The 57,671-nt window shown below is 48.6% G+C and carries 33 protein-coding genes (1 of these 33 running past the window's edge); 17 read left to right on the top strand and 16 right to left on the bottom strand.

From position 1 onward, the window contains the following. Positions 1-616 carry the 3' portion of a hypothetical protein gene (locus ACSHX2_RS07600; protein ID WP_435692146.1) on the top strand. Its footprint begins 431 nt before the window's first position, so the window shows 616 of its 1,047 coding nt (coding positions 432-1,047); its start codon lies beyond the left edge, outside the window; its stop codon occupies positions 614-616. A gap of 168 nt (positions 617-784) precedes the next feature. Here the strand turns inward: ACSHX2_RS07600 and ACSHX2_RS07595 are convergent, their stop codons facing one another. Next, positions 785-2,422 (bottom strand): esterase/lipase family protein, encoded by a 1,638-nt coding sequence (locus ACSHX2_RS07595; protein ID WP_435692144.1) that lies wholly within the window; start codon positions 2,420-2,422, stop codon positions 785-787. Between the two features lie 2 nt (positions 2,423-2,424). Beyond that, positions 2,425-3,597 carry a carbohydrate porin gene (locus ACSHX2_RS07590; RefSeq protein ID WP_435692142.1) on the bottom strand — a complete coding sequence of 391 codons (1,173 nt, stop codon included), beginning with the start codon at positions 3,595-3,597 and terminating at the stop codon, positions 2,425-2,427. Positions 3,598-3,808: 211 nt separating this feature from the next. Here ACSHX2_RS07590 and ACSHX2_RS07585 point away from each other — a divergent pair, with 211 nt between their 5' ends. Then, complete coding sequence (locus tag ACSHX2_RS07585; protein WP_435692140.1) at positions 3,809-4,912, top strand: HAD family hydrolase; 1,104 nt, start codon at positions 3,809-3,811, stop codon at positions 4,910-4,912. 269 nt (positions 4,913-5,181) lie between these two features. On the opposite strand, the gene ACSHX2_RS07580 is transcribed toward ACSHX2_RS07585, so the two are convergent. Continuing rightward, on the bottom strand, positions 5,182-6,096 hold the full coding sequence (locus ACSHX2_RS07580) for a LysR family transcriptional regulator (RefSeq protein WP_435692138.1): 915 nt from the start codon (positions 6,094-6,096) through the stop codon (positions 5,182-5,184). A gap of 147 nt (positions 6,097-6,243) precedes the next feature. On the opposite strand from ACSHX2_RS07580, the gene ACSHX2_RS07575 reads away from it, so the two are divergent. From ACSHX2_RS07575 to ACSHX2_RS07520, 12 genes are all read left to right on the top strand, one after another. Then, positions 6,244-8,019 (top strand): arylsulfatase, encoded by a 1,776-nt coding sequence (locus ACSHX2_RS07575; protein ID WP_435692136.1) that lies wholly within the window; start codon positions 6,244-6,246, stop codon positions 8,017-8,019. Between the two features lie 101 nt (positions 8,020-8,120). After that, a complete protein-coding gene (locus ACSHX2_RS07570) occupies positions 8,121-9,752 on the top strand; it encodes an arylsulfatase (RefSeq protein WP_435692134.1) in 1,632 nt (543 codons plus the stop codon). Positions 9,753-9,820: 68 nt separating this feature from the next. Further along, the gene (locus ACSHX2_RS07565; RefSeq protein WP_435692132.1) at positions 9,821-11,353 is read left to right on the top strand and encodes an arylsulfatase; all 1,533 of its coding nucleotides are present in this window, start codon (positions 9,821-9,823) and stop codon (positions 11,351-11,353) included. Positions 11,354-11,436: 83 nt separating this feature from the next. Continuing rightward, on the top strand, positions 11,437-12,405 hold the full coding sequence (locus ACSHX2_RS07560) for an AAA family ATPase (RefSeq protein WP_435692130.1): 969 nt from the start codon (positions 11,437-11,439) through the stop codon (positions 12,403-12,405). Between the two features lie 28 nt (positions 12,406-12,433). Continuing rightward, positions 12,434-13,396 carry a DUF58 domain-containing protein gene (locus ACSHX2_RS07555; protein WP_435692128.1) on the top strand — a complete coding sequence of 321 codons (963 nt, stop codon included), beginning with the start codon at positions 12,434-12,436 and terminating at the stop codon, positions 13,394-13,396. Between the two features lie 3 nt (positions 13,397-13,399). Further along, positions 13,400-13,813: a DUF4381 domain-containing protein gene (locus ACSHX2_RS07550; RefSeq protein WP_435692126.1), complete on the top strand. Its 414-nt coding sequence runs from the start codon at positions 13,400-13,402 to the stop codon at positions 13,811-13,813. Further along, the gene (locus ACSHX2_RS07545) at positions 13,807-14,793 is read left to right on the top strand and encodes a VWA domain-containing protein (protein WP_435692124.1); all 987 of its coding nucleotides are present in this window, start codon (positions 13,807-13,809) and stop codon (positions 14,791-14,793) included. The genes ACSHX2_RS07550 and ACSHX2_RS07545 overlap by 7 nt, the downstream gene beginning before the upstream one ends. Further along, positions 14,786-15,694: a vWA domain-containing protein gene (locus ACSHX2_RS07540; protein ID WP_435692123.1), complete on the top strand. Its 909-nt coding sequence runs from the start codon at positions 14,786-14,788 to the stop codon at positions 15,692-15,694. The genes ACSHX2_RS07545 and ACSHX2_RS07540 overlap by 8 nt, the downstream gene beginning before the upstream one ends. Before the next feature lie 32 nt (positions 15,695-15,726). Then, positions 15,727-16,347, top strand: coding sequence for a tetratricopeptide repeat protein (locus ACSHX2_RS07535; RefSeq protein ID WP_435692121.1), 621 nt, complete (start codon positions 15,727-15,729; stop codon positions 16,345-16,347). Beyond that, positions 16,340-17,587 (top strand): BatD family protein, encoded by a 1,248-nt coding sequence (locus ACSHX2_RS07530; protein ID WP_435692119.1) that lies wholly within the window; start codon positions 16,340-16,342, stop codon positions 17,585-17,587. The genes ACSHX2_RS07535 and ACSHX2_RS07530 overlap by 8 nt, the downstream gene beginning before the upstream one ends. Positions 17,588-17,691: 104 nt before the next feature. Continuing rightward, positions 17,692-20,394 carry a redoxin family protein gene (locus ACSHX2_RS07525; RefSeq protein WP_435692117.1) on the top strand — a complete coding sequence of 901 codons (2,703 nt, stop codon included), beginning with the start codon at positions 17,692-17,694 and terminating at the stop codon, positions 20,392-20,394. Positions 20,395-20,470: 76 nt separating this feature from the next. Then, positions 20,471-21,037, top strand: coding sequence for an NADPH-dependent FMN reductase (locus ACSHX2_RS07520; RefSeq protein ID WP_435692115.1), 567 nt, complete (start codon positions 20,471-20,473; stop codon positions 21,035-21,037). Positions 21,038-21,058: 21 nt separating this feature from the next. Here the strand turns inward: ACSHX2_RS07520 and ACSHX2_RS07515 are convergent, their stop codons facing one another. Next, positions 21,059-21,571: a hypothetical protein gene (locus tag ACSHX2_RS07515; RefSeq protein WP_435692113.1), complete on the bottom strand. Its 513-nt coding sequence runs from the start codon at positions 21,569-21,571 to the stop codon at positions 21,059-21,061. Between the two features lie 319 nt (positions 21,572-21,890). Here ACSHX2_RS07515 and ACSHX2_RS07510 point away from each other — a divergent pair, with 319 nt between their 5' ends. Continuing rightward, the gene (locus tag ACSHX2_RS07510) at positions 21,891-22,313 is read left to right on the top strand and encodes a hypothetical protein (RefSeq protein WP_435692111.1); all 423 of its coding nucleotides are present in this window, start codon (positions 21,891-21,893) and stop codon (positions 22,311-22,313) included. Here ACSHX2_RS07510 and ACSHX2_RS07505 read toward each other — a convergent pair. The 4 genes from ACSHX2_RS07505 to ACSHX2_RS07490 form a co-directional block, all read right to left on the bottom strand. Then, positions 22,310-22,906 carry an HNH endonuclease gene (locus ACSHX2_RS07505; protein ID WP_435692109.1) on the bottom strand — a complete coding sequence of 199 codons (597 nt, stop codon included), beginning with the start codon at positions 22,904-22,906 and terminating at the stop codon, positions 22,310-22,312. The genes ACSHX2_RS07510 and ACSHX2_RS07505 overlap by 4 nt on opposite strands. A gap of 124 nt (positions 22,907-23,030) precedes the next feature. After that, positions 23,031-23,765: a LamB/YcsF family protein gene (locus ACSHX2_RS07500; RefSeq protein WP_435692107.1), complete on the bottom strand. Its 735-nt coding sequence runs from the start codon at positions 23,763-23,765 to the stop codon at positions 23,031-23,033. A gap of 23 nt (positions 23,766-23,788) precedes the next feature. After that, on the bottom strand, positions 23,789-24,661 hold the full coding sequence (locus tag ACSHX2_RS07495) for a biotin-dependent carboxyltransferase family protein (protein WP_435692105.1): 873 nt from the start codon (positions 24,659-24,661) through the stop codon (positions 23,789-23,791). Continuing rightward, on the bottom strand, positions 24,658-25,329 hold the full coding sequence (locus ACSHX2_RS07490; RefSeq protein WP_435692103.1) for a 5-oxoprolinase subunit B family protein: 672 nt from the start codon (positions 25,327-25,329) through the stop codon (positions 24,658-24,660). The genes ACSHX2_RS07495 and ACSHX2_RS07490 overlap by 4 nt, the downstream gene beginning before the upstream one ends. Before the next feature lie 111 nt (positions 25,330-25,440). Between ACSHX2_RS07490 and ACSHX2_RS07485 the strand changes: the two genes are divergently transcribed. Next, complete coding sequence (locus ACSHX2_RS07485; RefSeq protein WP_435692101.1) at positions 25,441-25,578, top strand: hypothetical protein; 138 nt, start codon at positions 25,441-25,443, stop codon at positions 25,576-25,578. A 159-nt stretch (positions 25,579-25,737) separates the two neighbouring features. Continuing rightward, positions 25,738-26,952: an FG-GAP repeat domain-containing protein gene (locus ACSHX2_RS07480; RefSeq protein WP_435692099.1), complete on the top strand. Its 1,215-nt coding sequence runs from the start codon at positions 25,738-25,740 to the stop codon at positions 26,950-26,952. Positions 26,953-27,190: 238 nt separating this feature from the next. On the opposite strand, the gene ACSHX2_RS07475 is transcribed toward ACSHX2_RS07480, so the two are convergent. The 8 genes from ACSHX2_RS07475 to ACSHX2_RS07440 form a co-directional block, all read right to left on the bottom strand. After that, positions 27,191-27,841 (bottom strand): hypothetical protein, encoded by a 651-nt coding sequence (locus tag ACSHX2_RS07475; RefSeq protein ID WP_435692098.1) that lies wholly within the window; start codon positions 27,839-27,841, stop codon positions 27,191-27,193. Between the two features lie 155 nt (positions 27,842-27,996). Continuing rightward, complete coding sequence (locus ACSHX2_RS07470) at positions 27,997-33,033, bottom strand: Ig-like domain-containing protein (RefSeq protein WP_435692096.1); 5,037 nt, start codon at positions 33,031-33,033, stop codon at positions 27,997-27,999. Positions 33,034-33,228: 195 nt separating this feature from the next. Further along, positions 33,229-39,747, bottom strand: a complete 6,519-nt coding sequence (locus ACSHX2_RS07465) for an Ig-like domain-containing protein (protein WP_435692094.1) — start codon at positions 39,745-39,747, stop codon at positions 33,229-33,231. A 232-nt stretch (positions 39,748-39,979) separates the two neighbouring features. Continuing rightward, entirely contained in the window at positions 39,980-44,065 is a 4,086-nt protein-coding gene (locus ACSHX2_RS07460) for an Ig-like domain-containing protein (protein ID WP_435692092.1), read from the bottom strand. Positions 44,066-44,312: 247 nt separating this feature from the next. Next, on the bottom strand, positions 44,313-47,924 hold the full coding sequence (locus ACSHX2_RS07455) for a LamG-like jellyroll fold domain-containing protein (protein WP_435692090.1): 3,612 nt from the start codon (positions 47,922-47,924) through the stop codon (positions 44,313-44,315). 390 nt (positions 47,925-48,314) lie between these two features. Next, positions 48,315-51,152, bottom strand: a complete 2,838-nt coding sequence (locus ACSHX2_RS07450; RefSeq protein ID WP_435692088.1) for a hypothetical protein — start codon at positions 51,150-51,152, stop codon at positions 48,315-48,317. Positions 51,153-51,446: 294 nt separating this feature from the next. After that, a complete protein-coding gene (locus tag ACSHX2_RS07445; protein ID WP_435692086.1) occupies positions 51,447-55,223 on the bottom strand; it encodes a hypothetical protein in 3,777 nt (1,258 codons plus the stop codon). A gap of 312 nt (positions 55,224-55,535) precedes the next feature. Then, on the bottom strand, positions 55,536-57,671 hold a 2,136-nt coding region (locus ACSHX2_RS07440), incomplete at its 5' end, for a LamG domain-containing protein (RefSeq protein WP_435692084.1).

Raw genomic sequence — 57,671 nt, 5'->3', positions numbered from 1 at the left:
GAATAATGAGCTCTCCGAAAAGCGTGTCGAACAGGTGTTGCTACTCTCTAAGTCGTTTACTCAAGAAGATCCCAATATTAAGAAATACACGCGTACAGGTCGTGGCGGGTGGGACCGTGCGGGGAACTGGAATAGTAATGAAAGAATCTCTGGAGCGTATAAACAAAACCAGCGTAACTTTGCTATGAATAAGAAGCAGCGTGATGCGGTCAAGAAAGCTCTTGATGAATCTATTGTACGCTACGAGACACTTGCTAATGGCGTAGAAGACCGCCTCAAGGACCCTAATGTTTCGCCCGAATCACGTGAGCTTATGGAGTCTGAGCTTGGTCATTACAAAGAAGTGCTAGCGAACCGCAAACGTCAAAAAGAAGATTACACTTTAGTGTCTCAGCCAAAGACGAAGCAGATCAGTCAGCGTGCAGCCATGGACCTTGATCAATCACTCGATGATGCGATGAACGATTTCCGCGATGATATCTACCACATCACGAAGAAGCATGAAGAGCTCCGTGAGGAACAAACTAGGATTCAGGAGCTGAAGGTGAATCTAGCAGCACGTCAGCAGTGGCTGGTGGATTATGATGCAGGTAAAGTACAACTCCCTAGTGAATAAAAAGAGCGATGGAAAAGCGAACCTCTACTTCTCTCACTGTTGCGTTGATCTGCAGTAGTGCTCCATTCGCATTGGCTCAAGAGGCCGGTTCGACTCCTGGTGGTTTTTCCTAAATAGACTTTAATATTCTAACTTTCAGAGCTCAGCGTTTAGAAGCGTTGAGCTTTTTTATTGTTTTAAATGGAGTCTAAGGATCCGTTGTATTTCCTCGATAGATTGATCATTGTCCTGCGCGTTATGCCATGCTGGGACGACGAGCTCTGACTCAGTATTGTCTAGATGTGAGCTTACGTATTTAACGAGACCGTCTGAGCTGTCTTCTAATTTACCCGAAAACCCACGGTCACCAATGATCGAGTGGTAAGTGACGTGAGACAGTTTTGGCCTTTTAAGATTGAAGAGGAGTACAGGATTGTTGAATTTCAGGCGTTGGACTCCATCCATCCCGTCATCGATTTGGAGTAGGCTACGCCCGAAGCTCGTGAGATCTTCTTTGTAATGGGCTGGGTTTACGGCCAATGCATTGCGAGGAATCTCAATGAATTTTGAAGCGAATCTGCCGATCCAGTTATTAGCGTATTCTGAACCGCGGTGAGGCGTCGCGATAAAGATGACCCGGTTAACACAATCCAGAGGAGGTTTTTCTAACAACTCTTTGATCGATTCTTTACCTAGAGTGTCGTCATCGAGAGAGTCTGCGGTTTGCTTATAGATTTCCTGTCGTGTTCCCTGGAAATCACGTGTGACCGCACTGGATAAAATTCCACCCATGCTGTGACCAATGATGACCATTTGGTCTGCATTTGAGCCAGCACCCTTGGCCTTCAGGTATTCGTTGAGCTCTCTAATTCCTTTTTTTAAACTAGCTGCATTCAGTGAGAGAGGGAAACCTGTAGGATAGAAGAATGTATAAAACTGATATTTTTCTCTAATGAGGGGATCTTCGATGAGGTTGTGTATGGGATTTACCCACAGGTTAGGCGAGGCTGCGAGACCATGTACGAGTATGATAGGTATACGGTCAGGGTCGACAGGCTCATATGTGTGTAAAGCGTCACTCTCTAGTGCCTTACCTGGCCGGAATACACCTTCTAGACCTTCGTAGATAAACTCCTTAGTCATGCTTTCGATGATGCTATTAGGGGCGGTATAGTTATAGGAATCTTCAGAGTTTTTAATCGATTGCCTTAGATGGATATTTAGATTTTTTTGGTTTTTCCATTGAGGGTGTGCGCTTACAGCAAAGACGTAGCCAATATCTGGAATAAATGGGTCTAGTTTGTCAGTCGACGGAGTGTTAGGGAAGTGCGCCGTCATGCTGATACCGTTTTTGTGACCTAGTATGGTAGATTTACGATTCAAGCTGCGGTAGCGGTTAGAATAATCGAGCCGGTCGAGCCGGGAGGCGTCAGTGTAATAGCTGTCGTAGCTATAGCTAATGGTGTAGCTAATGGTGTAGCTCAGATTTTTGTAACCAAGTGGTTGGTTCCATAGATTGTATTGTTCGATTAGTTCAATCGCACAACCGATGGACTGTTCGTACGCCTTTGCTGCCCATGGATCAGTTTCGTTTTCTAGTAATTGAGCTGCATGTAAGTAACAGACGATTGCTTTTTGGGGTTGGGCGTAGAGGTTACTCGCTCTGTAGATGAAGCAGCGTGCAGACTTTTGATTGTTTCCCGAATGCGACGGCGGTTGGCCTAATTTTTCTGTGAGAGTTCTAGCCGTTACTTTATTCATCATTGGCGCACATGAAGTGGAGCAGAGGATGAATAGGGAGATGAGAGAGAGGAATGTTGAGTACATTTTTAGAAATTGATATGTCCGCGTAAACCAGCGACGATATCGTAATCAGCACGAAGCCCGTCACCAACCAACAACTGTAGATCAGGTGTGATTTGGAGATTAAAGGGTGCTTGATAGCGATAGAATACTTCAAGTACCGCTTGAACATGACCTTTTACGGAGGAATGCCCTACGCCAGCTCCAATCCCGACTAGGTCATCTTCTCGCACTATCTGTCCAATACCGATGACTGCCATTCGATCAAGGTCTGTTTGCTGCCCTTGGCTTTCAGCAATGCGGGCAAAGAGCGATCTATCCATTTCGCTATAATGTTGCTCGAAGGTTAAACTAAATCCGAAGTCATTTTTAAGATCTTCTGTCGCATCGGCCCCCCATGCTAGAAGTTGCAGATGGTTGCTACAGTGATCTTCATTTCCCCATTCGTAGCCACATTGGATTCCGCTAAAGAGATCACTAGCATTGAGGTCGAAGTCTACTTGCGCTCCAGATTTACTTGCCTGTACTTGGGTGAGGACTCCTGTGAGACTGAACTTGTCATTAATTTGCCAACGTCCAGTAGCTCCTGCTCCGAATCGAGGGAAAGCTACTGTGGGGTTGGTAGAGAAAACTCGGTTGAGAAAGGATGTTTTCGCGCTTCTTAGTGCATGATTGTCTATGCGGCTTTCGATGGAGAGTTGTCCATAGCGCAGCTCTAGTTTGCCATCATGAAATACCTGTTGAATATAGAAATCGGGTATTTCAAAGCCACTATTGGAAAATCCATCAGTGGTGCCCAAGAAACTCCCAATGGCGGGAGCCAACTCAGCAGCCGATAAGGCTAACAATTTATGGCGGTAACGGAATCTAAATTTGAGGGACAGAGCACCATCTTGCGCAACACCAAGCTTATTAAGCAGAGGGCTCGGGTATTTTTCATCGATGAAGACATAGCGCCCAGTGAGAGCTGTCTCGGCTGAAGCTCCACTTTTACTATCTACAACAGCACCCTGTACTAGCGCACTGTATGTAAGTGAAACGTCAAGTCGATCGTTACGGAAAATCGACTGTGAAGAAGTGTCACTATTTTTGAGGCCGGCTAGTGAAAGGTCTGCGGACTCATCCACCCCTCCCTGTACAGCAGAAGTTAGCAGAAGGCATAAAGCCATGCTATACCGTAAAAAATGCATTGATTCCATATCTGAGTGATTGCCTCTCTTTTGTCAATCTAGCTCTACCATAGTCATACTTTCTAAATATTTAAAGTGAGTGAAATAGCGACGTAAATTGTTTCATTTTCACCCTAGTCATTGAGTTGTTTTTGCAATATATCTCGTACTGCTATGTCGATGAACACTCTAGAAAATGTTAGAGTGTTCATCGGTTTTCAGATAACTCTTACCTTCATTTATGAATAAACCTATCTTCTCTCTACCGTTCATTATTTTTGCATGCACGACATCTCTGGTTTGCGCTCAGGAAACTGCCGAACCTACTCCAATTAGTAGCGAAAAGGAAAGCCCTAGTCGGAGAGTTATCCTTCGAAAAGGCATACATCTTCCTTCATGGAATGAAGGGAAGAGCAAAAAAGAGATCACAGATTTTATCAATGCGGTGGTTGATAAATCCAGTGACAGCTATGTCAAACCAGCAGATCGGGTGGCGGTCTTCGACAACGACGGTAATCTGTGGGCCGAACAACCGATGTATTTTCAGGTCTTGTTTGCGTTCGATCAGGTGAAAAAAATGGCTCCGGAGCATCCTGAGTGGAAGAAACAGGAGCCCTTTAAGTCCATCCTAGAAGGAGACACTAAGAAGGCGCTCGAGGGCGGCAAGGAAGCATTACTCGAACTGATGGCAGCAACGCACACAGGCATGACTACTGAAGAGTTTGCTAGCTCAGTGCGAGAGTGGATTGATACAGCGGAACACCCAACTACTGGAAAGTCGTACAAGAAGATGGTCTATCAGCCAATGATAGAGCTACTTGACACACTGCGCGCAAATCGTTTTCAGACCTATATCGTCTCAGGCGGTGGAATTGATTTCATGCGAGTCTTCGCAGAAGAGGTCTATGGCATTCCGCCTGAGCAAGTGATTGGTAGTTCGGTGGAAGTAAAATTTGAAATGCGTGATGGTGTGCCAGTAATCGTTCGCGAACCAAAGATTGGCTTCATCGATGACGGCCCAGGCAAGCCAGTAGGGATTCACACACATATAGGGAAGCGTCCAATTGCTGCTTTTGGCAATTCTGATGGCGATCTTCAGATGCTACAGTGGACCGCTGCTGGTGAGGGTGAGAGCCTTTGTGTCTATATTCACCATACAGATGCCGAACGCGAGTGGGCATATGATTCACCATCACATATTGGTCAGTTAGATAAAGGCCTGACCGAAGCAAAATCTAAGGGCTGGACTGTCGTCGACATGAAAGCCGAGTGGAAGACCATTTTTCCTGAACAAGAGCGTCCAAACCGAAGTCTTGAACCACGAAAGAGATCTATACCGAAATAATAAAACAATGAAAGTAACACCATGCGCTTAAGTTAACGCGCATGAGTGTTGTCTTAATAGCGTTGTTAGTTGGTATGATTACGAGTGTGAATCAAGAGGAAGCGGAACGGTGACTTTCCTTTTTCTTTTTATCTTAGCTTGGATGCTCGCCAGTGCTTTTTAGCTTGGTCGGGAAGATTGTTTTTTTTGAGCTACCTTGTAGAAATTATTCAGTGGTTCCTGCGTTTCAGTAGTCAAAAAACGAGCTGTATCATACGAGATGAAGTATACTAACAAGTAAGGAGCTTGGTTTCCTCTTGGAGTATTTCTACGTAGCGTCTAGCCAATGGTGAAGGAATAGGTTGTAAGGGTAGAGCTATCGAGAACTGTGCGTTCGGCATCTGTTGACGAGAACGCAGCTGACAAAGCTGGTCTGTGAAGTAATCGTTGTGATTGATAAATGCGTGACTCAAGAGAATCGCGTCACTTTGTGTAGCCATGAGATAGAGTGCTCGGTAATCGTCGCATTCGTGAGCTCTATGGATATCCTTTACTGCTATGCCGTCTTCTCGACAGAGTTCATGCAGGTGTTCTTGGTATATAGGGGGAAGGAACTGCGAAAGGAGAGGGTAATCTACAAAGTCTGAGAGACTAACATGATCCTTTTTTAGTAATGGGTGGTTTTTGCGAACCCACCAAAGAGCTTCAGTTTCTAAGAGGCTAATCACCTCAAATTGCCTCTCTTTTTTTAAGACCTGATCTATTCCAATGATTAAATCTAGTTCGCCATTAGCTAAGAGTTCCATGAGTCGCATCACATTGCCCAAGACTGTAGTGATCTCTACTTTCGGATATTCTTTGATGAAGCGTGTTCCTAGTTTTGGCTGTAGCATGTCAGCGATCGTTGGGTTCAAGCCCACACGTAATGAACCGTGATCTATCGAGTCAAATTGCGCTAGTTTTGGTTTGATCGCCTCTACGCTTTGGAGAATCGTTTTTACTTCCTTGAGCACCTGCTCTCCATGCGGAGTAAGAAACATTTGTCTTCCATGTCGTTGGAGGAGCACGGCCCCATAGTATTCTTCTAAGAACTGTATACTGCGGGTCAATGATGATGGACTGATGTGGATAGTTCGAGCCGCTTGTCGAATACCATTGGAGTTAGCTACAGCTATAAAGTGTTGGAAGTGGCGGAGCTCGATCATTGTTCTCTGAAGAACAACATGAAGAATTAAAAATAACAACAAAGACTATATAATGTTGCTGGTTGGACAACGGTTGTGACGTTAGATTTCAATTCTATATAAGAGATTATTTAAATCTTTTCGATTGAATAGAAATTTTTAATTAAAATGAAACCATTAACAAATACGATTCAGTTCCTTAAAAATAGAGGGAAATTGCCTGTATGCAGCGTTATGTGTACCGGGCTAATGATTAGCGGAATTGGGTTAGCTTCAGGTGAAGTTATTACTCAGAAGCCTAATATTTTACTCTTAGTTGCAGATGATACAGCGTTTGGCGATATTGGAGCTTTTGGCTCAGAAGTGAAAACTCCTAACATGAACAGGATTGCTCAGTCTGGAGTAAGATTTACCAACTTTCATGTGTCACCAGTTTGTTCTGTAACGAGGTCAATGCTACTTACTGGTAATGATAGTATTGAGGTTGGACTGGGAGCATTTGACTACTCTGTTTATCCGGCTACGAGAGGAAAGAAAGGTTATGAAACTTACCTTACGGATGATGCTGTAACTATCTCCGAACTGCTAAATGACGCTGGTTATGAAGTATATAAATCAGGGAAATGGCATTTAGGTGGCGATAAGCCAGGAAGTAAAGGTCCTTTGGTCTGGGGATTTACTAAGGAATTCGGAATTTATTCTGGTGGATCGAACCATTGGAATAACTTGGCAATGACTCCAGATTTCCATGATCCAGAAGGACTCACTAAAAAAAGGGTGGAAGAATGGACGTTAAATGGAAAACCATTTGATAGGCCATCTGGAATTTATTCGGGTGAAATCTACACGAAATATATGTTAGATTTTATCAAGGATGGAGCAAAAAAAGAGAAACCGTGGTTTGCTTATATGGCATTTACAACGGCTCATTTTCCGATCCAAGCTCCTGAGGATTTGATTATGAAGTACTATCCTATGTATCTAGAGCTTGGTTACGCGGGCTTAAAAAAAGCTAGATATGAAAGTCTTAAAAAGCATGGTCTTATCTCACATGAGGCTACAGAAGCTCCATTTAATAATTTGACTAAGAGATGGGAGGACCTGACCCAAAAGGATAAAGAAAAGCAGGCTAAGATCATGGCCACCTATGCAGCTATGATTGAAGACCAAGATAACCGAATCGGTCAAATTCTGGACTATCTGGAAACTTCAGGTCAGTTAGATAATACGCTAGTTGTATATCTAACTGATAATGGTCCAGAAGGTCTTGAGCCAACCAACCCTAAGACTGGTAACCCTGAGCTGGCGAAGTGGATTGAAAATCAATTCGATTCTTCATTTGAGGCTATCGGTACAGCAAACTCCGAGAATGTCATTGGTACTTCATGGGCAAATGCTGCTACTGGTGGTTTACAGTGGTGGAAGTGGTTTATCGGCGAAGGAGGTATCAGAGTGCCCATGATGATCGTCCCTCCTGGTGGATTTAGTGAGCATTATGAACGTGCGGGCGAAAAATCTAACGCTGTAGTTTATGTGAAAGATATACCGATGACCATATTGGAGTATGCAAAAGTAAAGCACCCAAAGACCAAGTATAAAAACCGTGAAATCGTTGAGCCGAGTGGAATAAGTATTAAACCATTTCTTGATGGAAAATCTGAGGAAGTGAGATCTGAGAAAGATTGGTGGGCATTTGAATTATTTGGGAATGGCTACCTTATGCAGGGTGAATTTAAAGCAATGAAGGTTCGTACCGGTATGTTTGGTGACGGTAAGTGGCACCTCTATAATGTTGTTTCAGATCCCTCAGAGTCTAAACCGTTAGAGTCTAAACACCCAGATAAACTCAAAAAGATGATTAAGCTTTATGAATCTCATGTAACCCAAAATAATATTCTAGAAGTTGATGCGGCATGGAATCCATTCCAAGGCGCGAGTGAGTAGTAGAGCAAAAATTGTTTGATGTTATGCCTCGTAAATAAGAGGTCACTTCTGTATTAGTGTATTCTCTCAATAATGAATTTTTCAAATTAAACTAAATTAGAATGAAACCAAAACTACGTACATTTGGATTCCTGAAATTCTCAGGAGCTAAATTTATAGTCGGATCGGTCGTTGCAGCTACAGCTGTGATCATCGGTAGTGTAGACTCCGCGTCTGCAGCAGATAAGAAAAAGCCTAACATTCTCGTCATTTGGGGCGATGATGTCGGCCAGTCTAACATCTCAGCCTACACTAAAGGCATGATGGGTTACACCACTCCCAATATCGACCGTATCGCTAACGAAGGTCTGATCTTTACAGATTACTACGGTGAGCAATCGTGCACAGCGGGTCGTTCCTCCTTTATCATGGGACAGAGCGTTTTCCGTACAGGCCTTTCCAAAGTGGGCCTTCCGGGTGCGCCAGAAGGCATGAGCGAAAAGGACATCACCATCGCTGGTGTGCTCAAAGATCAAGGCTATGCTACGGGACAGTTTGGGAAGAACCACCTTGGAGACAGGGATGAGATGCTTCCGACAAACCACGGATTCGATGAGTTTTACGGTAACCTTTACCACCTCAATGCTGAGGAAGAGCCTGAAAATGCGGACTACCCAGCTGACATGAAAATGCCAGACGGTCGCACATTCCTCGAGACCTACGGTCCACGCGGTGTGATCAAGTCGTCCGCTGACGGCAAGATCGAAGACACTGGCCCACTCACTAAAAAGCGTATGGAAACTGTCGATGACGACACTTCCGCTAGAGCGATCGACTTCATCCGTCGTGCGCACAAAGCTGACAAGCCATGGTTTGTTTGGTGGAGTGGTACTCGCATGCACTTCCGTACTCACATGAATGATGAGAAAACGAAGGAGATCAAAAAAATGTACCCTAAAGCTGACGAATACTCATGCGGAATGGTTGAGCACGACATGCACATTGGTGATTTCCTCAAGGTTCTCGACGAGCTCGGAATCGCGGACAACACCATCGTTCACTACTCCACAGATAACGGCCCACACTACAACACGTGGCCGGATTCAGCTGCCACACCGTTCCGTGGTGAGAAGAATACGAACTGGGAAGGTGGCTGGAGAGTTCCTTCTGCTGTGCGTTGGCCTGGTGTTGTGAAGCCTGGTTCTATTTCGAATGGAATCGTTCACCACATGGATTGGCTCCCTACCTATGCTGCTGCTGCTGGTAACAAGACGATCAAGCAAGACCTCCTCAAGGGATACACTGCTAAGTCACTCGGACGGACCTACAAAAACCACCTCGACGGCTACGACCTTTCAGCGCACCTCGCTGATCCACAAAAAGTGGAAAGCCCACGTAAAGAGATTTTCTACTTTACTGATGACGGTGACCTTTCCGCTCTCCGTTACGGACCATGGAAATTGATCTTCATGGAGCAAAAGACCGTCGGTGGTTTCCGTGTGTGGATGGATCCATTCGTGCCTCTCCGTGTGCCACTTATTCTCAACCTTCGTCGCGACCCATACGAGCGCGCTCCGATCACATCGAACACCTATTATGATTGGTTGCTAGACCGTGCGTACCTTCTCATACCTGCTCAGGCATACGTCGGTCAATTCTTTGAGACGTTCAAGGAGTTCCCACCACGCCAGAAAGCTGCTTCTTTTGACCTTGGTCAAGTGTTGGAGAAGCTGTCAGAGCCCGTGAATAAGTAAAATAAATTTCCTCAAAGCGTGCTCATTCTGAGCACGCTTTTTCTTCCTTAATTAAGCTTCTACATTAAATGAATATTAAAAACCTGCTCCTAGCTGCCACCTGCTCTCTAGCAATCGGCACCTCAGTCCAAGCGGCTGACAAACCCAACATCCTGATTATTTGGGGTGATGACATCGGCCAGTTCAACCTCAGTTACAACAATCGCGGTATGATGGGTTATATGACTCCAAACATCGATCGCATCGCCAACGAAGGCGCTCTCTTTACTGACTGGTACGGTCAGCAGAGCTGTACCGCTGGTCGCGCAGCCTTCATCACTGGACAGTCACCCATGCGTACTGGTCTCACTAAAGTAGGCCTCCCAGGTTCTCCTGAAGGGTTGATGGTAGAAGATCCTACGATTGCAGGACTTCTTAAATCTCACGGTTACATGACTGCTCAGTATGGTAAAAATCACCTTGGCGATCGTGATGAAATGCTCCCGACTAACCATGGATTTGATGAGTTCTACGGCAACCTCTACCACCTCAACGCTGAGGAAGAGCCAGAGAATGAAGACTACCCGACAGACCCAGCATTCAAGAAAAAATTTGGCCCTCGAGGTGTAATCGAAAGCACTTCAGACGGTAAGATCAAGGACACTGGTCCACTCACTAAAAAGCGCATGGAGACGGTCGATGGTGAAGTCACCGCCAAAGCCCTCGATTTCATGGATCGCGCTAAGAAAGCAGACAAGCCGTTCTTCCTCTGGTGGAACAGCACACGTATGCACGTCAATACGCACCTCAAGCCTGAGTCACGCGGCAAGACTGGTCTCGGCATCTATGCTGACGGCATGGTCGAGCACGATTTCATGGTTGGGCAACTGCTCGATAAACTCACAGAACTCGGTCTCGATGAAAACACAATCGTGATGTACTCCACAGACAATGGCGCTGAAGTATTCACATGGCCAGATGGTGGCACGACGATGTTCCGCGGTGAAAAAGCAACCCAATGGGAAGGTGGATTCCGCGTTCCTACCGCTATTCGTTGGCCTAAAGTCATCAAGCCAGGAACTGTGATCAATGAACTTTGTGCTCATGAAGACATGCTTCCTACACTACTTGCTGCAGCGGGTGACACCACTGTGAAAGAAGACCTCCTTAAAGGTAGAAAAGCAATCAACAGAGACTACAAAGTGCACCTCGACGGCTACAACCTACTCCCCTCGTTCAAAGGCGAGACAAAGGAATGGCCACGTAAGGAATTCATCTATTGGACAGATGACGGAAACGTAGCTGCACTACGCTTCAACAACTGGAAAGCAACATTCCTCCAGCAAGAAGCTCATGGCATGGACGTGTGGATCAAGCCTTTCACCGTACTTCGTGCCCCGGTGTTGGTGAATCTACGTATGGATCCTTTTGAGCGCGCTCAAGAAGAAGGTGTGGGTTACCCGCAATGGTGGATGGACCGCATGTATATGATCGCTCCAGCTGCCAGCTATGTAGGTGAATGGTTACAGAGCTTCAAGGAGTTCCCACCACGTCAGAAGCCTGGAACCTTCAGCCTCGACCACGTGATGGAAAGCATCAACAAAAGCGCTGGCGACAAGTAATAAGTCTCAAAATAAATCGGGATGTTTCAGCAGTGAAGTGTCCCGATTTCTATTTTTTTAATATCTAGTATTCTAAATTTTCTATGTCGTCACACGCATCTATTAAGCAGCTCCAAGAATGTATGGAGGCTTCTATCATTGGTCAGGAATCCGTGGTTAAAAGCATTCTCCTTAGCCTCCTCTGCAATGGAAATATCTTGTTAGAAGGACTTCCTGGATTAGCAAAAACACGTGCGGTGAAGAGTCTTGCAGAGCATTTGGTAGCAGACTTCAGCCGAATTCAGTTCACCCCAGATTTACTTCCTTCTGACATCACTGGTTCGGAAATGTACTTGGGCGAAGACTCTGCTGAGCGCTTTGAGTTCAAGGCTGGTCCTATTTTTGCCAATATTGTCCTCGCGGATGAGGTGAACCGAGCTCCTGCCAAGGTGCAGGCAGCGCTGTTAGAGGCGATGGAAGAACGCCAAGTGACTGTGGCTGGCGAGACGCATAAGATGCCGCCACTCTTTATGGTGATGGCGACTCAGAACCCGATTGAACAAGAGGGAACCTATCCGCTTCCAGAAGCGCAGATGGATCGATTTTTAATGCATGTCTCTATCGATTATCCGAGTGATACCGATGAAAAGGCCGTGATGCGCCTAGTGCGTGGAGAGTCTGTCGCGGGTGCAAAGCAGGTGGAGAAGGTATCCGTACCTCAAGAAGCTGTCTTTGCTGCTCGGGCTGAAATTGACCAAATCGAAATCAACGATGCGATGGAAGAATATATTGTAGCGCTTGTTGCTGCGACTCGTAGACCTGCAGATTTCGATGCTGACTTAGCGCGCTACATTCAGGTTGGAGTGAGTCCTCGCGGGACTATTGGTCTCGATAAATCCTCGCGAGCACATGCGTGGTTAGAAGGTCGAACCAGTGTGACTCCAGATGACATTCGTGCAGTAGTAGGAGATTGCCTACGTCACCGTATAGGCCTCACTTACGAAGCGCAAGCGGATGGCCTCACGAGCAATGATGTTATTGCCAAGCTCGTCAAGTTGGTGGCAGTAGCGTAGGGAAAATTAGGAATTAGGAAAAACTTCTGTGGACTGGACTAAAATAAAGCGAGTGAAGGGAGAAAGCCCAGCGGAAACGCAGGGGGTCTACGCTTCTCTTGAGGAATTGATTCGTCTGCAGTTTTTAACACGCGACTTTTCTTTTTTACCGAGTCAGCCAGTGCAGTCGGTTCTGGCTGGGCGCTACGCCTCACGCCTTCGTGGTCGTGGCCTAAATTTTGAAGAACTGCGCAAATATCTCACGGGCGATGATGTCCGGATGATCGACTGGAAGGTCACCGCACGGACGCGTGAACCTTATGTGCGAGTGTATACGGAGGAAAAAGATCGCTCCGTCTTAGTGATTTGCGATCAGCGCATGAACATGTTTTGGGGCACGCGTGAGCGGTTGAAATCTGTCACGTCAGCACAGTTAGCGGCACTTGCTAGCTGGCGAGCCACCGCGGTGGGTGACCGAGTAGGCGCAGTAGTTTTTAATGATGAGCAGATTATCGAGCATCGACCTCAGCGTAGTCAGAAGAGTGTGATGGCTGTGCTTAACTCAGTGGTTAAAATGAACCACGAGCTGCATGTTGAGTCAGAGCAGGAGCCAAATCCCGCAATGCTGAATGAGGCTCTAAAGAAAGCTCTAAAGTTGGCGACTCACGATATGTTGGTGGTCATAGTGAGTGACTTTTATGGTGTCGATAAAACGACCGAGAAGCTCACGGCTAAACTGGCGCAGCACAATGATGTGTTAGGCCTGTTAGTTACTGACCCTATTCGCAACGATCCTAGCTCACACCGGGTGACGGCGAGTGATGGTAAGCTCCAGGTAGAGCTACCCTTTGATCGTAAAGTGGTACGGGAAAAGGTAGCTGAAAGCTATAAGCAAGAACGCGAACAGATCACCCACTTTATGCGTAAGATTTCTGCTCCCTTGTTAGAGGTGAGTAATGAAGGAGATGTGGTGCAGCAGATGAGGAAATTACTAGGAGTGCCAGCGAGGTAAGTCATGGAGAATTTAAGCTTAAATGATCTGCGAGACTTCTCGGAACCACTGAGCCCCAGCTGGTGGCCGCTTGCGCCTGGGCTTGTCTTTGCATTGCTCTTGAGTGCGTGGGTTATCCTTTGTCTGGGATGGTGGTGGCTGCAAAAGCGCAAGGCTTCGGCCTACCGACGTGCTGGCCTGGCATTATTAGAAGAGGCGACCACGCTGCGTGATCTTTCTGTGGTGCTCAAGCGTGTGGCGATGGTCAGCTTTGGCCGTGAGCAAGTCGCTTCCCTCTATGGAGCGGAATGGGTCAGCTACCTTGAAGCATCTTGCTCAGGGGTGAGCCTAGAGCCATTGACTGATGCAAGTGCGCAAGCTGTCTCAGCGGATGTACGTAAGCAGGCTTCAAAATGGATTAAGGAGCACCAATGTTAAGTTTTCTCCATCCTTGGTTATTTGTTTTGGTTCTTCTTCCGCTTGTTTTGTGGAAGGTGCTACCGGCGTATCGACAGGCGCGGCAGGCGGTGCGTGTGCCGTGGTTTCACCGCGTATCGAAGCTGGTAGGAGGTACTCCTTCTGAGGGGGCTGTAGTGGCGGAGACGCGATGGCTACAGCTGCTCTTTCGTTACTTCTTATGGATTTTGTTAGTCGGTGCTTTGGCCCGTCCTCAGTGGGTAGAGCCAGCTATTTCACGTGTCACGCCGACCCGTGACCTCCTTCTTTTAGTAGACCTCTCGGGCTCGATGGAGACCAAGGATTTCACAAATAAAAAAGGCGAGCAAGTGGATAGACTTACCGCAGTAAAAGAAGTGTTAGATGACTTCCTTACTCGACGGGAAGGTGATCGAGTCGGTCTGATTGTCTTTGGAAATGCCGCATTTGTGCAGGTTCCATTTACTCAAGATTTAAAGGTGTGCCGTCAGTTGCTCAATGAGACTTCGACTCGGATGGCTGGGCCACGAACAGCCTTCGGAGATGCGATTGGGCTGGGGATCACCATGTTTGAACGCAGCGACAACGAGGATAAGCTGATGATCGCTCTGACGGATGGTAATGATACGGGGAGTAAGGTGCCACCAGCGGAGGCCGCCTCCATAGCTCGTGATAAAGGCATTGTGATTGATGTGGTAGGAGTGGGTGATCCTAGCGCCACAGGTGAAGAGAAGTTAGATGAAGAAGCTCTCAGTGCCGTGGCAAAGAACACTCAGGGGCTGTACTTCCATGCGGATAATCGTGAGGAGTTAGAAAGCATTTACACAGAAATTGATCAGATGGGGACGCGTGAGATCGAATCCGAGTCCTATCGTCCGCGTCGTGATCTGTTCCACTGGCCTTTGGCCGTGTGTCTATTGCTGAGTCTTATAAGCTCTGCTGTCCACTGGCGTTTGCAAACTAAGGAGGTAGAGCATGCTTGATTTTCACTTCATTCGCCCATGGTTCTTGCTGGGACTCCTGCCTGTGCTTGGTATGGTGTTTCTTTTGCTACGCAAACAGCAAGACGGAGCAGCCTGGATGAAATTCATGGACCCTCGTTTGCTGAAACACCTATTAGTGGGTGAGGGGAAGCAGGCCAAAATCAAGCCAGTGCAAGTGCTGAGCATTATTTGGATACTCAGTGTGATAGCCTTGGCTGGACCGAGCTGGCGCAAGCAGCCTTCGCCATTTTCAGATGACCAAGCGGGCTTAGTACTGCTGCTCAAACTCAGTGGTTCTATGGAAGCCACGGATGTGCAGCCATCGCGGATGGAGCGAGCTAAGTTTAAAATGCGCTACCTATTAGAGCAGCGTAGCGGCGCAGCCAGTGCATTGATTGTTTATAGTGGAAGCGCTCACCTTGTGATGCCGTTGACTAAGGATGATGCTATTATTTCAAGCATGGCAGAAGGCTTGACGCCTGAAGTGATGCCTAGTCAGGGAGATGATTTAGCAGCAGCTATCTCTACTGCTGCAAGCTTGCTAAAAGATGCTGGAGTTCCGGGTTCGGTTCTGGTGATTGCTGACTCGGTCGACCCTTCACAGGCGGCGAGTCTAGCAGATGTGGCTCCTCAGCTGCCTGTGCAATTTCTTGCTATTCAGGCAAGTGGTTCAGCTGTCGATGCTGGGCTGGAGTCTGCAGCAGCAGCGAGAGGCGCTGAAGTCATTCGCATGACCGATGATGACTCAGACGTCCTGCGGGCGCAAAGTTTGGCTGAGAGTAAGATGCTCCATGCGGCGAGTGAGGACGGAAGTGAGCGCTGGCAAGATGCTGGGTACTGGCTGTTACCAGTGATTCTGCTAGGCGCCGGATTTTGGTGTAGAAAGGGTTGGCAGATTTGAGAGGAGAAAGGAAAAAGGGAATAGGAAGAAGGGTGTTCGCTACCGCGCTGGTGGGAGCTGTTCTCTTGTGCCTTGGAAATCTTATTTGGGGAGATGGTTTTGCTCTGCGGACTGCGGATCAGAAGGGGTATGGGCAGTATAAAAAAGGCGAGTACGAACAAGCGACGGAACAATTTTCTAGCCCTATGTGGCGCGGTCTGTCTCTTGCGAGAGCTGCAAATTTCAAGGAATCGGCAAATGTATTTTCAGGTATTCAGACTGCTGAAGGGTTCTATAATTATGGAACCTCTCTGGTAATGTTAGGAAAGTATTCTGCCGCGATTGAGGCATACGATAAAGCGCTAGCATTGGGGCCGAGCGAAGATGCGAGCACCAATCGTGCAATCGCTGAGGCGCGGATGAAAGCCCTAGACTTCGAAGGCGGAAATATGACTGATGGTATGATTGGCTCTGATGGAATTACCTTTGATAAAGGTAAGGGACCGCCAAAAGAGGACGCCGGTGAAGAGGTGGTTCAAGGTGGTAAACTTAACGATGCACAGATGCGTGAAGTCTGGCTGCGTAAGGTACAGACCAAGCCTGCCGACTTCTTAAAAGTAAAATTTATGTATCAAAACGCAGAGCCTAAAGCGGAAGGAGGAACGAATGAATAAGTGGCTTATTCTCGCCTTTACTCTGCCTATGGTTTTGCAAGCTGCCGATCCTGTGGTGGTGCGCACTAGTGTGCAGCCTACTGAGGCATGGCAAGGGCAACGCGTGCAGTTCACCATCGAGGTGTTAGGGAGAGACAGTTGGGCTCAGATTCCTAACATACCGGCTTTGAAGGTCACTGGCGCCTATGTGCTGCCAGCGGAAAGCCAGGGGGTACGGAGTCAGGAACAGATCGATGGAGCCTCCTACACAGGTCAGCGCTACGAGCTTTCTGTGTATCCCCAGAGCGGTGGGGCTATCCAAATACCAGAGACGCCTGTGCAGGTTTCCCTGAGCACCTTCGGCAGTGGTACTGCGCCGACTACTGTAGACGCCAAACTTCCTGCGACAGAGTTCCAGTGCAAGGTGCCTCCCGGTGCCGAGGGTGTAAAATGGCTGGTCAGTACAAACCAATTCAAGGCCACCCAGACATGGTCGAGTGAGGCCACAGAGCTGAAGGTCGGCGAGGCACTGAAGCGGAGCATTTCTCTCACTGCCGAGGATGTCTCAGGCATGGCATTTCAGCCGATCGAGTTCCCGCCGATGCAGGGGCTGGGGATCTATCCGTCAGAGCCGAGTGTGCATGACCAGCGCGATCGAGGCAGCCTGAGTGGAACCCGTGAGGAAGAGGTGACCTACATTTTCCAAGGAGCTGGGGTTGCCGATATTCCAGCCATTGAACTGGTCTGGTGGGATGTCCAGAATGAGCAACTCAACAAGGTAGTTCTCGAAGGGCGCAAGGTGACTGTGACTGGTGGAGCGACGGCTAGTTATCATGCTGAGCACAAAGCTGGCATCGACAAGAGCACATGGTGGTGGATCGCAGCGAGTATTTCGGCTTTCATTGCCTTGTGTCTGTGGAAACGAGCTACTCTACTCAGCTTATATAAGGACTGGAAACGCCAAGGTGCAGAGCGTGAGAAGCTGTACTTCGACCGCTTCAGTGAAGCTGCAGGGACAGGCGATATCCGTCACACGGTGGCTGCTCTGATGCAGTGGTTAGACCGGATCAATACGAGCTCCACACCCGCCCAGTTAGAGCCATTTCTACAGAGCTACGCTGAAGGGGAGTACGATCTAGAAAATCTACTCCACCAACCACGAGAACTCTACCCGCTGATGGTGTCGGCTAGAAAAAACTGGTTGAAAGCAGAGAAGCAGCGGGTGAAAGTAGATGCCCTCTTGCCGAAGCTGAATGGTTGACAGACTGTTAGATAAAAGGCTAAAGCCTATGCATGTCTCTTTTTAGTCGTTTGAGCAGCCTCGTTTATTGCATTGTTTTTTTGTCCCTTTTTCAAGGCCACTTGATGGCAGCTGAGCAAGTACTCCAATTGCTCGGTCCAGAGGGTAAGCCTGCTATAGGGCTAGACGTTTTTGTGTATCGATCTGCATATGATTCTGTGACTCAAGAGAAAGTCACAGCTGGTAAGAGTGATACACTTGGTAAATTTTCATTTGATCGGCCAGTTGCTCTGAAAGAAGAAAGAGACCGCTACACAATTTTGGTGGAATCAGATGAATTCGGTTTTAATTTTTTCAATCCATTTAGATGGGAAGCTACTGAGGAACTAAGATTGAGAGAGAATAGTGAGACCCTGAGTCTTAGGTTTGTAGATTCTGAAGGGAACCCTGTAAGAGGATTGAAATTCTCATTAGCGAACCTCTTTCTAGCAGAGACTCTTAACGCAAATTATAATAATAGCCACTTCTCTATGATGGAAGATCACACAACTTCTTTATCGAGAGTTTCCGATAAGAATGGGGAGCTAAAGTACTCGGGTTTACCCAAGGGAAGCCATGTGTACCTCAATCACAATGACCCACGATTTGCCAAGTTATCGGGGAGAAACAGCTACAAGTACAAGCTGAAAACTCAAGCAGGACTACAGCAAGTGACATTGCTTCCGGCTGCAAAAATTGTGGGTAAAGTAATTGGTATGGATGGCAATCCAATCTTAGGAGTCGAAGTGAGCTGTTTGACTAATTACCAGCCAAAATATGATGGTTGTGGAGGAACGACTATGACTACAGAGGATGGTGTTTATGAAATTGGTCAATTGCGCCCGAATAGCTATTCATTGAAGGCTGAGCTGAGTGAGGAAATGCAGGTGAACTATGTAGCTCCATTGTTGAGCATTAGCCTCAATGAAGGTGAGGTCTCTACAGGGCATGACATCCGTCTTGAAGAAGGTACACTCGTGCAAGGCTGTGTGCGCGATAAAGTAAGTGGGAAAAAGTTAACAGTTCAAAATGCAGTAGTAAGTGTTGTCCCTAAACCACAACTTTCGCCAGTTCAGTTACGCCGTGTGGATTTTAAACCTGATGGGTCGTATGCAGTGCGAGTTCCCAAGGGAAGACATACGCTCTATACTGGTGCAAGATTAGATGAGTACGACCATTCCTCAATAGAGAACTTTACAATGGATGCCAAATCAAGAGGTAGCATACTGCATGATTTTGAAATGGAACCCAAACTTGATGCGCACTTTGTGACTGGAAAGGTGGTTGACCAAGAGGGGAATGCGGTTGCTGACGCTTTAGTCAATGGAGTGGGAAGGAATTGGGGTCACAGTTTTCCTTCAACCAAGACGGATAGCTCTGGCTCGTTCCGTTTCTATGTGGGTAGTAGAAATGGTAAAGATTGGCTTGGAGTTTTCGCAATGACTGAGGATCTGATTTCTGTTGTGAAAAAGGTGGAGCAAGGAAACGAGTCTCAAATTGAAGTGAAACCTAAGGCTAGCCTGACGGGACGACTTGTAGACGGAAAAGGGGAAGCATTATCAGATGTATTAATTAGATATAATCTAGTGGGTTACTATCAAGGTGACATTGGAGAAAAAGCAGCATCAGAAGTTATGACAGATACTGACGGTAAGTTCACCTTGCCAAGAGTATTTCCAGATTTGAAAGCACGAGTGGAATGTCAAAAGAATGGTTTTAAGTCTAATTGGTACACATTGCCAGTTTTGAGCGTTGGGCAGTCGCATGATCTTGGAGACATTATCATGCAAGGAGAAGGGGGCTTGAAGGTTTCAGGAAGAGTTATCGATCGTGATGGCAAACCATTGGCTGCCATTATTAAAAGCAGAGGTAAGAATCAACATGGTCACCACTTAAGATCAGAGGCGGATGGTAGTTTTGAATTAGATAAGTTTGTGGAAGGAAAGGTCTATGTCTATGCAACCGATACCAAGTATAAATCTGGCCGAGAAATTGCAGGTAAATGGGTAAATGCAGGGGAGACTGATGTTGTATTACAGTCGAAGTTGAAAGCTCCGCCTGAATCAGTAAAAGGCAAAGTGGTGGATGCTGACGGGAGGCCGCTCAGTGGAATAGTTGTAAAGGTTTCTGAGATACACCAACCTAGGCTTGAAGTATCTACAGATAAAGAAGGACTGTTTCATTTGAAAGGACTCTATTCAGGTTGGTTAGATCTTAAGTTACAACGTTCATTGAGTGATAATGAGCCTGTGACAGTGAGGACAAAGACAGGTTTGGAAGGGGAAATCTTCGAGTTTATCAAGGAAGCTAGAGTTGATTATGAGAGCTTGCCTGAGAGGCATAATTGGATTGGTAAAAAAGCTCCTGAAGTCGAAGCCGAGCATTGGATCAACTCTCAGTCCTATGCTGCGACCAATCATGGGAAAGTTCGTATTGTCGACTTTTGGAACATTTACTGCGGCCCATGTGTGGCGAATTTGCCTAAAATCGAGAAGTTCTGGAAGGCGAATAAGGATCGAGATCTCGAGTTGATCCTCTTGCACACTAACATCCGTCAGGATGAATTTTTGGAGTTTTTGGCGAATCAGAAAAAGCATAAGCGGAAATATTCCATGCCGATTGCTTTTGAGTCTAAGCAACACTCAACACGTTGTGCATTCCAGCCGCGTGCCGCGCCCACCTACTGTGTGATTGATCAACATGGTGTCGTACAATTTTTTGATTCAGGTGATTGGGAGGGGGCTAAGAAGAAAGCTCTCGAATTACTGGATGCTATGGAGAAGGAGTGATAAGAAGTTTCACTTCTATTCAGTAGAAGGCAGCGGATGCTTGTTAGGTTCCTGGTGTTGGAAATAAAGTGCGTGCATGGAACACGTAACGATTATTGCCACGAGTCTCAACCCAGAGTCTAAGTCTCAAGACTTGGCGCGTATTTTTCAGAGTAAGTTAGAGGGAGTTTCCTCCGAGCTCATTGATTTAAGAGAGCTTCCACTGCCGATGGCGGGAAGTGCAGAGGGCTGGAGCTCAGAAAATGCGGCGCAGTTGAAAGCAGCGGTGGAACGCGCGAGCCATGTGGTGTTTGCAGTACCAATCTATTGTTATGATGTGAATGCGGCGGCGAAGAATGTGATCGAGCTGGTTGGCCGATCGTTCACCAAGAAAGTGGTCGGCTTCATTTGCTCAGCCGGTGGCGATAATAGCTACATGTCCGTGATGGGATTCGCCAATCACCTGATGCTGGATTTCCGTTCAGTGATTTGTCCGCGCTTTGTCTACGTCTCACCCTCAAGTTGGCAGGAAAACGGAGAGCTCGATACAAAGCTGATAGAACGCATCCAGATCTTGGTGGGTGATTTGTCGGAACGTCATAGTTCACCTACCACTGACAAGAGGACGGACTTTGACTTTTATTTAATGGTTATAGTTGGCTGAAAACTTAGCAATCAGCGCGTATCAGTGGTTAGGTGCAACGCCTTGTTCTGCCTTGTATAGATTAGTATATCCAGCGTCATCTTCAAAAATAGGCATACCTAACTTCTTACAAAATCTCTCTAAAGGTTTCAAGTCTATTCTAGGGTTGGATCCGCGTGTGTCCGTTGATGTATTTCCGCAAAGATAGCAAATATTGATCCAGGCTATAGGCTTCCAACCAAGGTCGTAAAACACAAAAGCGTGATGAGGGTCATGACAATCAGCTTCTTCAAACTCTTCATCACCTTCTGGTCGTTCACGCAAGTGCTCCCAAAGTGATGAAATCTGGCGTTTATTAAGTCTTATTGTGACTGCTCGAATTACTCCGTCATGTAATGAACCATCCTTAAGAATGATGCTCTGACCAAGTGGGTCTTTAGTGCAATCATATGTATATCCTACAACATATGCATAACCTTTTGGCTGCCATTTTTCGCAAATAGCAAATTGTGTTAAAGCGATTATTAAGGAAATGATTACAAGGAGTGATTTCATATTTTTAGCAGAACAGTTGGTTTATTTGTCAGAGGGGAAACTAATGAATGTTCTGACATAGTGGTGGGATGGCAAAAAGTGGGACACTCGAAAAGCGGATACGGCAGACAATACGGAGGAAAGGGATACCTTATCAAACAGAAAATGGCTGGAAGGCCGATGGAAGCTTGCGGCCTGAGTCACAAGAAAGACTTGAGCTTTTTGCCAATGACTTGGCAGCTATTCAAATTCGCACTTAGTAGTGGGATTTTTACCGTTTCCGCAGCATTGGCTCTAACAATTGGAATAGATGTTGTCGGGCTGTCGTCTTATCCAACACATGGTACTCTTAAAGTCACATAAAGCATTTGGTTCGTTCCTCGGGAGCGGGACACATGTGTGGTTGGAAGTCCATTCGCCGAATGCTAAGAAAGTCACTTTCTCAGGAGCGAGAGTGCAGCAATTGTTAGGCGTGGTGGAGAATCATAGAAAAGATTACAACAAGCCACCGACACGTGGTTCGGTCATCATTCCTGCACCAGATGGCCTGAGTGAGCAGGAATGGGCTGAGCGTGTGATTGAGGCTGGAAGAACTGTTAAAAAGAGCATGAGCAAGCGGCTGCGCTATCATGGGCTACTGCCATGCCTTCCTGGTTATGGAAATTGCTGCACTGTGGTTAACTGGATCATTGGGCACGCTGGTGGGACGATCCCGAGCTTTCGCCCAGCGGGGATTGCTCCCGGACTAACCGCGGGCTGTTAGGCAGCACTACGAATGAGGAAGTGATCCCAGTCGGGAATGTTTAGATGGTTTTTCAGGGTCAGTGTGATCGGCACTGGTGGGGGAGTGATCGGGCGTTTGATGAGCTTGAGACCTGCTTCGTCTGGTGTGCGATCGCCTTTGTCGGAATTGAGCCTGCGTTCAGCGAGGACGCAATTTTCCCAAGAGGTGGCACCGCCACGAGACTGAGGGATGACGTGGTCGATGCTCGCCTCGCTGGGACGGAGCATGCGGCCTGAGTACTGGCACTTGCCGCTGTCACGCATCCACAAATTTTTCAGACAGAATTTCGGTCGGAAGATCGGGACTTTGGCGAAATCACGGAGAACGATCACCGTAGGAACGCGAATGGCACCATTTGAGGTGCCAATCTTTCTGTCTCGGGATCTGATAGGGAGCTGCATCCAGTCGCTCAATGGGGTGGGCTGCATCCGATCGGATCCTTCTATGTCCAGTGCACTGGCGTTGTCAGTGGCCAAGTGGGCGAAGGCGTCAGCGGGTGAGATAATCGAGATCGCCTGCCATTGACGGTTCAGAACGAGGACGCATTTTTCATGGATAGAATTTAGATTCATGGGATTACAACTATTTCACTTACCTAAACTAATAGGGTCGCCGTGAAAAACCTGCAATCTTGAAATGCCGAAAATTGGTGAAAATTTTGTAACGAAGTCATTAATGATGAGAGTGTTGAATAATTCACTCTTGATTAAGATAGCTTCTCGCCGCCTTGAGGATTTCTAAGCTGTTCGGTGAGTCAGAGTGGACGCATGCGGTGAGGTGGTCGTAGTGGTCGGGGAATTGGATGAGTGATCCATCGTGAGCGGTGAGGCTGTTGGTGTGTGTGAGCTGTTCGAGCCGGTCAGTGATGAGCGAACTATCAGTGATCACCGCATCTGGATGCTTGCGTTCGAGTAGCTGGCCATTGGACTGGTAATGGCGGTCGAGAAATACCTCGGGGATGATGGGGAGGTCGCGGGATTCTGCCTCAGCGGCGACCTCGCCTCCTGCGAGGCAGACGATGGAGATGAGGCTCTTATGGCGGACGAATGCGAGAAAGGCATGGCGGAAGTTGGCATCGGTCTCGGTGAGGTGATAGAGAGCACCGTGGAGTTTGATGTGATTGAGGTCCGCGCCGCTGATGTAGCGTGTGAGTTGGAGTTCTAACAGCGATGTGAAATCGTCCACGGTGAAACCCTCTGGAAGGTTACGGCCGCGTGATCCGTTGATGTCAGCCACTCCTGGGTGGGCGCCGGTGCTGACGGCGAAGGGTTTCTGGGCATCTGCGAGCTGTTGGCAGTGGGCAATGCTCTCGCTGGTTCCAGCATGGCCACCACAGGCGATGTTGGCCATGTGGAGGTAGGGCATGAGAGCGGCAGTTTGGGCGGGGGATTCCCACTCACCGAGGTCGCAGTTGAGAAAGATTTCTGGCATAAAAAAGTGTTATGTTTTAAGTGTTATGTGTGATGCGCCAGTCCTTTGAAACGGATGGTTTGGTGGGCGTGTTGTTGGACGAGCCAGGAGAGGTCGTCTGGGTGGACGCGGGCGAGGATGGGGTAGCCACCGACGGTGGGGCCGTCGTTGAGTGTGACAATGGGTTCACCACTAGGAGGGATTTGAACTGAGCCTACTAGTGTGGGAGTGCTGTGGATGCTGTGCTCGTGTGCTAGCTTGTTAGAACTTGTTAGGCGGTAGCCAGTGCGGTCGGAGCGCGAGCTGATTGGCCATTCGTTGGTGCACAAGTGGCGCCAGTCTTCTTCGCTGAAGAGGTTGGCGTGTGGCCCTCTAAAGAGTCGCAGTGGAGGAGGGCTGGTGTAGTCGCGCTGGTCGCCGACGGGAAGGAATCGGCTGTCTGCACTGGAGCTTGTAGAGTGCTGGGAGGTCAGCGCAATGAGTTTAGAGCCTGGGGTGATTGCTTGGCCGAGGTCTGAGCGTTCGTGGCGCGAGGTACTGCCGAAATAGCGATCTGCTTGCCAGCCACCGGCTATGGCGAGGTAGGACCAGACGCCGTGTGGGTTCGGGTGAAACTGGATGGTTTCTCCTTTTTTGACGAAGCGTGCGGTGTTGCGCGGGAGCTGAGGGCTGGCGCAGCCGCCAGTATGGGCGAGCCAGCAATCGGCTGTGATTTCAATCTCTGCACTCCCGAGGGTGATTTCGATAATTGTGTCGTTAGGGAGGTTGTGGACGAGGGTGTTGGCGGCTTGCGCTGCGTACTGGTCCATCGCACCAGCAGGCGCGACACCATAATTGAGCCAGCTATTTTCGCGTACTCTCCCTTGGTCTTGAAAGCTAAGGCCTGCTCCCATTTTTCTAACAATAGCAGCTGTCATGATGCCAGAGGGTGGAAGCGGAGTGTGTCTCCTGGGTGGAGGGTGAAGGCGGTGGCGTCTAAGCCATTTTTATTAAATAGAGGATGGTCGGTGTTGCCGAGCCAGTTCCAGCCGCCGGGGCTGGGAATGCTGTAGATGCCTGCGTGGGCTGCACCGATGGCGACTGCTCCCGCTGCCATTTTAGGACGTGGTGTGCTCCTGCGCGGAAGGTGGAGGATGGGATCGAGTCCATCGAGATAGGCGAATCCAGGGCTGAATCCTAGGAAGCGTACGGTGTAGAGCGGGGCAGTGTGAGCCTCGATAATTTTCTCGGTGGTGAGCTTTGTGAGTTCGGCGACTTCTTCGAGGTCTGGGCCGTTGTAAACAACCTGAATATCGTGATGCTGGGTGCTGATCTGTTCGCGATGACTCGTTTTGAGGATACCGTCGATTTTGGATGTCAGAGAATGGGAGGTGGGAGTTCCATCAGTACGAATCAGCAGGCTGTCATAGCCGACGACTGGTTCGAGGACTGTGGGGTCGGTTTTTAAGTGCTGAAATAGGCGGGTGAGTTCACTCGCGCAATCGGGCGACTGAAAGCTCAGTAGCCAATCGCCTAGGCCACAATCATGAAGTTGGTAGGGTTCATCCACGTAGTGACACTGTTCTGTCTGAGAGGGATTTCTCAAGGGTAAAGATGCTATTACGGCGGGGAAGCTACCAGTTTGCTGTGGAGGGTTTTTGTTATCCGTGAAGGCGGGGGCTATAGCTGCACCGATCGAAATTGGTAGGATTTCAGGATGAAGGGTGATTCTACCTTTTTATGCCGCAACGCTTACAGCGTTGATATTTGTTATGATTCGATTTCCCAAGGTGTCGTCTTCGACTCGACCGTTGGGCTGGGAGAGCAGATCCCTACAGGGAAGCAGGGCAACTAGCTGTAGAATGCGCTAGAACTCTAGAGGAAAGCTCTGGGGTGTGAGATTCGTGAAATGTGGGCAGGTGATGATTCCACAAGTGAATATGGGAAATACACATAATGTAATATTCTGGCAGATTGTGCCTACTGTGTTTAGTACTTAGATAAATCCACTTTTATGAAAACCACTCTTTTTCTCCTCAGCCTTTCGGCCATTGTGACGGCGGCAACACCTCCAGCGACCTCTGTGTCATTTGAAAAAACCCAATTGTTAGATAAATATGTTTCGGAAGGAGCATCGATTGGTGACGTGAATAACGACGGTAAGATGGATGTGATCGCTGGGCCGCTTTGGTGGCAGGGGCCAGATTTTAAAGAATCATTTTCATATGCGCCGGTGAAATATCATTCTATTACAGGAAAAGGTCTCAGCGGCTATGCTTCTAACTTTTTCACCTTTCCTGATCATATCTCTGATGATGAATGGTTAGATATTCTTAAGGTTGGTTTGCCTGGAACGGCGGCGGAGTGGGCGAAGAATCCGGGTCAGAACCCATTTCCTGCAACAAACAAAAAGCAAAGCTGTACGCATTGTGCTGCGCAGGCGGATGTGTGCAATGAGGCACCACGCTATCTGGATGTGATAGGTGATGAAAAGAAGGAGCTACTTTCTTTCTCAGGGAATACCATTTCGCTTGCGATCCAGCATGCTGATGAGGCTGAAAAATGGGAAGTTCTGTCGATTTCTCCAAAGAATAAGCGCTTCAAAAAATACTCCCACGGGCTTGGATCTGGCGATGTGAATGGCGATGGACTGAACGATGTTTTGGAACAAGAAGGCTGGTGGGAACAGCCGAAGGACTGGGATAAGAAGACTCCATGGACGTATCATGAAGCAGTATTCCGCAGTGAGAAACGCGGTGGCGCGCAGATGTATGCTTTCGATGTCAATGGCGATGGGAGGAACGATGTTGTGACTTCGTTAGACGGCCACGGCTATGGCTTGGCATGGTTTGAGCAAAAGGAAGATGGCAGCTTCACTCAGCATGACATTATGACTGATAAGGCGGAAGGAAACCCGTTTGGAGTGGTATTTAGCCAGCTCCATGCAGTGAATTGTGCTGATGTGGATGGCGACGGGCGTACCGATATTATCACAGGGAAATGCTACTTCGCCCATAATGGGAAAGATCCAGGAGCGAAGGATCCAGCAGTACTTTATTGGTTCCGCAACGTGAAAAACGATGACGGATCTATCAGTTTTATCCCTTACGAAATTGATAACGACTCAGGAGTTGGTCGTCAGTTTTCCTCTGGCGATCTGAATGGTGATGGCAAGTTAGATATAGTGACATCTAACAAAAAAGGTGTGCAGATATTTCTACAAAAATAATAAGAGGTCGGCTATTGCGTGTGCTGATCGACATTATACCAAACTGAGTTCCAAAAGAGACAAATGTGATTTTACTGAAGCTTGAGGAATAGCGCGTTGCGGAAGAAGTGAAGGCTGGGCGCTATCCTGTTGAATCTGTGTTATTCCTCAGTTACGGTGCTCGCACCGCTCCTTCGTCACGCCTTGATTGACCAGGATATCACTCCAGCATTAGTCTCTTTTGAATCGCAGAGTGGTATTATTCAAGTTGCTTGAAAATTTCTTCAAACGGAATGTCGGTATCGATGATTTCTTGAAAGACGGATTCTGGGAATTGTTGGATCTGTATTTCTATAAGAAATCTATCATCGATTAGCATTTGGAGGGTACCTGATTGGTCATTTTCATCGTATTCTTGGTTAATGATATAACCGTTTAGGTTCTGGGTGGTGGTGAACCCACTTTCGGATTCAGAGTCGGTTAGAGCTAAATCGAAGCCTAGGCTTTTGATCAGCTCCTCATCAGCTTTGTTGCCGACATCTGTGATTTCGATTTCTAACTGTTCACCATTTTCCCAGGTGTGGCGTCCGCGACTACGATGCACAGTATGACCGTTGATTTCTCGGGTGTCTTGGAAGGTAGACCCTGCGTCTTGGAGCCATTTGGGTAAGAATTCAGTTAATTGCTCGAGAGGGGGAGCGCTGTCAGGTTTTGGGTTTTGTTCAGTCGTTATGTTCGTCCCTATTCGACTGGGTGTTTTCGAGATTTTTTCTCGTGCATGCGTTCGCTCTCGCTCCGGAGTAGTTGGCTGAGACTTTGGTTCAGATTCTATATGAAAATAGAGTATGGAGAACCAGATAAGGACGATAGAAAGGAGAAGCAGTGAAAGGGCTCTTATTTTTTTATTCATGATTGTCATTTGGTCTCATTTCAAAAGTCTATTTCTTGTGGCTAGGTGGGCTATAACATAACCATCCATCATAGGAATTAGATAAGCGTTCAAAATCTAGACCGATAAGCGAGGAAGCGATGCATAAATGAGAAGACATGTATTTGAGATAAAGCCTACTCTTGCTTCACCTCCAGTTGGATAAACTTCGCCGGATCATTTGTCAGATACCGAGTCGTCACGGTTTCATAACCATCTTCGGGCTCTCCGATTTCAATGTCAAAGGGCTGCTGTGTGGATGGTGTTTTCATGTCTGGCGTTTCGACCAGTGTGTAGTTCAAGCCATGCTTCAGGTAATCCTCGTGTCGATCATACTGGTAAACGAAATACGTCTCATCTGGCTCGATTTCCATCCAGTAAGCGTCTTTTGAGCCCGCATCTAGTGTTGCCGGATTCATCCCCAGCGCAAACTCTAGGAAATTGTTATAGCCGTCGCCCATACCGCCGTTTTCCACATCGGAGGTCGGTGAAAGATCCTCCTCTCCCAGTCCGTAAGCCAAGGCCCAGGCAGTGTAGCCTGTGGCTGGAACCGCAATCACCTCGATGCCGAAATCGACATTAGCGACGCCCCAGCTGGTTGAGCGGGTTCCTCCACCAAGATCCGAGGAGACGTAGAGCGATCCGCTGCCGACATCAAATGTGCCTGACTCAAGGTTGCCCGCGAATTGTGCCCCGAGCAGACCTGTGCCTTCTCCGAAGACGGCTTGGTGTGAATTGCCAGTCGCTGAGGTTTGTTCAAGCCGTGCAGAAGTGAAACCGATTGGAGAAACGATACCAGTTTTTGTATCATCCGTCAGTGAAATCGATAAGTTTTCCAGCAAGAACTCAAGGCTCTCTCCTGAGTTCATTTTTGAATCGACGACTGTAAATCTGGCACCTGAGAACACAACGGCTGCAGGGGTGCTGCCAATCTCTGCCGATGCTTCATCAGTGGTTCCATCCGCATCAACTGCTGCGTCGGTCGTTGAGCCATTCCAGCCCCGAACCCTGACGTCGAATGTCAGTGTGTCATTCAACGAGTCTCCGTCATAGTCGACTCCAGTGTAAGCGATGGAATAGACATAATCATTGTCGTCAGCGCTCCCGGCAACTGACAGACTATCCGAACTCCCGTCGACCATTAGCAAATTGGCATCGAGCGAAGTGCCAAGGTCAGTAAAGGCCAGTGCTACAAGGTCCCCCTCGGTCACCCTGATGACTAGTGTTTCCGTCGAAGTTAATCCAGTGGAGTCAGTGACTTGAACCGTCCAACGGTTAATCCCAATGTTCGCCCATGCAGGTGTCCCGCTGAGCGTGCCATCGGCGGCAACACTCAACCAGGACGGACCACCTGAGGCAGAGAAACTCAATGTGTTTCCATCCGGATCATAAGCGGATGTAGCAATGGATCCAGTATAGGCACTGGCTGCAGTCACAGTGATCGTATCCAGACTGAGCACGGGCGCATCCTCAATGCTTTCAATTTCGAAGATCACGATCCCCCAGCTACTGTCGCTGGTGCCATTATTGACCTGAAATTTGAGTTGATCGGTGCCAAAAAAGTTAGCGTCAGGGGTGTAGACCAAATCAGGCGCGGTTCCACTTAAGGTTCCATTTCCAGGTTGCTGCGTGATCGAGTAGCTCAAGGCAAGTTCGTCCGGATCGTAGGCACCGAGTTCAAATGCCACTGAACTGTCTTCCACCAGTTCGTAGCGCGCTGAAATAACACGGGGAGCATGGTCATTGATGGTAAATGTCCACACATCGCCTTCGACGACTGAATCGTCCTCCAACACGCTGTCGATGCGCCAGAAATAAGTCTGATCGTTTGTCCAGCCGCCAGCAGGGTGGAAAATGTTATTCGTTTGGGCTCCGGCAAAAACCAGATTATCAGCAGATGTTCCCAAGTAGATATTATAGGAAACGGCACCTAATCCTCCCAGCCACATCAGATCAGAATCCTGCAGAGCATCTAAGCGCTCGTCTGCAGGATATGGCATCGATGCTTGTGGATATTGGTAGCCGGGAATCCAATAGTCCTCATCGCCATATTCGTAGGTTCCGATATCGGGAGCGGCTCCGTGATAACCCGCGGTAACATCTGCTATAATACCATTGAACTCACAAGTGGTCTCTCTGCCCTGATCGATCAACTCGACGGCGTCCGCGCGGGGACGGAAATCTAAATTGAAAGGATCTCGTAGAATGTCTTCCATACGTCTTGGATTCGCTTCCCCATTAAAATTATTGGATGCAGTTCCAGGCACGGGTTCTCCGCCATCGGAACCGACTAGCTTATCCCCGGCGTTATTATAAGTGAACGAGTTAGCATTGCCTCCGTTCCCAATAGAGACCTCAAAATCTCCTCGGGGCTGGACGGCGATGTTGTTGTAGATTTCATGATAATCACCTTTCAGTTTGTAGGCGCCACCGATCAAATTCACCGGCTTGTTGTTCTGAATGGTCATGGACACGTTTCGATAGAGATTACACCAAATACCATCGACATCGGGTATATTATTCCCGTCCCAGCGGAAATCACGCTGCCGATTATCGTAGGCCCAATTATACCGGGCGATCGCTTCCCGCGCATTTCCACCGACCGCATAATACGCCGTTCCATCAGATTGCATTCTAGAGCATCCGGTCGCCACATTGTATTCGAGGACATAGGGGTGAATACCAGTAGGATCCTCAAACCAGCGTCCAATAGAAAAGCCAGCCGATGTCCCCGAATCACGGAGTGTGTTGCGACGGATGACCATGTTACGGCTCCCTGCCAGCTGCACCGCTTTGCCTGCCAGGCAGGTGTAATTCACCTGTTCGAACAAATTATTCTCAACCAGCATGTTTTCCGTGTAGGCGCTGATCAAAGCGGCGCCATCTGAATAACGGAATGTATTATTAAAGAGCGTAATTTCTTCGCAGAAATCTTCCTGAGTTCCTTCAATGCGAGGGGATGACGGCTGTCCGGTGCCTCCCAGTGCACGATCAGAGCAGGAGGGATAATCGTTCTTACAATTCTTAATCGTGATGCTATCCGATGAGTCAAAGTTCCAACTCGTTGCAAAAAAGTCCAAGCCATCAATGACAATATGCTTGGTGGTCGAATCTCCAATCATTGCATAGGTCTGGATCTTTCCAGTGATGGTGCGCCCGGTCGGGTCTAGTCCGTCGTCGGCCCAGAGGTAGAGCTTTTTAGTGTCTTCGTCGTAAGCCCATTCTTGCGCCATATCCAGCATCACACGTTCTGCGCTGCCGTTACCGCCTTCGAAGAAGTAGGCCTTCGTGTTTCCTATACCTCCGGTGTGGCCATAATTAAAGGTATTGGTGCCGGCGGCGTGCGCGCTCACCAGCCCAACTCCAGAACCATATTTGTTGAAGTTATGAAGGATGGCACAATCCTTGAAAGAAACACCTGCTTCAGCGATTTCGTCCTCACCGACGACATAGCCTCGATCAGAGCCTGTCTGTCTTAGGCTGCGCTGGCTCCAGAAATCATCCGACCAAGCCAGTGCATTGGGGAAGCGCGCGAGCGTCATGATTTTTTCGTCAACAAACAGTTGGGTAATGTCTCCCACACTTTCATCTAGGGTCGTCACATACACATTGCCTATGCCGGGAATATTTTCGACTGGAGTGTCATTGCCCTCTGGCAAAACAATTGAATTCGCGTCATCCAAAGTCCAGCTAGTGGTAATCGGAGTCGAGCCGTCGAAAACGACCTCTTCATCGCCGTAAGGAGTAATCGTAATGGGGCTACCTGGAACACCCGCGACGCCCGCCAGATCCACTAGCTCAGTATATCTGCCGCCACGGATATAAATGGTGCTCCCCGCACCCGACTGATCAATTGCGTATTGGAGGGTAGCAAATGGCTGGTTCAGTGTGCCAGCATCGGAATCGCTGCCATTGGTGGCGACATACGCATCGCTGCCTATGTCAAACGACTGGCCATAGAGCGTCACTTTATCCATCACAGCCAGCGTTCCGCTTGCATTATTGGAACCACGTCCCCAGGCATACATACGAATTTCAGTCGCTTCCGTGATGTATTCTATATCTGTGCCTTCAAGGTCAAACGTTACGCCATCATAGGCTGCAGCCGCTCCGGTGATGTTCGTCATTGCGACCGTGCTTCCAATCAAGTTTCCAGCCGCATCGGTGACCGCATATTCATCCACAGAATCCACATGCTTCTTGGTGGCTTTGAATGTAACACTGGTCAGGTGAGCTCCTGTCTCCGCATTGGGTGTAATCGTAAACGCCACATAATGATCACTCTCTTTCGCGAGTTCAAAGGTCTGTCGAGTCGCATCAGTCACTTGAATACCAACTGCTCCAAGCGTCTCGGAACTGCCGAACTCAGAGCCGTAGGCATCGAGTCCCGAATTGTCGCCGTTGCCACTGTCGAAAGAAATTGCCATCGGTGAGTTGAGTGCACTCGCGCTCACTGAACCATTGACCAGCGTCGCAGCAGCTGGATCGGATGCGTCGGCATCGAAGTCATAGCCCAGTAAAATCATTGGTTCACTCGTTCCGTTCAGCACCACCTTATCGAGCAGCGCCAGTGACCCGGAACCGCTATCTGCCCCACGACCCCATGCATAAATCCGAAAGGCCGTCGGTTTTGTCAGGTTCTGGAACTGAGCGTCTGAGAGATCGACCGATATCCCATCGAAGGTTCCATTCAGACCCACGATATTGCTGATCGCAGCAGGACTCCCAATCAGATTGCCAGAGCTATCGGTTACGGCGTATTCATCGACTGAGATGTCTGCCTGTTTGCTCGCTTTGAAGGTGATGCTTGAGAGATTCAATACATACCGGTCAGCGGGAGACACCGTAAAGGTGAAATAGTCCTCTCCCACAACTGCATCGGCGAAGCTGTCTTGGGGCGCGTCAAAGATCTGGATGGCAATCGAACCGAGCTGGTCGACAACACCGAGCGTTTGACCGCTAGCGTCTAGGCCAGACGTATCCCCGCCGGAAGCATATTCCGAAATGGGCATCGGCGACGTAAGTTGGCTGGCCGTTAGGTTCGGTGCGACCACAGTTGTATCCAAATAGTCGGATGCAGATGCATCGAAGTCGTAGCCGACAAGGATATCCGCATTAGTGACGGCTGACATAGCCATCAAGCAAACACTCGATAGAAAGTTATTTTTGTTCATTGAGTTTACATAGTTTAGAGCAGATGGCTCGCCCTCGTCTACTGGCCAAACATCCAGTGTTAGATTTTAAAGGTTGGTTATGTAGACAGTAACTTAGTTCCTTTAAGGCTTAGGAGGTGGTGTGGCTACCGAAAAAAACCAGCACCCCGAAGAGTGCTGGTTTGAGTAATTTTTATCTAGCAGACGTCAGTCGGATTATTCGTAACTATTGTAGAGCTCTGCGATTTCTTCCGCTGTTAGTGCTGAGTCGTAGATGATCACCTCATCGATCGAACCTGCATAGTTGCTGATACCAAGCTCAGAGCCAAGTGTGACATTGGTGATGCCAGCCATGCTCTTGGTTGTGCCTGTTGCGCTGTGGAAGAGCGTTCCGTTATGGTAGATTTCCATGGTGCCTGTTGTTGCATTTTTCACAAACACCCAGTGGCTCCAGCTGTCTTTGAACTGATCGGCTGTGGCCACTTTTTGGATGCGGTCGTAGCTACCAGAGTTCCAGCCAGCATCCCAATAGACGCGGGAGTTGCTCCACGGTAGGTGGATATTCAAGATACGATTTCCTGATGCATCCTTGGCGGAGAATAAGGTGTCGCTTCTCGCTTGGTCTGTTGCTCCATACGCCCACACTGAGATGGTGATCTCTTGGTCGACGGTAGCAAAGGCGCTCGCAGGGAGTGTGATATCCGCATCAGAACCATTGAAGTCCAATGCTGTACCGACTTTACCAGTCACCGATGTGGCATTGGTAATAGTAGCATCGAAGCCGTTGCCACTGCTATCTAGGGCGGTGGTAGAGCTAGCATCGTCTAATTCCCAATAGGCAACTGGAGCAAGGTAGTTGCTGCCGTGTAGCGTCACTTTATCGATCGCAGCCAGCGTATTGATAGCGCTGTTAGAGCCGCGGCCCCATGCGTAGATTCGGAACTCAGTAGCTGCAGTGATGAACTCAAGATCAGTGCCAGCGAGATCCACTGTGATACCATCGTAGGCACCTGTGAGGCCCACGACAGTGGTAATCTCAATAGAGCTTCCAAGGATGTTCCCATCGGCATCGGTCACTGCATATTCATCTACTGAATTCACTTGCTTCTTAGTCGCCTTGAAGGTGAGACTTGAAAGCTGGAGCCCAGTACTAAGGTCAGGTGTGACGGTGAAGGCGATGTAGTCGTCTCCAGCGATCGCGCTTTCGAAGCTCGAAGTCGTGGCGTCGATCACCTGAATCGCGAGCGATCCAAGCGTGTCGGCACTACCAAAGTCGAGCCCTGAAGCACTCACTCCACTATTATCTCCGAAGGTGGTGTCATAGGAGATGTCCATCGGAGATGTTATCGCGCTGGCGCTCACATGTTCAGAGACGAGCGTAGGAGAAGCTGGGTCAGCTTCGTCAAAGTCGTAACCAACAAGGATTGGTAGATCCACTGTGATTTCTAAATCAATGGTGGTGCTTCCGCCATTGCCGTCATCGACTTGGACGAGCCAAGTGTTGAGCCCTTTATCATCGAGGCTTGGAGTGCCGCTGAGGCTGCCGTTAGACGCGATGGCCAACCAATTAGGGCCTGATAGACCAGCGAAGGTGAGCGCATCTCCATCGGGGTCAGATACAGCATCTGCCAATGTTCCGCTAAACGGTTCATCGACGAGGGTGCCTGCTACGACTGCTGAGCTGCCTGCCGTAGGTAGATCATTTACCGGTAGGACCGTGATCGAGACTGTGGCAGCAGAGCTATCACTTGTCCCGTCATTCGCTATGTAGCTGAATGAGTCCATGCCATGGTAATCCGCATTAGGCGTATAGCTTAGGTTTGGAGTTGTCCCACTGAGTGTGCCGTTCGCTGGCTGCGAGACCACTTGATATGTGAGGCTATTCCCTCCTGCATCATTACCGCTGAGGGTTATAGACACCGAACTATCTTCGTCGATTGTTAGGTTAATCGGGTTCGCTACCGGAGCGGCGTTGACGAGTGGGTCAGTACCGTTTTGGTATTCTTCCAAGTTCGATACGCCATCACCGTCGGAGTCTGCTGAAGCAATAACATCAAGCAGCTCATAAGAAGCTGCCCATTCGGTGTAACTGCCATAGGCGGCAGTTTCGATTTCAATGCCAAAGTCGACAGTGAGTACTCCCCAGCTGGTAGAGCGTGTTCCGCCGCCTTCATCTGAAGAAATGTAGAGTGAACCGCTACCAACATCGAAGGTACCGGACGATGCCCCGTAGGCGAATTGCACCCCTAACAAGCCAGTTCCTTCGCCAAAGATACTTTGGTGAGAGTTCCCTGTGTTAGATGTTTGCGACATGCTTGCTGCTGTGAAGCCACTCGGGACTGCGCTGCCGTACTTAGCTTCGTTACTGAGAACTAAGCTCACGTTCTCCAATAGGAATTCCAAGCTCTGACCATTGGCCATTTTGGAATCTCCCACAGTAAACATGGAACTCGAGAGGACGACGTCGCCCACTGTTGTACCGATGGTCGCAGACGCTTCATTAGTACTACCATTTGCAGCCAAAGCAGCATCCGTTGTTCCTCCCGTCCAGCCTTTCACGCGTACGTCAAAGTTTAGGGTATCACTCACACTATCTCCATCAACATCCTCGCCTGTGTACTCCACAGAATAGAGGTAATCATTGCCGTCTTCGACACCTGTGATCGTTAGGTTCTCTGCACTGCCTCCAATTGTTAATGGGTTAGAAGCGATATCCGTGCCGAGGCCTTCAAAGGCAAGAGCCACGATTTTTTCTTCGATGACTTTGACATTGAGCGAAGCAGTCGCACTGAGACCCGTAGGGTCAGTGGCGCGGACTACCCAAGTATTGATACCAAAGTCAGCGAGCGATGGAGTTCCACTGAGCGATCCATCGGATGCTAGCGTTAACCATGCTGGGCCACTCACGATGGAGTAACTCAAGACTTGTCCATCCACATCAGTGGCCGCTGCTGCAAGCGATCCAGTGTAAGCGCTCCCAGTAATTCCAGCGCTTTCGGTGAACGAAGTCGCCGTGAAAGACGGTGCGTCTGCATTGTCATCAGCCACGTCAAAGATCACAATCGCGGCGGTGCTGTTAGAGCTGCCGTTGCTCACGGTATACAGGATAGAATCCGTTCCGTGAAAGTTTGCATTCGGAGTATAGACCAAATTCGGTGCAGTTCCTGTGAGGGTGCCATTAACCGGATCGCCTGTAACCGTATAGCTCAACGCATTTCCGTCAGGATCATTTCCTGACAATTTAAACGAGACTGTCTGATCTTCGACCACTGCTTGTCGGCTTGAAAATGCCCGTGGAGTATGGTCATTGATGGTAAATGTCCAAACATCACCCGCAACCACGGAACCATCTTCCAAAACGCTGTCGATACGCCAGAAGTAGGTCTGGTCATTCGTCCATTCGCCTGGATTAAAGATGTTGTTCGCTTGATTGCCTTGGAACGAAAGACCGTTCTCAGAAGTGCCTAGATACACATTATAGGAAACCGCATTCAGTCCACCGAGCCACATTAGGTCGGCATCATACTTTGCTGCAATATTCCCGTGAGCTGGAACCGGCGTGGATGCCTGCGGCGTCTTGTAGCCCGGAATAAAGTAATTTTCATCACCCAATTCATAAGCACCGATGTCAGGAGCATCCCCTGTGAAATCAGCTGTCACATCGATGACCTGCTCTCCATTAAAGAACGTACAGGTGACCTCCTTAGCCTGGTCGATCAGTTCGACAGCATCCCAGCGTGGACGGAAGTCAAAGCCGTAAGGATCACGTAGCAAGAGTGACATGTTCCGTGACTCTCTTTGAGCCATATAATTATTGCCGATCGTTCCCGGGATATCATCGTCCGAATTACTGCCAGACAGATAATCTCCGGCATTATTGTACGACTCGGAGCTGGCATTTCCGCCCGCACCGATGGAGATTTCAAATTGCCCTTTCGGTCTGCCATCCACATCAATAGCGATGTTGTTGTAAATTTCATGGAAGTCGCCTTTCAACTTATAGGCGCCGCCGATCAGGTTGCTCGTTTTATCCACCGAGTTCATGCAAACGTTACGGTAAAGATTGCAGTAGAGTCCAGTAACGACGGGTGAATTATTGCCATCCCATCGGAAATCACGCTGTCGATTATTATAGCCCCAGTTAAAACGGGCGATCGCTTCCTGAGCATTTCCGCCTACCGCATAAAATGCAGTCCCATCGATCTGCATCCGTGAGCAGCCTTCGGCCACATTATATTCGAAAATATACGGATTGATACCAGTAGGGTCCAACCACCAACGTCCAATCGAGAATCCTGCTGATGTTCCAGAATCCCTGAGTGTATTGTGACGAGCCACCAAATTACGGCTTCCCGCTAGTTGAACGGCCTTACCTGCGACACAGGTATAATTGATCTGCTCAAACAGATTATTTTCGACCAACATGTTGTCTGTGTAGGCGGTCATCAGACCGGCTCCATCCGAACGGCGAAAGGTGTTATTATAAAGCGTCACATTCTCACAGAAATCTTCCTTGGATCCTTGAATGTAAGCCGCCTTTGGCTGTCCACCGACTCCCTTTGCTCGGTCAGAACAGGAGGGGTAATCATTGGTGCAATTCTGGATGGTAATACCGTCTGAATGATCAAAACCCCAAGTCGTGGCAAAGAAATTCAAGCCATCTAGGGTAATGTTCTTCGTTGTCGCATCGCCTGTGAAAGCATAGGTCTGCACTTTACCGGCGATGGTGCGTCCAGTTGGGTTCTGTCCGTCGTCAGCCCAGAGGTAGAGCTGGCGTGTATCTTCGTCATAGGCCCATTCCTGCGCCGTATCTAACATGACACGTTCGGCATTGCCCTTACCACCTTCAAAGAAGTAAGCGCCCGAGTGTCTCCACCCGCCGATACTATTATACTCAAAAATGTTATTACCAGAGGTATGCGACGTCACAGAGGAAACGTAGGAAGCATAGTTTTCGAAGTTGTGGAGCATCATGCAGCCCTCAAAGGAAACACCCGCCTCAGCGATTTCATCCGCTCCGACGATATAGCCGCGCTCAGAGCCTGATTGCTTCTGTGTGCGCTGACTCCAGAAGTCTTCAGACCAAACTAGCGCATTTGGAAAACGTGCTAATGTCATGATCTGATCATCGACGAAGAGTTGGGTCACATCTTCGATACTGTCATCCAGAGTAGTGACGTAAACCTTCCCACGTCCTGCTAGATTTTCGATTGGAGTATCATTCCCGTCCGGCAGGGCGATGGAATCCGTATCTTCCAGCGTCCAGCTGGTGGTAATCGGTTGCGTGCCGACGAAGGTCACGTTTTCATTCCCGTTAGGTCTCAAGGTGACACCAACCACACCGGCTAAATCGACCGTCTCATGGTACGTACCACCGCGAATATAAATGGTGCTTCCAATACCCGCTTGATTGATAGCGTGCTGAACGGAGCCGAACGGTCTGTTGCTACTACCGTTATTATTGTCATTGCCTGTATCATCGACGTAGTAATCATTTCCAATATCAAACGAAGATCCATAGAGCGCCACTTTATCAATAGCTGCCAGCGAGCCAGATGTCTTGTTAGACCCGCGTCCCCATGCATAAATACGGATTTCGGTCGCTTCGGTAATGTATTCTAGATCGCTATTTTTGAGATCAATCGTTACACCATCATAGCCCGCGACCAATCCATTGATATTTGTAATGGAGCTCGTGCTTCCAATCAAATTTCCCGCAGCATCGGTGACCGCATATTCATCTACGGAATTCCCGTTCTGCTTTGTGGCCTTGAAAGAAACACTTGTTAGGTGAGCCCCTTTACCTGCATCAGGAGTAATCGTAAACGCCACATAGTTATCACTCACTTTCGCAAGGTCAAAGGTCTGTCGAATTGCGTCCGTCACCTGAATGCCGACGGCTCCGAGCGTATCGGAACTACCTAACTCAACTCCATTGGCATCCAGCCCTGTATTGTCTCCATTGTTGCTATCAAACGAAATGTCCATTGGAGATTCCAACGGACTCACTGATAGAAAATCATTCACTAGCGTAGCGGCACTTGGATCTGACGCATCGGCATCAAAATCATAAGCAGCTAAAATAGCAGGTTCAGCCGTACCGTTCAGTACGACTTTATCAAGAAAGGCAAGTGAACTGGTGCCACTATCAGCGCCGCGTCCCCACGCATAGATACGGAACGTTGTCGGTTCCGTGATATTTTGAAATTGGCTATCTGAAAGATCTACCGAAACTTCATCAAAAGCTCCTGCTACGCCGCCAATAGTCGAAATGGTCACTGGGCTACCTATCTGGTTACCTGCAATATCCGTAATGGCATATTCGTCCACGGAAATGTCGGACTGCTTATGTGCCTTAAAAGTGAGGCTCGCCAGATTGAGTTTACGCTGTTCTTCAGGTGTGACGGTGAAGGTGACATAATCATCACCAGCGAGAGCTTCTTCAAAGCTGCTAGTCGTAGCATCATAAATCTGTATCGCTACAGAACCTAGAGTGTCAGTACTCCCGAAGCTTTCGCCATCTGCGTCTGTGCCGGAATTATCGCCGCCTGATGCATAGTGCGATATGTCCATAGGGGACGTGAGCTGGCTAACAGATACTTCAGAACTAAATACCGAAGCATCCCTGTAGTCCGAAGCGCCCGCATCGAAATCATAACCGACAAGTATCTCAGCATTTGTGACGGTGGGTAAAGCCATCAAGCAAACACTCGATAAAAAGTGAATTTTTTTCATTAGGTGTATTAATTGGGTTTATCAATGTGGGGAGCATTGGGAGTATATCAAGTAGAGTAGGCGACCCTCCCTTGTCTACTGGTCAAATGACCAGTGTTGGGTTTTATTAGTTGCTTCTGATAGAGAACAACTTAGACCACATAAGGCTTCGGAGGTGGTGTGGCTAACGAAAAAACCAGCACCCCGGAGAGTGCTGGTTTGAGTGATTTTTATCTAGCGGACGGCTGCCTGATTATTCGTAACTATTGTAGAGTTCTGCGATTTCTTCCGCTGTTAGAGCGGAGTCGTAGATGATTAGATCATCGACCGATCCAGCGTAATTGCTGGTGCCGAACTCAGAGCCGAGAGTCGCCCCTGTGATTCCAGCCATGCTTTTAACCTTAGCTGTTCCGCTGTGGAAGAGCGTGCCATTGTGGTAGATCTCCATTGTGCCTGTGGTCGCATTCTTCACGAATACCCAGTGGCTCCAGTTGTCTTTGAACTGAGCTGCTGTCGCTACTTTGTTGATACGGTCGTAGCCAGAGTTCCAACCTGCATCCCAGTATACTTGGGAGTTGCTCCATGGAAGATGGATATTCAAGAGGCGGTTTCCTGCTGCATCTTTGGCGGAGAATAGGGTGTCTTGACGCGCTTGGTTAGCTGCTCCATACGCCCACATGGAGATAGTGATCTCTTGGTCGATGGAAGCAAAGACGCTAGCGGGGAGGGTGATATCAGTATCGGTTCCATTGAAGTCCAATGCTAATCCAACTTTACCAGTCACCGAAGTTGCATTGGCAATCGTACCATCGAAGCCGTTTCCACTGCTGTCTAGGGCGGTGGTTGAGCTACCATCGTCTAATTCCCAATAGGCAACAGGAGCAAGGTAGTTGCTGCCGTGTAGCGTGACTTTATCGATTGCTGCGAGTGTATTACTGGCGCTACTTGATCCTCGGCCCCATGCGTAAATACGGAACTCCGTAGGAGCTGTGATGTACTCATTGTCTGTACCTGCGAGATCTACTGAGATCCCATCGTAGGCCCCTGTGAGACCCACTATATTGGTAATCACAGTAGGGCTTCCAATGCTGTTCCCAGCAGCATCAGTCACTGCGTATTCATCTACTGCCGCCAGACTCTTCTTGGTCACCTTGAAAGTGAGGCTTGAGAGTTGGATACCGGTACCGATGTTCGGTGTCACAGTGAAGGTGATGTAGTCGTCTCCAGCGATCGCGTTCTCGAAGCTCGAGGTTGTGGCGTCGATCACCTGAAGCGCGAGAGCGCCAAGTGAATCTGGGCTACCAAATTCGAGTCCAGAAGCAGTCACTCCGCTGTTATCTCCGAAGGAAGAATCATAGGATATCGGCATCGGAGAGGTCACTGCGCTGGCGCTGAGGTTACCTGCGACAAGTGTCGGAGAAGCTGGATCTGCTGTGGAGAAATCATAACCAACGAGGATGGGTAGATCTACTGTGATCTCCAAATCAAGGGTCGTGCTTCCGCCATTGCCATCATCTACTTGAACGAGCCAAGTGTTGAGCCCGGTATTATCTGAGCCAGGAGTGCCACTGAGTGATCCGTCTGGGGCGATGGTCAACCAACTCGGTCCTGAAAGAACAGCGAAGGTGAGGCTGTCTCCATCTGTGTCGGATACAGCATCGGCTAAAGTGCCGCTGTAGGATTCACTAACTAGAGTGCCAGCAACCACTGCTGAGCTTCCCGCATTGGGTAGATCATTGACCGGAAGGACAGTAATCGAAACCGTAGCTATAGAGCTGTCACTCGATCCATCATTCGCTGTGTAGCTGAAGGAGTCCGAACCGTTGTAATCCGCATTAGGCGTATAGCTCAGGTTTGGAGCTGTTCCACTGAGTGTGCCGTTAGCTGGCTGAGAGGTGACTTGGTAGCTGAGGCTATTTCCTTCTGCATCTGAGCCGCTGAGAGTAATGTTCACGGTACTGTCTTCATCGACTGTTAGGCTGATAGAGTCTGCTACCGGAGCCGCATTGACGAGTGGGTCTGTGCCATTTTGGTATTCTTCCCAGTTTGCGAAACCGTCACCATCAGTATCTGCTAGAGCACCAGCGTCAGACGCTTCAATGCCGTAGTTGGCGAGCCATTCTCTTGGAGTGTCATTGTAGACAAGGGGACTCACATTCACGACTAAGGTGACTTCTCGGCTGCCTTCCAGTCCATTGGAATCTCGAGCGACGAGATCAAAGGTATGGGTGGTGGATGTGACATCTGTTGGGATACCACTGAGAACCCAGTTTCCTGAACCAGCAGGGCTTTCTGAAACAGTCAGCCACGAAGGAGCATTTCCTGTAGGTGTAATGGCAGTAATGTTATCGCCTTCAGGATCCCAGAAATCTGAATCTTCAACTAGCGTGTGGTTGTAGTTAGAGTCACTGGCATCTGGAAGCCAAGTGTACTTACGCGCCCAGCTTGGAGGTCCAGGGTTCTGGAATTCGGCGAGATGGGCATCGAGTAATTCAAGTTGGGTAATGGCCCAAGCTCGGAGAACACGAGTGCCTTTGGTCACGGAACCTTCCCATGTCATATGGCCTCCAGCCTGCATGGCTTCGAGGTTCCACTGGTTAAAGTCGTCCTGAGCCCAAGCTGCGGGAGTGCTATACTGCCATGAAATCGGGCCGAGTTTTGAGTGGAAGTTTCCAACAATGAGGTCATCCCATTCATATTCCCCGCCGTCATGCACGTTACCATTCTTCTCCGTCATTTTTTGGACGTGTCTGTAGTTACTTGCAAAAATGCTTTCATTACGGGTTGGGTTGACGGCTAAACTTGCATGGTCGTTGTTGCCATTGAAAGCATGGCCAAAAGTGAAATCGTCAAAGCGTGTCGGACGAGCATAGGGGAATGCTGGATCATCGATTAGGTCATTACCAAGTCGGCCTCGATTGAATGCTATCGGGATTTCAGGATTTCCTGCATGAATAGCATTGGCGAAGGCTTGGAAAATTCTTTCTTGCTCTACAATACCACTACCCGAGCTATCCCCGTTTTTAGCCATATCATCTGCAGAGTCAAAAACCCAGGAACTGACGTATTTTCCGTAGCGCAGGGAATATTCTTTGAGAACATACTCAGCGTAACAGAACATGTACTTACGGTCAGGATAGGTAGCTGTAGCATCTTCATATTGCTGGGTGGTGCTATTCCAAATGCCAGTATGATAAGGCTGGCTATTGATGAATGCCTGAACTTCTGGGTCGGTATCACAATATTCTTTCCAGCGCTCAGTGAAGCTCTCAAGTGCCTCAGTGTTCGTTCCGACGAAATTCTCAGAATTCGAGTACACTTTCACACCTATTCCCGCATTTCTGACCTCCAAGATCTCAGCCATGAAGGGGTCGTCTTGTGGTTCATCTAGGCTTAGATCCCCCCAGCTTGGCACTGGTGCGCTGATGGCGTCTCCACCAACAGCAGTTAGGCCGGAAGCGATGCTCTCTATTAGGTTGTGAGGGGCATTATGAGTACCTGAGGCCGACGCTCCCTCATTTAAGCGTGCGATGGTAGAACCAATGGTTTTAAGGTGTTTGATGTTCGCTACATCTCCTTGACCGCCATTCCAAGTGCCTCTCATGCCTGCGGCGCGTTCACCTGCTGCGTAGGCGGTTTCTAAGCTGACTGATTGGATTGACTTACCGCCGCCGTGGTCATCCTGGCCGTATATAGCGACATGGTAGTTTTGGCTGAGGTCAAAACCTTCGGCTAGAACCCCAGAGGATTCGTAAACGCCGTTGATTCGGTAGCACCAATAGCCGCCGATTCCAATCTCTAGTGTGACCTCGCAGGTTTCGCCTGCGACAAATTGTGCTCTGGTACCAGAGGTGTCTAGCGTGGTGTTAGTAGTACCGTTAGAAAAGTTTAGACCTCTACTCGCAGTGCCGCCACCCGCAGTGACATTGGCACCAATACTATAGAGGCTGGCTTCCGCTGTGAAGGGGTTATAACCAGAATAGCCCGAGAGATCGGTATTGCTTCGGATGAGCCCGAAGGAGAGATTGTGCGCAGCGAGATCCCCGACGGAGCCAGTGGTGAACTGCACTGTTAGTTTAAATCCAGTGTCAGATTGGAAGGTGTTTTCGGAGTAGAGTAGAGCTCTACGAGTGTAACTAGTGCCAGCTGTTAGGAAGGTGGCATCGCCATCATCAGTCCAAGAATGGGCTTGGATAGTTCTGTTGATTGCTCCTCCACCGATTCCGTTATTGGTGGAGAGTCCGTCATTGTCGAATGAGTCCTGATAGAGAACTCCAGCGTGTGCTGTGAGACCAAGTGCCGCCATGCAGGCACTGGTCAAATAGGTTGTTTTCTTCATGTTGTGTGTGAGTGGGTTTCATGCGAAATCCGATCTGAGACATGGGGGAGATACGCGCATTTATCTAACCTATTGAAACAGAATAAAGAGGTCAAACAGGAAGTTCATTTCTTATCAATTTAAGGTAGAATAAATTTCCTAACAAATATTATTAGGCGACCTTCTAAGCTGTGGAAAGAGGTCGGTGATAATCAAAAAACCAGCACCCCGAAGAGTGCTGGTTCAATTTGTAAACGTTGAGTTCTCTCTAATTATTGAGGCCAGAGAAATCGATTCCTTGGATCCATGCCGGGAAGTTCTGGCCAGAGTAACCACGGCTGAGCGTCACTTCATCGTCCTCAGTATAGCGGCTCCAGAGCTTAGCTCGGGAAACCGAATCACCGGTCGCATTACATCCATTATAGACCCAGCCGAAACGAGTGCCGGCTGAAGCGGAATCAACCGCAACAGTCACGTCTGTGTCATTGACGTTACCATCGGTCTTGAAACCATAATCCACATGTAAGTCAGGGTGCGTCATGGTGTAGACATCGAACCAGTAAGTATCGGTGTATTCGGAACCCACTGCGACTATGCTCTCGGTAGCGTTTTGATTCACACCATCACCTAAGGTCACTAGGCAGGCTTCAGCACCGTCACCGACGCCTGAGTCTAGACGCGTTCCAGTTCCCCACACCCAGGTGTTTTCTCGGGATACTGGGTCGATAGCCACTGTAATGTATTCGCCGGTCGCATCAGCTCCGTTGCCGCCATTGCTTCCGACGACTTTACGATGTTGAACATTCCAATCCGAGCCCCACTCAACGACGAAGGCCGTTGCAGTGACATCCAGTAGCGCCTCACCTGCAGAATTTCGAGTCCAGTTAATCGTGTTACTGCCACTTGGATAGAAACGCGTGTGTGCACTCGCGTTGTCATATCCTGTGGTCGGTGCGCCAATGTAGTTCACACCACCACCACGGTATCCACCGAAGAGAACGACTTGGTTGATATCAGTCCAGCTGCCCCCTACCTCAGCCCCTGAGTTCCCGATGATGTCTACGGAAGCGACGTCGATGAGATCAAAGCCCCCAGCATCCGTCGGGTTCATGCACTCAACTATAGTCACCACACCTTCCCAATCTTGGGTCGCGGAGGAACGAGTTAGGGTGATTTGGTTATTGTTTCCGCTTCCCACCATGTCGCCTGCATATCGATTGCCACCATAGGGCACACCCGTGACACGAGCGTATTCGCTATCAGCTAGCGTTTTGCCGTTACCATCACGTGAGCCACGTACGAGGATGAAGTAGTCATCTGCTAGGTTTTGGTCCAGAACGAGGGTCTTCTGCGTACCAGTGAAGTCACCTGTAGTGAGGTAGTATTCTGTCACTCTGATACCAGCGTCTGAGCTAGAAGAATTGTCAGCAACTAATGGATCAGTCCCATTCTGGTATTCCTGCCAGTTGGCCGATCCATCGCCGTCGGCGTCTGCCAATGCACCTGCATTCGTTGGATCCACGCCATTCGCGATCAGCCAGACCTTAGGCGTATCGTTTGTAGCCGTATAGCTGTTGGCCAGATCCGAGACTTCACTCGCGCTCAAAGCGACATCGTAGACCTGCACTTCGTCAATCATTCCATCGTAAGAATTATTGTTCACATCATTGCCTAACATAACATTGGCGATGGCAGCCATACTTCGCGCCTTGCCAGTTCCACTGTGCCAAAGCTCTCCGTTCAGATAGATGGCCATTTCACCTGTGCTTGCATTCTTAGTGAATGCCCAGTGGTTCCACTGATCTTTATATTCAGAAGCGGAGGCACCTTTGTTAATACGGTCATATTGAGAGCCTGTATTACCCGCATCCCAGTAAACGATGCCATTGCTCCAAGGGAGGTGGATGTTCAGCACTCGGTTGCCAGAGCTATCTTCTGCATAAAAGGCTGTATCCTTCTTTGCTTGTGACGCATCACCATTGACCCACATGGAGATGGTGATCTGATCCGAAATGCTCGAAAAAGCACTGCTAGGAAGTGTGACAGCAGAGTCCGTCCCATTGAAAGAGAGAGCGGAATTTTCCACCCCCGTGACCCAAGTTCCATTGGTTAATGTAGCGTGATATCCGTGACCAGAATCGTCAGCCACTTGACTGCCATCGCCATCATCCATTGACCAGCTTGCTACAGGTCCTCCAGAGCCAGAGACAGTCACTGGAAGCGTCACTGACTCAAGACTACCATCCGTCAACTCGTATGTCACCTGGACGGTTGCAGAAGCGCTCTGCCCTGCGTCTAAATTAGCGACGGTATTGTCAAAGACAATTTCAATAGGCGTAGTCGACGGAGTATTCTCAGCAATAAGAAAGGGTTCTGTCGTCGTCGAGAAAGCTCCAGGATGAGACGCATCAATCAAAGCGATATCGACTACTGGAAGATTTGAGGGACCGTCAATGGACACTTCGATGGTGCCCACCGTATTCGCGACGTCCTCTGGATGAGGGATCGAAAGACCACCACTCGGGCTAAGCGTGACTTCAAATATTTCCTGATAATCCGAAGACACTGTTAGATCACGATTCCCAGACGTAGGGTCTGCGAAAGCATTTATAAAGTAAGCTGTAGTTGTTTCTGGTATCGTCGTGGTAACTGTATAAGTCCCGTCTCCATTATTAACCGGCGCACTAATCAGCACATTCGACCAACCGGTATTATTAGAATTATCTGTCGTGGTAACATCGAAAGACGAGGTCGACAGAAGGGTAGCTGTATGAAGGTTTTTGGTGGAATTAAAAACAACAGTTACTTCTGAGCCGGAAATGCTAATGCTTTTTTGTGAACTCCAAGGAGCCCCGTTTTCTACGATGCTATCAGCGTAGTCAATAGGTTCTGGTCGTGCTTCCGCCGCAGGATTACTATGTCCCATTCCATGAACGATAGCAACCGAGTGTACGCCCGCTTGCTTTTGGTAGGTATACGCTTGGGAATCCATTGGGAAATGTTTATCCGTAGGCCAAGAGAGCCATAGCGCAGGAGTCGTCGCGTTTTGCATGCGTAGGAACGGATCCCATAAGAGATTGTATTTTTCATGATTCCCGAGTCTGGAACCATATAAATTACTAGAGCTGAATTTGTGTCCGCATCCGTAAACAGGGATTGCAAACGCAAAGCGGTCGTCAATTCCAATAGCCGTACTCGTAATCACGCCGCCCCACGACACTCCCATGACACCACACTTATCTTCATCAACAAAGTCAAGGTCACGTAAAAGAGAGTTCGCTAGGATCGTGTTAGCTGTCGCATGATACATCCATTCAGCAGTGAGATCAGCTCTAGAAGAATAGAAGTTCCGGCTAGGACCTGAAAGCTCATGCTTAATATAGCCAGAGGAAGTACGCACTGTAGTGCTAGGGTAGACATCTGCATCGTACCTGATGTCGGTATGCCCCTCGGTAGTGATTGCGATGGCTGCGTAGCCTCGGTCTTCCCACTGCTCGGCCCAACCTTGGTAAGCCGTGCCACCACCACCATGAACAAGCACTACTCCAGGGACTGGATTAGCGCTGCTAGCATTTGCAGGGATGTTTATCCAAGCGAATACACGTGTAGGATTCCCTTCTGTGTCGAGTCCGTCATAAAAGATTCTTTTTAAATCTCCAGCCATCGGGGTGTATGTTGCTCCATATGTTGGGATTCCATCGGCATCATACTCCACTTCATAGACATTGGGAGCATTGAGCATGACAGAATCCGTTCCTAGTGCTTCCACTTGAGCAATTTCCGCTTCGAATTGACCAAGGCAAGGAGTAACGTTACTGAGAAATGCCAAACCGAGTAGTTTTAAAACACAAAAATCTTTATGTTTTTTTATGAATTTCACGCATGTTTTCATATTTTTATAATTATAGTTTTTTTATTTAATCCTTATTTTTTTAAATTTCCTAATCAACCATTCAAACCAGAAAAGTCGATCCACAGAACCCAAGTAGAGAAGTTCTGGACGGTGTGTACCGCCATAAATTTCTATCGAGCCTCCCTTGTATTCTGTGTAATCAATCATACCTATAGCCGGTCACAGAAAAGTAGAAGCATGCTGATTGGTCTACTTCACCGCACCCTCGTGGGCGCCGTAGACCAAACGGATGAAGGTGACCGCCGTCGAGCTATAGGCCTATTCGAAGCTCACTAGGGCGGCACCTTATTCGTAACGCTATGACATCTCGGTCGTTTTTTAGAGAACTGATGCAATAAAAAACGAACCGATTAATCATTAATAACTCTGAAATACTTGCAGTACTTCGGTATCGCTCAACTCCACATTGTAGAGCAGCACATCATCAAGCACACCACTGTAGCTGAGGCTCGATATCTGTGAGCCAAAGGCGGCGGTGTTGACTGAACCAATACTCAGGGAGTTACCGCTTCCGGTATGCCAGAGGCTTCCATTGAGATAGATATTCATCACACCAGTAGTCGCATTTTTAGTGAAGACCCAATGATTCCACGCGCCTTCATACTCGGCTGCGGCTGCCACCTTGTTGATGCGATCATAGCTGTTTCCATCACCAGCATCCCAGTAGACGTTGGAGTTGCTCCAAGGTAAGTGAACATTGATCAGGCGGTTGCCGGAAGCATCTGATGCGTAGAAGGCCGAGTTGTTTTGCGGCAAGCTCGCATCTCCATAGGCCCACAAGGCTATGCTGACCTCATCGACCACAGTAGCAAATGCCGCAACGGGAATGTCTACACGTGAGTTGCTGCCATTGAACTCAAGGGCATTCCCCTCTATGCCGCTCATTACTGTGCAATTCTCGGAAGTCCCCGCAAAGCCATTGCCGGAGACATCCGAAACAATTACTCCGGAGGCTTCATCCATTGACCATTGAGCGACGAGCCCAAATGGAGGTGCAGTGATGGCCAACTCAACGGTACGAGAGCCGTTGTAGCCATTCGAATCTGTTGCCATCAAGTCGAATTCGATTGTGCTACCTTCGCTTTCAGTCGGCATTCCGCTCATTATCCATAGTCCCGGATTTGATGGGTCTTGACTGATATTCAGCCATGCTGGCGCATTGGAGTCGCCACTAGATACAGCCACAATACTTGTGATGTCATCGCCTTCTGGATCCCAGAAGTCTACTCCTTCGGTCAGAATGTGATAGTAGGGCAGCCCATTACTTGCTTCCGGTAAGTCCGTGTACTTCCGAGCCCAGTTAGGAGCGTCAGGTGAAGCAAATTCTGCCAAGTGTGCATCAAGTAACTCTAATTGAGTAATCGCCCACGGACGAAGAGTGCCGGAGCCTCTGTAAACAGAACCCTCCCATGTCATATGACCACCAGCCTGCATGGCTTCCAAATTCCATTGGTTAAAATCTTCCTGAGCCCATGCCTGAGTCCCACTGAACTGCCATGAAGCTGTGCCGAGCTTTGAGTGGAAATTCCCGACAACTAGATCATCCCAATCATATAGGCCTCCGTCATGAACATTACCGTTCTTTTCCGTCATTTTTGAGACGTGCCTATAGTTACTCGCAAAAATACTTTCTCCTCGAGTTGGATTCACCGCCGAGCTTGCATGATTGTTATTACCAAAATAGGCATGCCCAAACGTGAAATCATCGAACCGAGTAGGACGAGCATACGGGAAAGCAGAATCATTGATGAGATCGTCGCCAAGGCGCCCGCGATTAAAGGCTATCGGGAGTTCAGGATTTCCTGCATGGATCGCATTTGCAAATGCTTGAAAAATCCTCTCTGACTCGATCACTCCTGTCCCGGCAGAATCTCCATTCTTAGCCATGTCATCTGCTGAGTCGAAGATCCATGAACTTACGTATTTACCGTAACGCAAGGAATACTCTTTCAGCACATACTCCGCATAGCAGAACATGTATTTACGGTCAGGATATGTAGCTGTGGCATCTTCATACTGTTGAGTGGTGCTATTCCAAATTCCAGTATGATAAGGCTGGCTATTAATGAACGCCTGAACCTCTGGGTCTGTATCACAATACTCTTTCCAGCGTTCAGTAAAGGCCGTCAAATCAACGGTATTGCTACCAACGAAGTTTTCAGAATTTGAGTAGACCTTAACTCCTATTCCAGCATTTCTGACCTCTAAAATCTCTGCAAGAAAGGGGTCGTCTTGCGGTTCACTCTGGCTTAGGTCACCCCAAGTTGGAACTGGAGCAACAATCGCACTTCCACCAACTGCTGTGAGTCCTAGGGCAATGCTTTCCAATAAATTATGTGGAGCATTATGATTACCTGATCCAATAGCGCCTTCATTCAGTCTAGCAATGGTCGAACCAATAGTTTTGAGATGCTTTATGTTTTCAACATCACCTTGGCCACCATTCCAGCTACCTCTTAAGCCATCTGCGCGTTCTCCTAGGGCGTAAGCGTTTTCAAGCTTTATAGATTGGATCGACTTAGCTCCTCCATTATCATCCTGAGCATAGACCGCCACGTGGTAATCCTTGCTTAGATCAAATCCTTCAGGCAATGCACCGGAAGCCTCATAAACTCCATCGATGCGGTAGCACCAATAGCCCCCGACGCCAATTTCGAATGTCACCTCGCATGTTTCACCTGCTTTGAACTGAGTTCTTGTTCCAGATTGGTCTAATGTGACTCGTGTAGATCCATTGGTGAAGTTGAGCCCTTGCGAAGCTTCTCCGCCGAAAGCTGTCACATTGGCACCGATGCTATAAACGTTGTTATTTGCACGGAAGGGATTATCCCCCCCCAAGGTAGACATGTTCGTATCGTCGCTGATAAGTCCAAATGCTAAGCTATTTGCCCCCGTGCTAGCAATCGAGCCCGCCGTGTAGTTAACCGTCAGCTTGAAGCCGGTGTCCGATTGGAATGTATTGGCAGAATACAAGACAGCTCTCGCTCCAGCTCCTCCTCCATTTATGATAAACTCTGCATCACCACTATCGGTCCAAGCATTCGTGTTTATTGTTTTGTTGACCGCTCCACCGCCGGTTCCGGTATTAGTCGAGAGGCCGTCATTGTCGAAAGAGTCCTGATAGAGAACTCCCGCGTTTGCGGTTAGACCGAGCGCAGCCATGCAAGCACTTGATAGAAAGTGAATTTTTTTCATTTAGTGTATTAATTGGGTTTATCAATGTGGGGAGCATTGGGAGTATATCAACTAGAGTAGACGACTCCCCCTTGTCTACTGGTCAAATGACCAGTGTCGGATTTCATCAATTCACTCTGATAGACAGTAACTTAGGCCGCATAAGGCTTAAAATTTGATGTTACTAACGAAAAAACCAGCACCCCGGAGAGTGCTGGTTTGGTCATTAATAGTTTCTGAATCGCTACTGCTAGCGAGACTAAAAAAATCCGTCAGATTATTCTACAAGTGTTTCCTCACAAAAAACCCAAACAATTATTCTGCCAATTCAACCTGCAGTTGGATAAATTTCTTGGAATCAATCATCTGAAAACGTGCTTTGACTGTTTCGTAGTCATCGAGTGGGTCACCGACTTCAATATCGTAAGGGGCTTCATCGGACGGGGTAAGTAGATCAGGCTTCACGATCAAAGTGTAGTTCAAGCCGAGTTCCAGATAATCGGTGCGGCGATCATATTCATAGACGAAATACATCGAGTCATCCTCTTCCTCCGTGAATATCGACTCCTTAGAGCCCGCATCGCTCCGCGTCGGATCCATCCCCAGTGCAAATTCCAGCAAGATCGAGTAGCCATCTCGGTCTAGCGTGTCCGCATCGATGGACGCATCGTCGCCGCTCACTCCGTAGTCGGAAAGCCAAGTAGCCAAAGGTCCTAGATCTTGAGACTCAATAACCCCAGTCAGCACAATATTATCCAATCCCATGCTGCGAATTTCGAAGGTGTTACTTTTGTCGCCATTAAGTGTCCAGCGGAAGGTCACAGATGTATCTGTTAGTCCAGACAATCCTGTCAGCTCGATATCGCCGGATGCAGCCTCAGGGCTCTGATAGTTGGTTCCACCATTGTGAGAGAACCCACCCGTTGTCGTATTGCTCGTCGTAGATCCAATGATCGTTTCAAAGGTCCAATCCATGATGCTCGTCCCTGTGGCACTGGTGAAATAGGAGGTATCAAAGCTAATATTAGAAAGTCCAATAATCACTTTATCAGAGACATTGAGCGTAAAATCTATCGTATTGGCCGCTTCACGATCACTTACCGCAGCCTCTAACGAACCGCCGCCGATATCCTCTATACGTCCGTAATAAGTATCTGGGTTATCCCCATCAGAAATCATCAAATTGCTGACAGTCACCCCGTCACCAAACGTATTTACGTCGGGCGCGGTATAGACGATCTCGCTTGTCGTTCCTGAGATGCTGGTGGGCATCTCGAATTGATACACGAGCCCGTTGGCGAAAGTATAAGGACTTTCATTGACCACTAATTCCACTTCACGAGAGCAACTGAATCCATGGGCCTCCGTGGCTTTTAGGCTGAATGCATGCGTTGCACTATCGCCGGCTGTCGGCATCCCACTTAGAATCCAACGGGTGGGATCATTCGGATCTTCCTGTATCGTGAGCCAGTCTGGGGTATTTCCCAGCGCTACTAGACTCGTAATGTCATCACTCTCTGGGTCCCAGAAGTCTGCTCCTTCTACTAACACGTGATAGTAGGTCTCGCCAATCGTTGCTTCTGGCAGCCAAGTATATTTACGAGCCCAGCTGGGTGGGCCTGGGTTTTGGAATTCTGCCAAGTGGGCATCGAGTAACTCGAGTTGGGTAATGGCCCAATCGCGGAGCGTGCGAGGGCCTCTACTCACAGAACCTTCCCATGTTGTGTGACCACCTGCCTGCATAGCTTCTAAATTCCATTGATTGAAATCATCCTGTTCCCAGGCTGAGGGAGTACTATACTGCCATGAAATGGGACCGAGTTTAGAGTGGAAATTACCTACGATAAGATTATCCCAATCTCTTCCACTCTCCGCATGAACGTACCCGTTAGTTTCTGTCATGCGCGTTATGTGTTGGTAGTTCAGGGTGAACTGAGTTCCTTCTGCGTGGTTGTTATTTCCTCCAAAGGCATGACCAAAAGTGAAGTCATCAAACCGCGTGGCTGCAACGTAGGGATAGGAACCATAATTCACATTGCTACGACCATTGTTAAAGGCTATTGGGATTTCTGGATTCCCAGCATGTACCGCATTTGCAAAAGCTTGAAAAATCCGCTGTTGCTCCAGAATGCCGCTACTAGCATTGTCACCATTTGCCCCCATATCATTCGCCGAATCGAAAGTCCAGGAGTCGACGTACTCACCATAGCGCAACGCATAGTTTTTTAGGACATACTCTGCGTAACAAAACATATATTTACGGTTAGGGTATGTCTCTGATGCATCCTCATATTCTTGAGTAGTGCTATTCCAAATGCCAGTATGGTATGGCTGGCTATCGATGAACTCCATCACATCAGGGTCAGTGTCACAGTATTCTTTCCAACGTTCAAAAAATGCCTCCAGTGCAACGGTATTACTCCCGACGAAGTTTTCCGAATTTGAGTAGACTTTCACCCCTATTCCAGCATTTCTGATCTCTAAAATCTCTGCTAGAAAGCTGTCATTTTGAGCCTCATCCAGACTTAAGTCTCCCCAACTTGGAACAGGAGCGCTGATGGGATCTCCTCCTACAGCGGTAAGCCCCAAAGCAATACTTTCCAGTAATTGATGTGGGGCGTTATGATTCCCCGAACCACTCGCACCTTCATTGAGTCTGGCGATCGTCGAACCAATAGTCCTCAGATGTTTTATATTCTGCACGTCACCCTGACCACCGTTCCAGCTACCTCTTAAATCTGCAGCGCGTTCTCCCTGAGCATAGCGTTTCTCCAACTTGATGGATTGAATCGACTTCTCGCCGCCATTGTCATCTTGGCCATAGACCACTACATGGTAATCCTTACTCAGATCAAACCCTTCCGCCAAAGCTCCGGAAGCTTCATACTCGCCGTCGATACGGTAACACCAATAGCCACCAGTGCCGATCTCGAGTGTCACCTCACAGGGCTCACCCGCATTGAACTGGGCTCTAGTTCCAGATTGATCCAGTGTCGTGCGTGTCACTCCATTCGTGAAGTTCAGTCCTCTCGAAGTAGTGCCACCAAAGGCAGTCACATTCGCGCCAATACTGTAGACACTAGTGTCTGCTCGGAAAGGATTGTCACCGCTAAATGTTGCAAGCTCCGTATCGGTGCTAATGAGGCCGAACGCCAGGCTATTGGCTCCAGTGTCGCCAATCGACCCTGCGGTGTAATTTACCGATAGCTTTAAGCCGGTATCGGATTGAAATGAATTGGCAGAATACAAGAGTGCCCGAGTACCAGCACCTGCTGCATTCGTTACAAAAGTCGCAACGCCGTCATCGACCCAAGCATTCGCATTAATAGTACGATTCACTGCGCCTCCGCCGATCCCGCTGTTGTTCGTCAGTCCGTCTCCCTCAAAAGTATCTTTATAGAGCAGACGTGCTGAAGTAGTGGTGCCATTCAGCACGACTTTATCGAATGCTGTCGCGGAATTCGAATCTTGATTGCCGCCATAAACATAGAGACGGAATTCGACGGCTTCGCCCAAATGTTGAAATCTGGCGTCTGAGAGACTGACGACGACGTTGTTGTTGCTTTCGTCCCACGACAAAATGTCAGTCGTCTGTCCTGTCGCTATTTCGTCGCCTTCGGCAAAACCATCAATCGAAGAAAACAGCGCCCAACGATCCGCGGCATTGTTCAGCTGCTTGACAAAGGTCCGGAATGTCAGGCTGGATAAATTTAAGGCACTGTACGCATCTGGCGTAACGGTGAATGCCATATAGTCATCAGCGGAAATAGAGCCAGTAAGATCATCCGCATCATTCATACCGGTGAAACCGAATGTGCTGACAGTTCCTCCAAAAGAAAATGAGTTGGTAGAGCCAAAGATATTGCCGTCCGCATCCAAACCATCCACAGGAGCAAAGGAGGTATAGACACTATTCTCGAGGCCTGGGCCTGTATCAAAATCGGTGGCAATTACATCGGGACAAACGAAGGCTGCTGCTAGCGTTCCTACACCAGTACCATCGTCGAAATCGTAGCCAACAAGGATATCTGCATTCGCAGATAGGCCGACGAGGAGAGAAGTGCAAAGAATGCACGGTGTGATGTATTTCATTTATTCGGATATTGGATCGAGTTAAAACCTAATGAGGGAATTAAATTTTGATAATTCAGAAATAACTACACAATAGCTATTCATTGTATCAGCAAAGATTCAAGAAGGAGAGGTACGCAATCGGGTCTTTCTAATCTAAGCGGTAGCACTTCAGAGCACTTCAGAGCACTTATCAAGATTTACTAATCTAGCATCTGAGATTAGTAAATCTCCAAAAAGCGAATGAAGCGCACAGCTCAAAAAAATAAAGCTTAATAAAAAAACCAGCACCCCGAAGAGTGCTGGTTACAATTTGTAAACGTTGAGTTCTCTCTAATTATTGAGCCCTGAGAAATCGATCCCTTGGATCCAAGCTGGGAAGTTTTGACCGGAGTTACCACGACTGATGGTGACTTCATTGTCATTCGTGTAGCGGCTCCAGAGCTTCGCACGGGAGACGGAAGTTCCAGTTCCATTACATCCATTATAAAGCCAGCCGAAGCGGGCGCCAGATGGAGCAGAGTCAACTGCTACTGCCAGGTCCGAACTACCGGAGTCGCCGTCGGCCTTGAAGCGGTGATCTACGTTTAAGTCGGGGTGTGTTAGTGTGTAGACATCAAACCAATAGGTATCCGTATATTCGGAGCCCACTGCGACCGTGCTCTCGGTCGCATTCTGGTTCACGCCGTCTCCCAGGGTGACAAGGCAGCCTTCTGCGCCATCGCCCACACCTGAGTCCAAGCGAGTGCCCGTTCCCCAGACCCACGTGTTATCGCGGGATACGGGACTAATGGCGACTGTGGTGTATTCACCAGTCGCATTGGCTCCGTTGCCTCCATTGCTTCCGGTCACTTTGCGGCGCTGGATATTCCACTCGGAGCCCCACTCAACGACGAAGGTCGTTGCTGTGACATCGAGCAAAGTTTCACCTGCGCTGTTCCGAGTCCAGCTAATCGTGTCGCTTCCACTTGGATAGAAACGAGTGTAAGCACTCACATTATCGTATCCTGAGGTCGGCGTGCCTGTGTAACTCACACCGCCACCGCGATATCCACCGAAGAGGACAACTTGGTTAATGTCGCTCCAAGCGATGCCGGCTTCTGATCCGGAATTGCCTGAAATATCAACCGAAGCAACATCAACCAGGTCAAAGCCAGCAGGGCTGCTCGGGTTGGTGCATTCTACCACGGTCACGACACCTTCCCAGTTATAGGTTGCGGCAGAGCGAGTGAGTATGATTCGGTCGCCGCTTCCGCTACCGACCATGTCTCCTGCGTACAGATTAGCACCCCATGGCACTCCTGTAACACGAGCGAAGTCATTGTCAGGAAGAGAACCTCCGTCGCCATCACGTGAACCACGCACAAGGATGAAGTAGTCATCAGCCAGATTCTGATCAAGAACCAGTGTCTTGCTCGTCCCGGTAAAGTCGCCGGTAGTCAGGTAGTATTCTGTGACTCTGATACCTGCGCCCGTATTGCTTACAGGATTATCATTCACTGTCGGATCCGTACCGTCTTGGTATTCCTGCCAATTTGCAATGCCATCGCCATCCGCGTCTTCCTCGGAACCTGCGTTGGTAGGGTCAAACCCGTAACTGACCAACCAGGCTCTCGGTGTGCCATTGATGGTCTTATAGCTGTAGGCCAGATCTGAAACTTCGCTGGCATTCAATGCGACGTTGTAAAGCTTCACTTCGTCAATGATTCCAGCGTAAGATTGGTTGTTAAGATCGTTGCCTAGTAGAGCAACCGTCATGTCTGCCATGTTCCGGGTCTTGCCCGTCCCACTTTGCCAGAGATAGCCGTTTAAATAGATCGCCATCTCTCCGGTCGCCGCATTCTTGGTAAAGACCCAGTGATTCCACTGATCTTTATACTCCGAGGCAGAGGCTGCCTTGTTGATACGGTCATACTTTGAGTCTGTATTCCCGGCATCCCAGTAAACGCTACCGTTACTCCAAGGGAGGTGGATGTTCATTGATCGATTACCTGATCCATCTTGAGCATAGAAGAGTGTGTCTGCTCTCGCTTGTGTGGTATCGCCATAGATCCAGAGAGCTAGGGAGACCTCGTCAATGATATAGGACAACGGCTTTGCGGGAAGCGCGACACTGGAACTGTTGCCGCTGAGTTTAATCGCTTTCCCTTCGATTCCACTCACTCTAGTGCCAGTCACTGTAGACGCGTCAAAGTCATAGCCAGAGGTATCGGCCACATTCTCACCGAAGTTTTCATTCATTTGCCAATCCGCGATAAGACCTGATGGAATTGCTTCGAGACTCAGGTGCTGAATGGATTTCTCACCACCGCTATCATCCTGAGCATAGACTGCGACACGGTAGCTCTTGGTTAAATCAAAGCCGCCTTCAATCACACCCGAGGCTTCGGTCACTCCATTGATCGAGTAGCTCCATCGGCCACCGGGAAGGATCTCAATGACAACCTCCGTGGACTCATTCACTGGGAA

This window comes from Rubritalea sp. (genome assembly GCF_051252225.1).
Lineage (GTDB): Bacteria > Verrucomicrobiota > Verrucomicrobiia > Verrucomicrobiales > Akkermansiaceae > Rubritalea.
This window is presented reverse-complemented; position numbering and strand designations above follow the sequence as displayed.

What these genes read in the sequence shown, in the direction of transcription:
- ACSHX2_RS07570 (WP_435692134.1), top strand. Translation starts at nt 8,121, where the DNA reads ATGAAACCAAAACTACGTACATTTGGATTCCTGAAATTCTCAGGAGCT.
- ACSHX2_RS07590 (WP_435692142.1), bottom strand. Translation starts at nt 3,597, where the DNA reads ATGGAATCAATGCATTTTTTACGGTATAGCATGGCTTTATGCCTTCTG.
- ACSHX2_RS07545 (WP_435692124.1), top strand. Translation starts at nt 13,807, where the DNA reads ATGTTAAGTTTTCTCCATCCTTGGTTATTTGTTTTGGTTCTTCTTCCG.
- ACSHX2_RS07575 (WP_435692136.1), top strand. Translation starts at nt 6,244, where the DNA reads ATGAAACCATTAACAAATACGATTCAGTTCCTTAAAAATAGAGGGAAA.
- ACSHX2_RS07460 (WP_435692092.1), bottom strand. Translation starts at nt 44,065, where the DNA reads ATGAAGAAAACAACCTATTTGACCAGTGCCTGCATGGCGGCACTTGGT.
- ACSHX2_RS07565 (WP_435692132.1), top strand. Translation starts at nt 9,821, where the DNA reads ATGAATATTAAAAACCTGCTCCTAGCTGCCACCTGCTCTCTAGCAATC.
- ACSHX2_RS07505 (WP_435692109.1), bottom strand. Translation starts at nt 22,906, where the DNA reads ATGAATCTAAATTCTATCCATGAAAAATGCGTCCTCGTTCTGAACCGT.
- ACSHX2_RS07480 (WP_435692099.1), top strand. Translation starts at nt 25,738, where the DNA reads ATGAAAACCACTCTTTTTCTCCTCAGCCTTTCGGCCATTGTGACGGCG.
- ACSHX2_RS07540 (WP_435692123.1), top strand. Translation starts at nt 14,786, where the DNA reads ATGCTTGATTTTCACTTCATTCGCCCATGGTTCTTGCTGGGACTCCTG.
- ACSHX2_RS07520 (WP_435692115.1), top strand. Translation starts at nt 20,471, where the DNA reads ATGGAACACGTAACGATTATTGCCACGAGTCTCAACCCAGAGTCTAAG.
- ACSHX2_RS07445 (WP_435692086.1), bottom strand. Translation starts at nt 55,223, where the DNA reads ATGAAATACATCACACCGTGCATTCTTTGCACTTCTCTCCTCGTCGGC.
- ACSHX2_RS07510 (WP_435692111.1), top strand. Translation starts at nt 21,891, where the DNA reads ATGGTACTCTTAAAGTCACATAAAGCATTTGGTTCGTTCCTCGGGAGC.
- ACSHX2_RS07515 (WP_435692113.1), bottom strand. Translation starts at nt 21,571, where the DNA reads ATGAAATCACTCCTTGTAATCATTTCCTTAATAATCGCTTTAACACAA.
- ACSHX2_RS07580 (WP_435692138.1), bottom strand. Translation starts at nt 6,096, where the DNA reads ATGATCGAGCTCCGCCACTTCCAACACTTTATAGCTGTAGCTAACTCC.
- ACSHX2_RS07550 (WP_435692126.1), top strand. Translation starts at nt 13,400, where the DNA reads ATGGAGAATTTAAGCTTAAATGATCTGCGAGACTTCTCGGAACCACTG.
- ACSHX2_RS07500 (WP_435692107.1), bottom strand. Translation starts at nt 23,765, where the DNA reads ATGCCAGAAATCTTTCTCAACTGCGACCTCGGTGAGTGGGAATCCCCC.
- ACSHX2_RS07525 (WP_435692117.1), top strand. Translation starts at nt 17,692, where the DNA reads ATGGCAGCTGAGCAAGTACTCCAATTGCTCGGTCCAGAGGGTAAGCCT.
- ACSHX2_RS07560 (WP_435692130.1), top strand. Translation starts at nt 11,437, where the DNA reads ATGTCGTCACACGCATCTATTAAGCAGCTCCAAGAATGTATGGAGGCT.
- ACSHX2_RS07530 (WP_435692119.1), top strand. Translation starts at nt 16,340, where the DNA reads ATGAATAAGTGGCTTATTCTCGCCTTTACTCTGCCTATGGTTTTGCAA.
- ACSHX2_RS07475 (WP_435692098.1), bottom strand. Translation starts at nt 27,841, where the DNA reads ATGAATAAAAAAATAAGAGCCCTTTCACTGCTTCTCCTTTCTATCGTC.
- ACSHX2_RS07465 (WP_435692094.1), bottom strand. Translation starts at nt 39,747, where the DNA reads ATGAAAAAAATTCACTTTTTATCGAGTGTTTGCTTGATGGCTTTACCC.
- ACSHX2_RS07585 (WP_435692140.1), top strand. Translation starts at nt 3,809, where the DNA reads ATGAATAAACCTATCTTCTCTCTACCGTTCATTATTTTTGCATGCACG.
- ACSHX2_RS07470 (WP_435692096.1), bottom strand. Translation starts at nt 33,033, where the DNA reads ATGAACAAAAATAACTTTCTATCGAGTGTTTGCTTGATGGCTATGTCA.
- ACSHX2_RS07485 (WP_435692101.1), top strand. Translation starts at nt 25,441, where the DNA reads ATGAAGGGTGATTCTACCTTTTTATGCCGCAACGCTTACAGCGTTGAT.
- ACSHX2_RS07595 (WP_435692144.1), bottom strand. Translation starts at nt 2,422, where the DNA reads ATGTACTCAACATTCCTCTCTCTCATCTCCCTATTCATCCTCTGCTCC.
- ACSHX2_RS07450 (WP_435692088.1), bottom strand. Translation starts at nt 51,152, where the DNA reads ATGAAAAAAATTCACTTTCTATCAAGTGCTTGCATGGCTGCGCTCGGT.
- ACSHX2_RS07495 (WP_435692105.1), bottom strand. Translation starts at nt 24,661, where the DNA reads ATGACAGCTGCTATTGTTAGAAAAATGGGAGCAGGCCTTAGCTTTCAA.